The following is a 57671-nucleotide window of genomic DNA, read 5'->3' on the forward strand; positions in this document are numbered from 1 at the left end:
GTCGCCTTGTACTTGAGCTCGTTGTTGACGACGTTCAGCGTGCTCTCCAGCCCCGCATGCAGGTCGGCATGCGCCCAGTCCTCGCTGCCTGGCCGGGAGAAGTCGCGCAAGTCCTGCACGATGCGGTGCACGCGCCGGGCTCCATCGATCGATTCGTCGATGAGCGCCATGATTTCTTCGCGCACGAAGTCGAGATCGGCGTCTTGCCATGCCTGCAGTAGCTCCGCACGCGTCGTCGCATCGAGCTGGCCGACGATCGCCTCTTGCGCCGCCGCGACTTGGAGAAGCCCGCGAATCCAGGGCTTCAGGGTGTTGAGGTTGGCGCTCACGAAACCGATCGGGTTGTTGATTTCATGCGCGACGCCCGCGGCGAGCTGACCGATCGAGGCGAGCTTTTCCGACTGCAACAGCTGGACATGCGCCTCCTCGAGCTCGAGAATCAGTCTGCGCTGCTCTTCCCTTTCGCGTTCGAGACGCGCCTGCGTCTCCTTGCGCTCCTCGATTTCCAGCTCCATTTTTTCGCGCACGAGCTCGAGCATTTGAGTGGTTCGCTCGTAGTTCCGTAGAGTGCCCTCGAGTTGGCTCGTTCGACGCTTCACCTGCGCTTCGAGCGTTTGCGTGAGATCGCGCAGAGACCGGGTACGGGCCGCATATGCGATCAGCGCCACGCTGGCGAGCAACAAGCAGACGAGCGTGGCGTAATGGAAAGAATGCACTATCGGTTCCTGGGTTCGGTTTCCTGCGGCGCGTTCCTGCGCTCAGGCCGTGCGATCGGCAGCCGCAGCGTGAAGCGCGAGCCGACGCCAGGCTCGCTTTCGACGGCAATTTTTCCTCCATGCTTTTCGATGATGCCGTACGACACGGAGAGCCCGAGCCCCGTCCCCTTGCCGACCGGCTTCGTCGTGAAGAACGGATCGAAGATTTTGGCCTGCACGTCCGGCGCGATGCCGGCCCCTGTATCTTCGACGGCGATCGTGACATGGTCGCCGTCGAGGCGCGTCCGGATCGTGATCGTGCCTCGATCGGCAATCGCCTGCGCGGCGTTCATCAGGAGGTTCATGACGACCTGGTTCAGTTGCGAAGGCATGCACTCGACGTGCGGAAGCTCGCCATAGTCCCTGACGACATCGGCCTTATATTTGAGCTCGTTGCGAAGGACGTTCAGCGTTGCCTCGATCCCGCAATGGAGATCGACGATGTTCCACTCGTCACCGCCTGCCCGCGAAAAATCGCGCAAGTCCTGCACGATCCGTCGCACGCGCGACGCCCCTTCGATCGATTCGTCGATCAGCGTATTGATGTCGCTGCGCAGGTAGTCGAGATCGGCATCCTTGCGCGCCGCGTCGATGCGAGCCCGTGCCTCGGGCCCAAGGCCCGTCAGCATCGATTCTTCCAGCGACATCACGTCGAGCAGTTGCTTGACCCACGTCTTCAATGTCCTCAGATTCGAATCGACGAATCCGATCGGGTTGTTGATCTCATGCGCGACGCCCGCGGCAAGCTGACCGATCGAGGCGAGCTTCTCCGATTGCAGCAACTGACCATGCGCCTGCGCGAGCTCGTCGATCAATCGGCGCTGCGCCTCGCGTTCGTTTTCGAGCTCCGCCAGCGTGCGCCGGCGCTCTTCGATCTCCTCTTTCATCAACTCCTGCGCGCGCTGCAGCGCATGGGTGATTTTGCGGTTTTCGTGCAGCGCCGCCTCGAGCTCACGCGTCCTGTGCCGGACCTGGTCTTCGAGGGTGACGGCCATCTGGAACAAGCTGAAATCCGAGCCGCAGACGATCGTGCTGCGCTCGGCACGATCCATCAGCGAGCGCACCATCTTGTTGAGCCTGACGATCTCCTTTCTCAGAGCGGCAGCGTCGAGCGACGCATCGTCGGCCAAGTGGACGTCAGCCACGAGCGGCCTCCGGCGCGCCGCCGAAGACGATGCCGGTCAGCGTCTGGTTCACGTGCACGCCCTGATACTGCTCACCGTACGTGCTGAAGCCGACCGCATGATTGGTGCTGAACAGCTCGCCGGCCCTGTCGCGTGTGCCCTTTTGCACCATTTCGAGGTGGCGCAGGATGCAGTCCCAGGCCAGTATCAGCTGCGGCTCGCCGACGGTATGCCGAAGCTCGCCGAACGTCATCCGCAAGTTTTCGACGAGATCGAGGCCGCGCGCGACGCGAAGCACGAGCCCTTCCTCGATCGCGCAGTAAAACGTGAGGCTGCCGTCGGGGTTCAGCTTCTGGATCGAGCGCACGTAGTCGGTTCCGTCGATCAACACGACGACCGGCGAGGCCGCGAAGAGCCCTGGGCTCAGGTCCTCGACGCGCGCGCCGATGAGCCGCGCATACTCCTGCGCCGCGGGCAGGCCGTTGATCTCGCTCACGGTGCGCCGCTCGGCGTCGGCCGCGGTCACGACGAGCCGCTCGTCGCCGGAACGGAAGTGCTGCGTTTTGAACGTTCTGAACGGGAGCTGAGTGGAAGCGGTGATGAGGACCGCGCAGTCGCTGCGAAATTGCCCGTCGTAAAAAATCGAGGTGTTCTCGAAGCGTAGATCGTCGGCCGCGGAGCCACCGACGAGCGGAATATCGCCAAGCGTGCTTTGCAATGTGCGCGTGACCGCCTCTTCGCGCACGGACAACCCGTCGATCAATAGCAACGCGAATCGGTTCGAATCGACGCCCGGCTCGGGCATCGCACGCTTCTCGAGATCATGCAACGCGTCGAGCGCGCTCGCCTGGCCGCGCGTGATCGAGAAGTCGTGCAAATTGTCGATCAGCGCGGTCCCCGCCGCGAAGAAAGCGAGCGGCAATGCCACCGCCGCGAGGCTGTGCTCGCGGTAGCCGGCCGGCCCGATCTCCCCGGCGGTCGTGCATCCGATTACGCGCGTTGCACCAAACCGCGTGCGCATCTCGTCCGCCAACGCGTCGAGATCGAACCGGCTCGAGCAGAAAAACAGCACGAGTTCGGCCTCGCAAGGCCCGAGCGCGGCGTGAATCTCCCTTACCGCGGCCCGCGCTTCGTCATGGACGGAATGGGCAACGAGGATCTGCGACGAAGATGACGCTGACATCATGACGGAGCTCCCGCATGAACGAGTATGGCGAAAGGCGTCGGCTCCAGCGCTTCGAACCGCCGTATTTGCGCGACCTGATGCGCCGTGACGACACTGCCCTTCGTCATCAGTAGAACGCCGCGACTGTTGTGCAGATCGTCGGCGAGCCGCATGCCTTCCTTCATCTGCTGACCGTTGATTTGCGCGACCTCGCCTTGTCCGAGCGCGGCCGGGTCTTTCAACAGCGCGACGAAGCGATCGATGACCAACGGATCATAGCGAACGCCCGACTGCGAAACGATCGCCTGCAGAGCCTGCTGGCGCGTGACCGGTCGTTTGACGATGCTGCCGCTGAGCAACGCTTCGAAATCGCGCGCCACGGCAAGAATGCGCGAACCCAGCGGGATCTGATCGCCGATCAGACCGTCGGGCGTGCCCCGGCCGTTGAACCGCTCGTACTGGTGGCGAATGATCTGCGCGACGTGGTTCAGCTCGTGGACCGGCGTGAGCACCATCTGCGCGCGCAGCGGATGCTGATAGAAGAGCCGGGTTTCATCCGTCGTCATTCGATCGAGCGATTTTTCGAGCAGCTCGTCGGGCAGGGAAAGCTTGCCGATGCCGTGCAAGAGGCCCGCGCAGAACACCTCCTGCACCTGCAGGCCGCTCAGGTCGAGCGCGACTGCAAGGCTTCGCGCGACCTCGCCGACGCGCGACGATTCGCCGCCGAGCGCCCCGCAGCGCAGCTCGATCATGTTCGCACACACCTGCACCATCGCCGTGAAGTTGCGCTTGAGCTCGCGCTGCGCGTCTTCGAGGAACAGCACCGTTTGTCTGATTTCCTCGGTACGGGACCTCACTTGAGCTTCGAGACCCGTATTGAAAGCGCGCAGTTGCTCGTTCTGACTCCGCGTCAGCTCCGTAAGCCGCGCCGTCTCTCGGCGCAGGCTCTGTTGCTCGATCGCCTGATTCACGGTCAGCAGGAGATCGTTGTCGTCCCACGGCTTGGTCAGATATCGATAAACCCCGCCCTCGTTGATGGCACGCACGGCCGAATCGATTTCCGAATAACCGGTCAACAGAATTCGCATCGAATCGGGGTAAAGCGCTCGAGCTCGGGAGAGAAACTCCGCCCCGTTCATATAGGGCATCCGCATATCGGAGATGATTAGGTCCACCGCATGGGAAGCCAGTATCTCCAGCGCGGCCTCGCCGCCCTCGGCCGTTAGTACCTTGTACTTCGTCGCGCGCAGCAATCGCCGCAGCGACGAGAGAATCGCCGGTTCGTCATCGACGAGCAGGATCACCGGCTCCGGCTTGAGTGTTTCCCGTTCCTCGGGGAAAGCGGGCTGGATTTCGCCGACCTCGCTTGCGCCACCGTCTATCGCAGACATCGATTGTTCCACCGCTTTTTCGCACTCGCCCATCTTGCCCTCTTTTTATCACTCCTTTAAATACGGATATCGGCGAAAACAGTGGAGAATGCAGTAGGGAAAACGTGGTGATCGACTGCGGTTAATATGGGTCCCGATGGACCGAGGAAACGCCTTCTCATGACAGACGCACCGGCCTTTTTCAACCTCTACCGCCACGACTTCGCCCGCATTGCCGTCGGCGTTCCGCGTGTCCGGGTGGCCGATCCGGCTTTCAACGCGCGCGAAACGATCTCGCTGATGCGCGAGGCCGATGCGCGGCACGCACTGCTCGCGCTGTTTCCCGAACTGGGGCTTTCCGGTTACGCGTGCGACGATCTTTTTCAGCAGCACGCGCTGCTCGATGCCTGCCTCGCCGCGTTGAACGACGTGCTCGATGCATCGAAGACCGTATCGACGATCGCGGTCGTCGGCCTGCCGCTACGGATCGACGGCATGCTCTTCAACTGTGCCGCCGTCATCCATCGGGGCCGTCTTTTCGGGCTCGTTCCGAAAAGCTACTTGCCCAATTATCGGGAATTCTACGAGGCACGCCAGTTCTCGCCGGCCTCCTATCTGCGGCGCAGCGAGATCGATTTGGTGGGCCAGCACGCGATCCCCTGCTCCGATGCGCTCGTGTTTCGTGTCGAAGATCAGCCGCTCTTCACCTTCCACATCGAGATTTGCGAGGACGTATGGGTGCCGGTTCCCCCTTCCTCATTCGCCGCGCTTGCAGGCGCGACCGTGCTGCTCAACCTGTCCGCCTCGAACGTCACCGTCGGCAAGGCCGACTTCCGGCGGCTGCTGGCAAGCAGCCAATCCGCGCGATGCCTCGCGGCCTACGCCTATAGCGCGGCCGGATATGGCGAATCGACGACCGATCTCGCGTGGGACGGGCACGGCATGATCTACGAAAACGGCAACGCGCTCGCCGAAACGCGGCGCTTCGCCGATGAGCCTCAATTGATTTGCGCGGATATCGATCTCGACCGGCTGAGCGACGAGCGCCTGCGGCAGACGACTTTCGGCGACACGGTGCAGTCGCATCGCGAGGCCTGCTCGCGATTTCGCACCGTGGACGTTCCGGCGGTACTCCCTCGCTCCATCGAGCTGCCGCTCGCGCGAGCTTACGAGCGGTTCCCGTACGTGCCGGCCGACCCGGTGCGACGCGGCGAGCGTTGCAGTGAAATCTACGATATCCAGGTGCAAGGGCTCGTGACACGCATGCGGGCGGCGAAAGCCGGCAAGCTCGTGATTGGCGTGTCGGGCGGCCTCGATTCGACGCAGGCGCTGCTCGTCTGCGCGCGCGCTGTCGACATGCAGCAATTGCCGCGCGAGGCGATCGTCGCCTGCATCCTGCCCGGGTTCGGCACGGGCCAGCGCACGCTCGATCAGGCGCGCCGGCTCGTGAGTTCGCTCGGCTGCCGCAGCTATGAAATCGACATTCGCCCGAGTTGCATGCAGATGTTTCAGGACATCGGCCACCCCTTTGCACACGGCGAACCGGTGCACGACGTGACATTCGAAAACGTGCAGGCGGGGGAACGCACGAGTCATCTTTTCCGCATGGCCAATCTGCATGGCGCCCTCGTCGTGGGCACCGGCGACCTCAGCGAGCTCGCGCTCGGCTGGTGCACTTATGGCGTCGGCGATCACATGTCGCATTACGGCGTCAATTCGAGCGTGCCGAAGACGCTCATTCAATACCTGATCCGCTGGGCCGCCGACGAGGGATCGCTCGGCAAGCGCGCGTCGGCCGTGCTGCGCGACGTGCTCGAAACGGAGATCAGCCCCGAGCTGATCCCGGCTGACGAGGGCGGCGCCATACAGTCGACGGAGGCGACGGTCGGTCCTTATGAGCTGCAGGATTTCAATCTCTATTACCTCCTGCGGTTCGGCTACCGGCCATCGAAGGTCGCGTTTCTCGCGTGGACGGCATGGCACGACGTGCGCAAAGGCGCGTGGCCCGATCTGCCCGAGGAGAAGCGCCACGAGTACGGCATCGCCGACATCAAGCGGTGGCTTGCGGTTTTCTTGCGGCGCTTCTTCGAGGAGCAGCAATTCAAGCGCAGTTGCCTGCCCAACGGGCCCAAAGTGGGCTCCGGAGGGTCGCTTTCACCGCGCGGCGATTATCGCGCGCCGAGCGACGCGACTGCACGTGTCTGGCTCGCCGACCTCGAGACCGTGCCCGACCAGGAGCCGGTCCAGGAGCCGGGCCGCGGCTAAAGCAATTTATCGCAACGGAACGTCGGCAGGGGTGCGGTAAAGGCACCACCATACCGTCTTGCCGGATACCGGCAAATCGCGCGATAGGCTCACTCTGCTATAAAGTTCACCGTAAGGATTCGGGCTTGCGCTCAAATAGTTCGCCCTATTGATGAAAGTGACATAGTTGCCGGTCCCGAATTCGAGGTGCGATTTCCGATCGCCGTCCGGCAGGACGCAACCATCCGGCGCGGTGCGCAGGCGAGACGCAAAGGCGATGAACCAATTGGGATCACCGTGGCTACATGGCGCCTTTTCCGCCTGCACGATGCTCGGCTCACCCTGGAAGGCTCGAAGTTCGGGCTGGTTCGTAACAATATAGCGGTGATTCCCCGTGTAATCGAATGCTTGTATTCGGACGCGATCGGCGAACGACACCGGATCGCCGCATCTCTTCTTTGCTCCCGCAGCCGGAACGAACGTCCACATATAGTCTTGGTCGGGACAACGGCCTGGCGGAACGATGTCGATCGGCAGCAAAGACGGACTTCTCTTTGCGAACGGACGTCGAGCAATTGCGAGCAAAGCGGGCGCCTCGCTCGCGCAGCTTCCGAAACAAAACAAATCACCATAGCGAACCACGCCACCTTTATAAGCGCTCGGTCCGCCGACTTTATCGTCGAGCGAATACAGCACGTCCATGATCCCCCCTTCCGACAACAATCAAATCGCCGTTGGGCCGGGTAGGCGCACGACGATAAGCGTCTTCTCACCCGCAACTCGGATTTCGGCGGTGAGCATTGATGCAACGCATGAACGGACTTGCCACTAACCTGCAGGGTCGTCGCCGTGCGGTCGGGAAATCAGGAATTGCAAATCGAGATCTCTGGTTCGTCCATGAGGTAAAGCTGGAATCGTGGACTCAAGGATCGTGACAGCGAGCAAAATCATTTAGCGTTTTCATCTCAAGCCCCCCTCGTGAATCGGCGGTGTCGCACGGCTCTCTCGAAAAGCCGAAACGACCCGCCGTCACGTATCCCCTCGTTTTTCGTTGCGCGCCCGCAAAAACGAAGATCGAGCCGCGACCGCGCAACCCTTGTGGCCGGATTAACCCTTTATCGTCGGTGGCTTCCCATTGATACACCAGTTCAAAATGACACCAATTTTGGCCAATCCATTTGTATCGCAGTAAAAGTTACATCAGAAATGTATATTTACAGTTGGCGGGTGTCAAGCGCGAGTCAAAGTTGCTTCACAATTATTTGGAGTTAACTATCAGCCATCAGCTTCCTTTCAATGCCCCGTCACCCGCGAGCGCGGTTTGAAATCGGCCGGTGCCTGTATTTGGGATTTTAAACCGCGGCGGGGGCGAGCCCTCGCTGCTGACACCTCCGGTCATATGCGGGCGCAAGCCGGACCATCCGCGCTGCGCGACCGGCCACGAAACCATTGACACATGGATGGTGTTGAGCTTCGGGCGCCGGTGGCAGGCCTGCGCGGCGCATGCACTGACGTGATGCACGTATGCCAACGCCAATTCTTGAAATCGTGGTTACCCGCCAAGTGGCGCTGCCATTCCGTCGTATTCCATCTTGCACGGGGCGTTTTTCAATAAAAACGTACTGGTTAGTACGGATAACACACACACCAGGGGCTCTCTTCATGACACGCTTAGGCCGTCGTTTTTTTCGCCAACTTCCGCCGCGAACAAGAACGGCATTTTTCAACCACCGAAAAGGGGCCTAGGTATGGAACGCCTGGACAACACTCACGAAGTCGTCAAACTCTCCAGTCTCATCGATGACAAGCCGGAATCCGCTATCGGCGAATTGCGCCCGAACGTCGAGCGATTGCCGTTCACCATTCGGATCGTGCATGATGAAAGCGACCTTGAAAAAGCGGTCGGCCTGCGAAAGGCGGCCTATGGCCGGCATATTCCCGAGCTCGGCACGCAGATGATCGCGGAGGACAGCGATCGCGCAATGGGCACGACCGTTCTGCTCGCGGAGTCGAAGTTCGATCGCGCGCCGCTCGGCACCATCCGCGTGCAGACGAACGACCGCGCGCCGCTCGCCGTCGAGCATTCCGTCACACTGCCCGATTGGTGCGGATCGGGACGTCTCGCCGAAGCCACACGTTTGAGCGTCGTCAATGGCGGGGGAGGAAGAATGGTGAAAACTGCGCTCTTCAAGGCGCTCTTCCTGCTCTGCGAGCAAAAGCACATCAATTGGCTGATCGTCACTGCGCGTTCGCCAATCGATCGGGAGTACGAAATGATCCAATTCAAAGACGTCCTCGAGCATCGGCAATATATACCGATGGCGCACGTCGGCGGCCTGCCGCACCGGGTCATGGCACTCCAATTCGGCATCGGCAGACAGCGCTGGAAGGAAGCAAGACATCCTTTGTACCGCTTCGTGTTCGAAACGCACCATCCCGACATCGATTTGAGGGACGCAAAGTGTTCAACTTTGTCTCCCGACACGGTACGATTCGACGAGCACGCGGTTAATGGGGAGAGCGGCGGAGAAGAACGGACCGATCGCCGCTACGATCCGCGGTACGACTAAACGTCTCGAGCGGGTCGAAGCGCGCGGCCCGCAGTCGTCGACGTGAACTGCGGCGCGCACTTGGGGGAAGAGCGGTATGGCATGGAGCGCGGTTTCCGGTTTCAGAATCAAGCATACCGGATGGCAGCTTGACCAAGCCGTCTTCCTCCTTTCCGTCTATGTCGTGCCGGCGTTGCTCGCGCTCGCCGCGTTGATCGCACTGGTCTTTTTGCCGAATCAGTTCCGTGCCAGTGATGCGACGACGCTGCCGTTCAGCGTATTGCGCGACGACAGTGGGGTTCTGCAGCCAGCCGATGCCCTTGCCCGGCTCGCCGGCGGCCAGCGCGTCATGCGGTTCGGCACGAAACTGTCCGAGGCGCCGGTCTGGTTCAGCTTCACGGCTCCCGCATCGGCGCATTGGAAGAGCGTCGAATTTCCTTCGCGTCACGCGCAAACGCTTGCATGCTGGCGCGCGTCCGATCTCGCGCTGCTCGGCAGCGCCGATCGCAGCCATACGTCAGGCGCGATGCGCGCCGCCAAGGCGGGCTTCGCACTCTCGGTCGAGGAGCCGGCTAGCCGGCAACTCATTGTCTGCCGCGGAACGTTTTCCGGTCCCGCTCAACTCACGGTGCTCGATTGGGATTGGCAGCAACTTTGGAATTCCGAGCTCGATTTTTTCGAGAGCAGTGGCCTGATTGCCGGCGGCTTGCTTACTCTGGCGGTATTCGTTTTTGTCACTGCGCTCATCAACCGTGAATGGACGTACGTGATTTTTTCGGTCTGGCTGGTCGGAAACCTGCGGCTTTGCGCGAATGCGATGGGCTGGGACACCCAATGGCTCGACCGCGCCCTTCCGCCCCTGGACCTCGCGCTGATACGGAAGGTGACATTCGCCGTTTATTATTTGTTGACGGCCGCGCTTTTCAGCCGCCTGTTTCGCCGCGAATTGAGGCAGGTTGGATATCAATGGATGCTTCGCGCGACCCAATATGCGGGTCTGGTATTGCTGGCTCTCGCATTTGCGCTGCCCTATGCGCGATTCATTCCCGTGCTGTGGATCATGGCCGGCGCCGGTATCGGCGTACTCATCTTCCTGCTCGGGCGCCTTGTCTGGAAGGCGCGCTCGCGGACCGTCATGTGGTATGTCGCATCGCTCGCGACCGTCCTCGTCGCAACGTTGTCGCAAGTGCTCGGCGCCGCCTTCGGCATTCCCGCGCTTGCGGCGGGCGTGAGCCCTGTCGCGGCCGCCTTGTCGTCGAGCATGATGGCGGCGTTCGCGATCGCGGAGCAAATGCGTGCCGAGCGCGAGCATCGGCGGCAAGCGCAAATCGAGCTTCGCAACACCTACGAGGTGATGCCGGTCGGGCTATTCACGCTCAATACCAGCGGCCGCTTCATCCAAACGAACCCCGCACTGCGGTCGATGTTGAACATGCTCGCAAGCGATTATCGCTACCGACACTGGAACGACTACTTCCAGCCGGGCGCGTGGGGCTCGCTGCAAGCACTGCTGATGCAAGGACGCGACAGTGAAATCGAGATCAGCGGCAACAAGGAGCGCGGCACGGCCGATCGCCGCTATTTGCTGAAGGCGATCGTCTCGAAGAACGTCATCGAAGGCTCGCTGCAGGACGTGACCGAGCGATCGAAGGCTGTCGAGCGCTTGCGCTATCTCGCGGAACACGACCCGCTCACGGGCTCGCTCAATCGCCGCGGCATCGAGGCAGCCATCAGACATCAGGACGAAAACGCGCTGGCCTGGGCCCTCGCCTATGTCGATCTCGATCGATTCAAGCTGATCAACGACCTCTTCGGCCACCATTGCGGTGACGAAGTATTGAAGCAAGTCGCGTCGAGAGCGCAAACCGTGCTCGACGAGCGGTGTGCGTTCGGACGAATGGGCGGAGACGAGTTCGTCTGCGTGTTCGGGGGCCTGTCGATCGACGAGGCCTCGCGCCGCTGCGAGGCACTGCTCGATACGCTGAACAATGCGCCCTATCAGGTCGGCAAGCGCGCGTTTCAGGTCTATGCCTCGATCGGTCTCGTTGCCTGCTCGCCGGCGATACGCGGCGAGGATGCGCTGTCTCAGGCCGATCGCGCCTGCCGTGAGGCGAAGGAAAGCGCGCACAAGAGGCTCGTCGTCTACCAGAATGGCGCGGCATGGTTCGAGGCGCGCGCGGCCGAGCTGCGCCTCGTCGAATCGTTCCGGCTCAATCATTTGCCGCCAGGCTTGTTCCTCATGATGCAACCGATCATGTCGATGGCCGCGCCGACCGAGTCGCTCAATTTCGAAGTGTTGTTGCGCATGCGCGCCCCCGATGGAACGATCGTCCCGCCAGGCAAGATCATGGCCGCCGCGGAAGAGTCCGGCAACGTGGCCGCGATCGACAAATGGGTGGTGGCCTCGACGCTCGCATGGATCGACGAGCATCGCGCCTCGCTCGCGAACACTCGCTTCATCTGCGTGAACCTGAGCGGCGGCTCGTTGAACGACGAGCGCTTCACCGAGGAAATCTTCGCGCTCCTTCAGAGCCACCGGCCCGCCCTCGACTATCTGTGCCTGGAGATCACGGAAAGCGTCGCGCTGCACGATCTGCTCAATACGCAGCGGTTCATCGCACGCGCTCACGAGATGGGGGCGACCATTGCGCTCGACGATTTTGGCGCCGGCTACACGTCATTCCGCTATCTGAAGTCGCTCTCCGTCGACGCGTTGAAGATCGACGGCGAGTATGTGAAATCGATGTGCTTGCACCCGGCCGATATGGCGATCGTGGAGGCGCTCGTCTCGCTGGCACGCGACCTCGGCATGCGCAGCGTCGCGGAGTGGGTCGAAGATGCCGATACGCTCGCGGCCTTGCACGAGATCGGCGTCGACTACGTACAGGGCTATGCCATCGCCAGGCCGCAAGAAGCGGATGCCATCCTGCTCGCACAGTCGTCGGCAAGCTTCGTCACCGATCCGGACGTCGCCCGCGTCGTTCAAATGCTGACGAAGGAGCCCGGCGGCGTTATCGCAGGCGATACGGACGTCGAGACAGGCTCGGCGAGTTCGACGGCGAGCGCCGAGCCCAGCGGATGACAGCACGGAAAAACCGCTTAGGGCCTACTCGGCGAGTGCGAGGCTGAGCGCTTCAGCCGGCGCCGCGACCTCACGGTACGTAGCCGAATCGCTCTTCTTCAAGCTCTTGCCGGCGCGCGACGGCGGCTGACAGAGCGCGCAGGCTTTGCTGATCGGCCGATCGTACTTGTAGGCCACGAACTTGCCCGAGCATCGGCAGCACTGCGTCATCTGCAGTATGCCGCCGCTGAAGAAGCGCACGAGCGTCCAGGCTCGCGTCAGATCGAGCAGCGTCTCCCCGCCGGCGTTCGTGCAATGCTCGCGGTAGAGGCGGTATGCCTTGGTGAGCGCGTCGAGATGCGTGCACTGCGCTTCGTTCTTCAGGAACAGATAGGTGTTGTAGAAGAGCGACGAATGGATGTTCGCCATCCATGTCATGTACCAGTCGGCTGACGACGGCAGGAGGCCTTTCGGCGGCGATACGCCCGTTACTTCGCGGTAGAGGCGAATCAGCCGGTCACGCGGCAGCGCGAGCTCCGTTTCGAGCACTTGCATGCGCGCCCCGAGCTTGATCAGCGCGATCGCACGTACCATTTCCTGGGCGTCTTGGGCGAGCGTCGTTCTTGGCATGATGCGCTCCGGTGCTTAGCAAAACTGCTCCGCAGGCGCGCCCGCCAGCAGGAGGGCCGTATGCGTGAGTGCGAGATCGGCATGCCTTTCCGGCGCCGTGAGCGCGCGCAGCATGCCTTGATCCTTGAAACGGAAGCGGCACAGCAACTGATCGCCGGCCGCGAGCTTGAGCGTTTGCGTAAGCGAAAGTCCCGACAAGACATCGGCCAGCTCGGCCGACAGTCCCAGTCGGAACATACCTTCCGCACGGTCCTCGCGCAACATGCGCTGCGCGAGAATCAGGTACGACACATTGATTTCCCTGATCGAATCGAGCGTTTCGCGATCGTTCACGATCTTCCCCCAAAAGGCAATGTCGATTAACGACTAACGCCCCCCTATCCTTCAAACCAGCATTTTTGTTGTGACGAAAGTATCGATCAGGGCTAATGCAAAACAAATCAGCGGGGGACTGAAGTTCGCGTAGTCGTCTTAGCGGTCGTGTCAGCGCTTTCCTACAAGAGCGGCGGAAACGAGCGACATCACCGCGCGGAGCTCGCCCCGCACCATGCCGTGCAATCCGGATTCGCTCAGACACCGATCGGCAAGCCGCCGAACAACCTGGCCTGAAGACGGGCGAGCCACCTGCGCAAGCCGGCCCGGCGATCGGGGCATTGGATCGTGAATGTGACGTGGGCTTCGGCGCCGCCATCGACGCTCAACCACACCCGTTCGCCGCGTTTCAAGTTGACGACATCGCCCATGCGCAGCCAGTAGTCGTCCAGTCGCCCCTCGCGCGTCAACCAGATCTGGCTGCCGTGCGCGCGCAGTTGCGCATCGGCTCGCATGCGCCAGCCGACGATGCGATGCGGTGCAAGCGGTACGTGGACGATGATTTTCAATACCCTGTCATCGTCGAGCGAACGCAGGGCGGACACCTCACGACAATCGAACTGCGGACTTCTTTCGGTCATTTCCCTCTCCGTCGATTGAACCGGCAGACGGAGGGCACCACCAAAACGAAAAAGCCCCCGTTTGCCGGGGGCTTTGCATCCATTCGTACTGCCAACTAATGCGCAATTCGTGGCAGAGACAATGCGTACGCCCCCAATGAGCCGCCCCAGCGGGCGTTCATTGGGTGGTTAATCCAGGCGATGTAGATTGGCGTATGCATGCGGACGAGTTTCCCTGCCTGCGCCACGTTTGTCAACGGATTTTTGAGATGGTAGGCGGCGTGCCTGCCTCGCTGCCGCCCAGCTTCACTTGCCACAGGCCGTCCGTCGGGTACGGCAAGCGCGCCAACGCGCTTTCCACCAGATAACGCAGGGAGACGAGGGGCGAAGCCTCGTGATCGCGATTCGTCGCGCTTACCTTGTAGAGTTCCCGGCCGCTCGCGCGCTCGAAAAACCGCAGCGTCAGCGAGTGGACGAACGTATGCTGCCAGGGCCATGAAAGGAGCGCGGGCCCTTCGTGGCCTTCTCCGTCTCCGTTGCTTGGCTTACCTGCTTCGCCGCAATCGCCGCCCGCCGAGCAAACCCCGCCCCCGGCCGCGATCGATTGCTCATGCGTCTCGTACGAGACCGAGAGACGGTAGCGCGCTTCGTCCGCGCCTGCGGCAACAAAGCCGTGCCGATGCAGCGATTCGGCAACGACCGACTCGTATTGCGCCCGCACGCCGTCGGCGGCCGGATAAGGCGCGTGAGACAGGACATAAGTCCGCGGCTGCCCCGTCAAATCCGCCGCCGACGACAGCGATGCACGGACCTCCGATTTGACCGCGCAGCCGGTTAGCGCCGCCGCGACGAGGCACATCATGATCCATACCGATTTCACCGTTTCCTCGCTTGAAAAATGCATTCCCCGTTGGCCCGAAAGGTGGCTATTGACCGCTCAGCGCTTCCATCGCCGCGGAATCGAGCAGCGGTAGCCGTATCGTCACCGTGGTTCCCTGCCCCGGCGCGCTGTCGACCTGAACTTCTCCGCCGTGCCTCACCACGACCGCTTTGATGAAAGCCATGCCGAGGCCCGCGCCGTTGGTAGGCGGCTGGCCTGGCGAATGGAAACGCCGGAAAGGCTCGAACAGGTGCGCCTGCATATCCTTGGGAATGCCATAGCCTTCATCGCGAACCGTGCACCGCACGCGCTGCGAAGCGTCCAAACTCACGCCGACTGCGATGACCGTGCTGCTGGGACTGTACTTCACCGCATTGTTGAGGATATTCGCGATCGCCCGCGTCATCAGCGAGCGGTCCGCCGCGATCCAGTACTCGTTGCCGTCCAGCTTCATTTCCACGCGGATGTCTTTCGCCCGGGCCTGCGGCCAGATCTCGTCGCTTGCATCGATTACGGCGTCGACGAGATTGACGGGCTCGAGCGAGTAGGTCTGTGACTCCGCGCGCGCGAGTTGAACGAAGTCGTCGGCGAGCTTCAGCGCGCGCTGCGCGTGCCGCTCTATGCGCTCGAGCAACACCCGCGTTCGTTCCGATTCGGTGTTCGAGCGTTCAAGCTCGATCAGCGCGAGAATCGACGCATGGCGTGAACGCATATCGTGTGAGAGGAGTCTCAACGCATCCTCGCGGCCGCGCTCGGCCGCGTGCAGCGCCGTGACTTCGACCATGCCCGCCACCCAGCTGCCCGACTCCTCGCCGCGCTGATTCCTGCATCGCTCATAGCGCAACAGGTACTCGTGGCCCATGCGATCGCGTACTTCGATCCCTCGCCTGACGATACCCACGTGCCTTCCGGTCGGATCGAGAACGGCCGGCCAACTCGCACGTATTTCCGCTTCGAGCTCCGGCGAAGTCTCGATCGACTTCGTCAGCGAGAAGCCGCCGAGCGCCTGAGTCAGCGTGCGCCCGGCAGGTTCGGGGCCGCCCAGCCTCGCGAAATGCGCGCGCGCGGCCTGGTTCGCAAGCAGCACGATACCCTGCCCGTCGGCAACCAGCACCGGCTCCGGCACGCTGTTGAGGCTATCCCATACGAATCGCTTCATGTCCTGCAAGCGGTGAGCGGCACGCTCGACAAGCGCGATCTGGCGCTCCAGTACGTCGCCTCCGAACTCGCGCCGCGCGACGAACCGTACGGGCAATAGATCGACGTCGTCGTCGAGTTGCTTCAATTCGTAACGAAGGCGCGACATCGTCATCTCGAGCCGCCGCCAGCTCCAGATCGGATAAAGCACGACGACAGCGACCGCCGCGGGAACCGGCGAAACCCAGATATCGGCGCCGCGCAACGCAATCGCGCTCGCCGCGACAACGGCGACGCCTAGCGCGCTCGTCAGCACGAGCGAGCGCCACGGCGAGAGAAAGAAGAAGCCGGCGAGCAAAAAGGCAACCGGCACGAGCGAAGCGGCGAACGTGACACCGGCCGGCGCGGAATGAATGACGCGGCCCGACAGCAGTGCGCTCAGTACCTGCGCATGCACGGCGAGATCGGGCATGGGACCGACATGCCCGGAGACCGGCGTCGAGAGATGGCCATCGACGCCCGCCGCGGTGACACCGACGAACACGATCTTGCCTCGCAACGCGTCGCGGGGCACGTCGCCCTTGAGCAGTTGCGCGCACGATACCTGCATCGCGGATGCAGTCGTGAAAGGAATCAGCACTCGGACATCGCCGTGCGTGCCTTGCCGCTGATCCTTCAGCCCATCGACGACGTAGCGCCCTCCCGCGAACGTTAGCGAGCCGTCGCGGATCGCCGCGTAGACGGGCACATCGATATAGGGCTTGCGTGCATCGCCGTCGCCCTCGATCAGTGCGACGCTGCGGACGATGCCGTCGCCATCGCCTTCGAGATTGACATGGCCCAGCCCCGCCGCCGCATCCCTGAACGGGGCGACGGGCGGTACGACGGTGCGCGCATCGCCAGGCGGGGCGCGCATGAGCAGCAGCGGGAGAAAGGTCGGCACCGTACGTATGGCGTCGGCGAGCACCTGATCGTCAGGCGATGACTCCGTGAGCAACATATCGTAGACGATCGCCGCCGCGCCGGCTTGCGACGCGGCACGAACGACCTGCGCCTGCAGGTCGCGCGGCCACGGCCAGCGCCCGAATTCCGCGATGCTCGCGTCGTCGATCGTGACCATTGCGATATCGGGCAGCAGCGGCCGTGAGTCGACTCGCAGAAGCCTGTCGTACGCCATCCGGTCGAGGTTCGTCATCGCGTGGGTCATCGCCCCGACCATCACGATCGCCACGCCGACCACGCCCACGAAGATCCATTCGAGCAAATAACGGCGTTCCGGGCGCAACCGGCGCCGAGCCACGCGGACCCAATATCGCAGCAGCGAACGTATGGCGCGAAGGCTCATCGGTGCGATCGTTCAATACGCGAGCGTAAACGAACGCACGCCGGCGGCGGTTTCATAGAAGCGGCCGTTTTCGAACTGCTCGGCGATGACGGTCCAGTAGTAAACACCCGCGGGCAGGCCCGTCACCACGAATCGATGCCCCGAAATGTCGACTGCATCGACGAGCGGATCGCGCAAATCCTCGTTGCGCGAAAGAACGAAACGAAAATGCGTGTCGACGCCGGGGCGGCTTGCGAGCCAGCGGAACTCGTAGCTGCGTGCACCGCCGGCGCGACCAGCCGACGCGTCCACACCGTTGCGGCGCCGCTCGAACGCGTAGACGCGCGGCAGGCCTTGGAGACCTGCGCCATCGATGGCCGAGACGCGAACGAAGTAGGTCCCGTCGGCAACGTCCTCGAACGACGCGTGGGGCGTTTGCGTGCGGGTCTCGCGGATGAGGTCGAGCGTGCCTGCGTCCCGCGCGATATCGAGGCGATAGTGCGTCGCACCCGCCACCGGCTGCAGATCGAACTCGACGTGAGGGCCGTCCTGTATCTTCGCCGGATGCGCGAGCGTGGGCGCCGGCAACAACGCGACGGGCGCACCCACGGCGCCGCCGCGCGTCACGCTGCCATAGCCGGCCGGCACGAGTTGGGACTGCGGTGCCGCCGCTTCTTCGTCCAGTTTGCCCTTCGTGGCCGGCGCATGCGTCTCGGCGTTACCGACCGCCACCTTTCCGTCGAGCACCTCGACCGTCGTCGCGACCGGGTCGTAATTCACGCGAAAATGCGTGCCGCGCACGCCGGCGACGATCGAAGGCGCATGGATCTCGAAATGATCGTCCGGCTTGGTCAAATGTTCGACCTCGCTCTCCACTTCACCGCGAATGAGAGAGAAATCGCGTTCGGTCCGTCCCGTCAAGACCGTTCGCCGCAATGTGCCGAGTGCCAGCGTGCTTCGTGGCGTCAGCGTCAAGTGCGTTCCGTCCTCGAGCTCGATGGTGACGAAACCGTTGGAACCCGTGCTGATCGCATCGCCTTCCCCAAGCGACGCGCCCTCGGCGAGCGGCAAAGGCGGGACCGCCTTCGAGATCCGCTCGGCGTCCCCGCTCGCCGCGAGAACGCGCACCATGAGCGGATCCCGCTTCAGCAGCGCGACGGGAAGCTTCAGCAAAGTTCCGGGCTTGAGCCTGCGAGGCGCATCGACGCGGTTCAATCGCGCGAGCACACGCCAATCGTATGGATCGCTCAAATAGCGGTCGGCGACTTCGTAAATCGTGTCGCCCGGTTGCGCGGCGTAGGAAACGGTCTCCGGCTTCGCGGCCTTATCGACCTTCGCGGCCTCCGCCCGAACGACAGGCGACATAATAAAGAGTGTAAAGCCCGTCGTAAGGATCGCGAATGCGCGGCGCTGCCGTACTACGCTACTCGGCAATCGGCGCATCTCACGCAGAAAAAACGAAAAATATCGTTGTGACATTGCGCCCAAACGAGAAAAAGTCACCAGATATTACGCACCCCTTATCATTTTTTCAACGGCTTGCGCGAACAGTGCCGCGACGCCGCCACGCTTACCGTCCTATCGCGGCAGTAAAAATATCGATCGTCGGTCAATCAGGACGGAGCGTGACGATAAAATGTCATCCTCGCCGCAGCGCCGCAAATGCCCCGTTCGACGAATGCAAACAATTGTCAACTCGCTCCAGTCGGAGTCTTACCTTCGGGCGAAACGGCACTGATTGACGACCGGGCCAGCGATCAGGTCCAAACTCGATGAGCGGATAGCGCTAGAATTCGCAGTTCCACCATGCGACCGCAAAAATCCGTGGTTCGGGCGCATTGCCTCGTGACCGGCGGGAGAACCAAGTGAAGATTGCATATCTGGAAGACGATGAGGGCCAAATCGAACACGTCAACAAATTGTTGGCGAGCCGCGGACACGAATGCTATCCGTTCACCGATGGTAGCCAACTGATCCGCAGGTTGAAGCGCGAAGGTTTCGACATGTTGCTGCTCGATTGGCAGGTCCCCGGCGTAAGCGGACACCAGGTCACGCTATGGGCGCGGGCAAATCTCGGCGAGCATGTGCCCATCATCTTCATGACGAGCCGCTCGCTCGAAGAGGACATCGTCGCGGCGCTCAACGCGGGCGCGGACGATTACATGATCAAGCCGATTCGGAAAGCCGAGCTGATGGCGCGCATCGATGCGCTCGCGCGTCGTATGAATCCGCATTCGCCGCGCAACGCCGAGTCGATCGAACTCGGCCGCTACCGGATCGACCCGGGAACACGCACGTGCTACGTCGGCGGCGCGCCGATCGAGCTGACGAGCCGCGAATTCGATCTTGCCTTGCTGATGTTTCAGCATGTCGGGCGAATACTTTCACGCGAGCATATCGGCGGAACAGTCTGGGGACAGCCGCCGAGCGCGATTTCCCGCACGCTCGACACGCACGTCTCCAGGGTGCGCGCAAAGCTTCAACTGCGGCCCGAAAACGGCTTGCGGCTGACCCCCGTGTACGGACACGGCTATCGGCTCGATCTGGTGCGCGATCCGCAGGAGCGTTGAGCCGTTTGCCTCGACGAATTCGCGCACGGTCGCCAGGCGGCAAGCGAGCGGCTGTGACTGATGCGCGAGCGATGACTCACAGGCACCACTGCTGCCACATTTGCCTGAATGCCTGCTCGACGTTGCGGGCGAAGCGGGCCCCGTCCATCAGCGGCGAACGCTCCATCCGTGCCCGCAACCCCGCGCGCAAGCCGGCAAGACGCGGCAAATCGCGCGCAAGCCCAATCGCCTTGCGCGTGAACTCTTCGTCCGTGAATGCCACGAGCTCGGTCAGGCCGAGGTTGCCGAGCTGACTCAATCCGCCGCGGGCCACTGCGGTCGTGCCCGCGCGCGAAACGACGGGCACGCCCATCCACAACGCGTCGAGGCTCGTCGTGTGACCGTTGTACGGAAACGTGTCGAGCGCGAGATCGATCCGTTGATAGGTCTCGAGGTAGGCCGCGCGCGGCCGGAACGCGACGAACTCGATGCAGGCCGGATCGATTCCGCACGCGCGAGCGCGCTCGGCAAGCCTTTCTCGCGCACGGCCCGGCGCGGCCATCAAAAGGAGCCGTGCATTGTCCAGCGCGGCGAGCACCGGGGCCCACATTCGCAACGTTTGCTCGTTGAGCTTGCAGGGGTTGTTGAGACAGCCGAAGGTCAGTCGGCCTTCGGTTAGCGCAGGCAGCGCATTGACAGCGGGTCCATCGCTGAGCGGATCGTAGCACCAGAACGTCTCGGGCAAGCGGATCGAGCGCTCGCTGTAGCGGTCGTCGCGACGATCGGACGGCGGATCGAGCCACGGGTCCGTTAGCCGATAGCCGATCGAACGACTGCCCGTCGTTCCCGGATACGCGAGCCAAGCCACTTGGAGAGGCGCGGGAGCGCGCGCGAACAGAAGCGGCCGGCCGTCCGCCATGTGCATGGTCAGATCGACGAGCACGTCGATGCCGTCCTCTCGAACCATGCGTGCAAGCGTTTCGTCGTCGATGTGGCGAACCTCGCGCCAGACGTCGGCATACTGCGCGAGTCGGGCCGTCACCGCGTCCGGCCGCTGCACGCTCGAATAGCAAAATATTTCGTACTGCCGATGATCGTGATGCGCGAGCAGCGGCGTCATGAAAAGCGCTTGGCAATGATCGCGAAAATCAGCCGATACGTAGCCGATTCTCAAGCGCTTGTCGGCCACCCGCGCATTGCCGTAAGCAATGCTTGCCGGGACCACGCGGTTCTCATGGCGCTCCGCGAGCCGCCGGCACTCGTCGAGAATGGCGTAGCCATCGTCGACATGAAACGCGAGCGAGTAAGCAAGATTGCAGTGCGCGATGAGATTGTCGGGGTCGTGAGCGAGCGCCTCTCGAAAAGCGGCAATCGCTTCGTCGAGCGCGCCCGTGTCCTTCAGCAAGTTGCCCAGATTGTTGTAGGTCGTCGATCGAGTCGGCGCATCCGTTGCGCCTTCGCGCGACGCGAGCGCCGCGCGATAATGCGCATCGGCTTCATCCATGCGTCCGAGCCTGCGCGCGAGGCTCCCGGCGTTGTTGTGCGCGGCGACGAAGCCGGGGCGGGCCTGCAACGCGCGCGCATACGCAGCGGCTGCCGCGGCAAACTCCCCGAGCGCCTCTCGTGTCACGCCGAGGTTGTTGCACGCGTCGGCATGATTGGGAACGAGCGCGAGCGCCGCTTCATACTGATCGGCAGCTTCGGCATAGCGGCCGAGCGCATGAAGAACGGTACCGAGGTTGTACGCCGCGTTCGGAAAACGAGCGTCGAGCGCGAGCGCTCGTCTCAGCGCCGTTTCAGCCTCCGTGAACCGCCTGCGCGCGGCGAGCGCCGCGCCCAGATTGACCCAATGGTCAGGCGCGCTCGGCTCGGCCCTCACCGCGTCGTCGGCAAGCGCAATCGCTTCGTCGAGCCGGCCTCGCGCGAGCATCAATGTCGCCAGGTTCGTCAGCGCGCTCGCATAGCGCGGATGTGCCGCAAGCGCGCGCCGGTACGCAGCTTCGGCGGCCTCTGACTCGCCGCACTGGCGATGGCAGTTGCCGAGATTGTTCAGCGCGTCGAGATTCGCCGGATCGAGCTCAAGCAACGCCTCGTAGGCCGAGATGGCGGCGCGCCAATCGCCTTTGGCTTCGAGCAACGCGGCCAATGCGAACCGGGCATCGACGTAAGCCGGCTGATCCGACAACAAGTTGCGATAAGCATCGATGGCCTCGTCGAGGCGGCCCAACGCGGCAAGGACCTGGCCTTCGCCAAGCCGATAACGCGGCTCGCCAGGCACATGCGCTCGCGCCCTGGCGACCCACGCGAGCGCCCGCTCGGGGTCGCCCGTTTGAAGCGCGAGAACGCCGAGCCGGAACACCGCGTCGTGATGCCCCGGCAACTCGGCGAGGATCCCCTCGTACAGCTCGCGCGCCTCGGCAAACTCGCCCGCCAGATGATGGGCCTTCGCCCGCGCAAGCCGCGCCTCGATCGACATCGATTCCACCCTCTGTCACAAAAGATTCCGCGATTGTAGAGGTTCCGCCTGACACGTCGAAATGTCCTTTACCGAACGGATCGAAAACTCGCGACTTCCATAATGCGATCGTGAAGCCCATGCGCCGTGTCGCGCCGACAATGAGTAAGCGGGTATCGACCGGATGCGAGCGCCGGCGATGTGCGCCGCGGGCGGCGCGTCAGTAGGTGAATCCGTTGAAAGAGAATCGTTCGATCCTGATTGCCGCCGATAGCGAGACTTGCGCCCGACGCGTGAGGCGCTTCATTGCCGAACCGTGCAGCATACGCATCTCGATCGAACCGATGCAAACTGTTTCGGACTTCGAAGCATCGCGGCCAGCGGTGCTCGTGCTCGCCTTCGAAACGCTCGCTGCGGCCCAGGACTACCGGAACCGTCTCTTCCGTTCGAGCCGGCTCGCGCACGTCACGCCGCACAAAACGATCGTGCTTTGCCGCGTCGGCGAGCTGCAGCGTGCCTATGAGGCGTGCGAGGCAGGCATCTTCGACGACTACGTCCTGTTCTGGCCGCAGCCGTTCGACGTTCGGCGCCTCGATATGGCGATCCATCACGCCCTCGGTCTGCTTCCGAAAGCGTCGTGCGACGCGGTCGGCGTCGATCAATTGGCCGCGCACGCACGGCACATCGCTCGTCTCACGCCGAATCTGGCCGAACGTGCCCATCGATTCGCGCACGAAGTCGGCAGGACGCATGCCGTCGCGCACGCCGCCGCACGATCCGCGGGCCCGGCGTTTCAGCGATGCTTCCGTCAGGTCGGCGAATCGGTCGATGCGTTATGCACGGCGGCGCAGGCGCTTGCCGGCGCGCTCGGACCGCAGTTGCAGGCTGCGCGTGTCATGGGAGCGCTGGCGGAGCGCGTTCGTCCAACGGTGCTCGCCGTCGAAGGCGATGCGTTCGAGCGAACGCTGCTTTCGCATCTGCTCGAAAACACGAAAGTCGAATTGATCCATGCATCGACGGGCGCGCAGGCATTCAACTCGATCTGGACCCGGCGCCCCGATCTCGTTCTGATGGATATCGATTTGCCCGACCTCAACGGCATGGAAATCACGCGCCGCCTGAAGTCGGTCGAGCCGCTTGCCAGCATCCCCGTTGTGCTCATGGCAGCGTACGGCCGGCGTACGGTCGTGATGGAAAGCCTGAAAGCAGGCGCGGCAGGCTTCATGATCAAACCGCTTCACCGGGCCACGCTTCTCGACAAGATCGAGGCGTTCCTGCCGGGAAGCATGGCGTGATGGAAGTGAAGCCTCGCAAAGCGGTGCCCGGCGATTCGAAAAGCCGGCGCCGTGCCGAGTGGGTTCAGTTCGCGACGCGGAACTGCTCGGGATCCTTGCCTTTGAGCCAGCGCGGACGCGGGCCACGCCCGCCCCACGTTTCGCCGGTTTCCGGATTGCGGAATCGCGGCGCGCCGCTCGAGGGTTTCGATTTGCGGCGGGAACCGAAAATGTCTTCGGGCGTGAAGCCGAACGCCGCAACCGTTGCACGGATATCTTCGAGTGCGGCTTGTGCCTCCGCTCGCCGTGCATTTTCGATTTCAATGTCCAGTTCTTGCTTTTTTGCCAATAGTTCCTTGTAAGTCGCCACGGACAGGTTCCTCCGGTTTCGTCTGGTGTAAACGCAACGGATTCTAACGGCGCTCGCAACAACTGTGTGAAGTTCGAAGTTTTTTCCGACTCACCAACAGTTTTCGGCGTTTTCCGGCGCCCAGCGGCACCGCTCGTCCAGCGCGAGCAACGGCTGTGCCCGGCAATGTAACGCGCCGCCGCGAGCACGACTCCGTCGCCGACGATTCCCGTCATGGAACCTGCGGCGGCCGAGCTCGGCCGCCGCCCCGCCTCAAGCCGAAGCGATCGTCGCCCCGGCCAGTTCCGCGGCCACCTCGTCAACCGCTTCGCGCGTCAACCGCACGATTTCGTCGACGTCGGCCCGCGTTGCGATGAGGGGCGGCGCGAAGCCGAGAATGTCGCCGTGCGGCATCGCACGCGCAATGAGGCCACGGCGCAACGCCGCCGCCGAGACGCGCGGCCCGACTTTCAAAGCTGCATCGAACGGGCGCCGCTCCTCCTTGTCGGCCATGAACTCGAGCGCCGCGAGCATCCCCACGCCGCGGACTTCGCCGACGAGCGGATGGTCGTCGAACGTGGCATGGAGCCTTGCGAGCAGATAGGCGCCCGTTTCCGCCGCATTGTTCACGATCGATTCGCGCTCGAGAATCTCGAGGTTCACGAGCGCCGCCGCCGCGCAAAGCGGATGACCGGAATAGGTCCAGCCGTGTCCCATCGCGCCGAACTGCTCGGAAGCCTCGTCGATCACATTCCAGACACGCTCGCCGACGATTACGCCCGACAGCGGTGCGTAGGCGCTCGTCAGCCCCTTGGCGACCGTGATCAGGTCAGGCTCGATGCCGTAATGCTGCGAGCCCATCTTCGAGCCGACTCGCCCGAACCCGCAGACGACCTCGTCCGCGATCAGCAGAATGTCGTGCTTCCGCAGGACCTGCTGAATGGCCGGCCAGTAGCCGGCCGGCGGCGGAACGATGCCGCCCGTTCCCATGACGGGCTCGCCGATGAAAGCGGCGATCGTGTCGGCGCCCTCGCGAGCGATCAGCTTCTCGAGCTCGTCGACGCAGTACGCAACGAACTGCGCTTCGTTCATGCCAGCCGGCGCCTTGCGATACCAATGCGGGCAGACGGTGTGCTTGACGCGCTCGATCGGGAGATCGAAATATTGATGAAAGCTCGGCAGGCCCGTGAGGCTGCCTGTCACGATGCCCGAGCCGTGATAGCCGCGCTCGCGCGAGATGATCTTCTTCTTGTTCGGTCGGCCCAACACATTGTTGTAGTACCAGACGAGCTTGACCTGCGTTTCGTTCGCGTCCGAGCCCGACATGCCGTAATAGACCTTCTTCATGCCGGCCGGCGCCCATTGGATGATGCGCGACGACAATTCGATGATCGTGTCGGTCGAGTGACCGACGTAGGTGTGATAGTAGGCGAGCTTTTTCGCCTGCTCGTAGATCGCCTCGGCCACTTCCGTGCGCCCGTATCCGATGTTCACGCAATAAAGGCCCGCGAATGCGTCGATATAGGAGCGGCCTTCGTGGTCTTCGATGCGGATGCCCTTCGCGCCCGTGACGATGCGGCCCGCCAGCATGCCGGTCGCATGATCGTGAGCGTGCGTGGACGGATGCATGAAATGAGCGCGGTCCGCGGCAAAGAGGTTTTCGAGTGTGGTCATGGTTGTGTCTCCATCAAGTTCAATCAATCAGGTCGCCGCACCGGCGAGTCGTTCGCGCGGCTCGTCTTTCGTCAACGGCAGGCCGAGTTGACCGAGGCAAAAATATTTGGTCTCGACGAACGGCTCGAAACCCTCTGTGCCGCCTTCGCGCCCGAGGCCCGACGCCTTCATCCCGCCGAACGGAATCGGTGCGCCCGTAAACTTCGCCCCGTTGACGGACACCATCGCGAAATCGAGGCGGCGAACGAGCTGGAATATCGTGTTGATATTCGTCGAGCAAACGTAGGCCGCGAGGCCGTACTCCGTATCGTTGGCACTCCTTACGACTTCGTCGAGCGTATCGAACGGCGCCACGGCTGAGATCGGCGCGAAATTCTCCTCGTCGTAGACGCGCATGCCCGGGGCGGCGTCGGCGATGACGGTCGGCTCGAAAAACCAGCCGCCGCGCGAGTGCGGCGAGCCGCCCACCATGATGCGCGCACCCGCCGCACGCGCTTCGGCAACTCGCTCCACGGTCGCATCGAAGGCCGCCTGGTGCATGAGCGGACCGACATCGACGCCACTTTCGAAAGCAGAGCCGACCTTCAACGCGCGCACGGCATCGCTATACCGCTCGACGAACGCCTCGTACAGGGGCCGCGCGACGAAGATCCGGTTCGCGGCGCAGCAATCCTGGCCCGAGGTCTGGAACTTGGCGGCAACGGCCACGGTCACGGCTTGATCGAGATCGGCATCGGCCGCGACGATCAAAGGCGCATTGCCCCCCAGCTCGAGCGCGACCTTCTTGATGCCGGCCTCGGCCGCCGCGCGCGTGACGAGCGCGCCGACGCGCGTCGACCCGGTGAAGCTGACCGCGCGCACGCGCGGATCGCCGACGAGCGTTTCCATCGCCATCTGCGGTGTGCCGAGCACGACGTTGAAAACGCCGCGCGGGAAGCCGGCCTCTTCGGCGAGCTGCGCCAGCGCGAGGGCAGAGAACGGCGTCTCGTGCGCCGGCTTGACGACAACCGTGCAGCCGGCACCGAGCGCGGCCGCGGCCTTGCGCGTGATCATCGCGACAGGGAAGTTCCATGGCGTGATCAGCGCGGCGACGCCTACGGGTTCGATCACCGTCGCCAGATGCGCACCGTCGATATGCGTCGGAATGTTGCGTCCGGCGAGCCGCTTCACCTCATGCGCGAACCAATCGATAAAGCTCGCCGCGTAGGCGACTTCGCCGCGCGCTTCGGCAAGCGGCTTGCCCTGCTCGAACGAGAGAATCGCCGCCAGGTCGTCGCGATGCCGCAGCACGAGCTCGTGCCAGCGAGCAAGCGCCGCCGCGCGTCGGTTGACGGGCGTCCAGCGCCACGCGTCGAACGCTCGGTGCGCCGCCGCGACCGCGCCTTCGATTTGCGCGCGCGAGAGCATTGGCACGTGGCCCAGCACGCTTTGATCGGCGGGGTTGACGACATCGACGGTCGTACCGTCGTCGCTGTCGATCCATCGCCCGTCCACATAGCAAAGCGATTTCATGAGAACCGGATGACCCAGCAACATGGAAAACTCCTTCATCAGTCCACCGATATCAAGCGCCCGCGTATCCCGCCGCGATCCCGCGCTCGACGACTTCGGCGACGACGGCGATCGTGTCGCCGACGTGCACGAGTCCGGGGAAGTGGCGCGCCGCGAGCAGGCCTCCCCTGCGAGCGCGGTATTCACGCGGCCTCGCGCCCGTTCGTGTCGCGTCATGGATCCGCGCGATCAGCTCGCCGGTTTCGACGGTATCGCCGAGGTCTTTGCAGACCTCGAGCAGCCCGTCGTGCTCACTCGTCGTGTAGCAATCGGAGCCCGGCATGTCGAGCAGCGTCGTCGTGCGCGAGGCACTCCGGGCGCCGTTCGCCGTCCCATCGATCGCTCCGTTTCGCTCGCTCGTCACCGGCCAGATTCCCGCGTTGGCGAGAAAGCCGCGCACGCCCCGCTCGGCAATGCGAACGCTCGCGGCCGTCGCCGTCCCGCCGCCGCCGAGCTCTGTCGTGACGAACACCTTGCCGGCCTCTTCCGCCGCCGTGTCGAAAAGCCCAACGCTGTCGAGCTCGAGCATGCGCATCGAATAGGGCGCGCCGAATGCACGCATCGCGGCCTCGGCGCGCGCCTGCTGCTCGACGTCGGGTAGCTTGTGAATCGCGGCGAACGGCACGAAATCGAGCGTGCGCCCACCCGCGTGAATGTCGAGCACGAAGTCCGCGAGCGGCAGCAGGTGGCGCTGAAAATAGTCGGCGATCTTCTGTGTCACCGTACCGTCGGGCCGCCCCGGAAAGCTGCGGTTGAGGTTGCCCTGGTCGATCGGCGACGTGCGACGGCCCGCGCGGAATGCGGGGTAATTCATGAAAGGCACGACGACCACGCGGCCCGTCACATCGCTCGCTTTGAGCGTCGAAGCGAGTTTCGACAAAGCAATCGGCCCTTCGTACTCGTCGCCGTGATTGCCGCCCGTGAGCAGCGCGGTCGGTCCGTCGCCGCGTTTCACCACGGTGATCGGAATCATGATCGCGCCCCACGCCGAAGCGTCGTGTGAATGCGGCAGCCTCAGAAAACCGTGCTGCTCGCCCTCGGCTTCGAAATCGAGCGTCGGTTGAATCGGGGAAGGCAACATCGGCTCACTCCTTCACGAAAAGCCGGCGCGGCGTATTGCAGAACGTCTCCACGCCCGACTCCGTGATGAGGATGCTCTCCGTGATCTCGAGCCCCCAGTCGTCGAGCCAGAGCCCCGGCATGAAATGGAACGTCATGCCGGGCTCGAGGACGGTTTTGTCCCCGGGACGCAGGCTCATCGTGCGCTCGCCCCAGTCGGGCGGATAGCTGGCGCCGATCGGGTAGCCGCAACGGCTGTTCTTCTCGATGCCGAATTTGCTGAGGACTGCGAAGAATGCCTTGGCGATGTCCTCGCAGGTGTTTCCCGGCTTCGCGGCGGCGAGTCCCGCTTCGATGCCTTCGACGACAGCCTTTTCGCCGTCGATGAAATGCTTGGGCGGCTTGCCGAGATAAACCGTGCGCGACTGCGGGCAGTGATAGCGCCGGTAGCATCCGGCGATTTCGAAGAACGTGCCGGCGTTCGCGGCGAACGGCGTATCGTCCCAAGTCAGATGCGGCGCGGCGGCATCGGCGCCCGTCGGCAGCAGCGGCACGATGGCCGGATAGTCGCCGCCGTGGTCGTCCACTCCGCCGATGCCGGCCGCGTAAATCTCGGCGACCAGATCGTTTTTGCGCATGCCCGGCTCGATCCGCTCGACGATATGCCGATGCATGTTCTCGACGATTCGCGCCGCGATCCGCATGTATTCGATTTCCTGCGGCGACTTGATGGCGCGCTGCCAATTGACGAGCCCTGTCGCATCGATCCACGTCGCGGCGGGAAGATGACGGACGAGCGACGCGTAGGCCGCGGCGCTGAAGTAGTAGTTGTCGAGCTCGACACCGATCCGGAGCTTGCCCCAGTTATGCCCTTCGATGACTTCGCGCGCGAGATAGTCCATCGGATGCCGCTCGCGAGACTGGACGTAGTGATCGGGATAGCCCACGATCCGTGCATGGTCCATGAAGACGGTGCGCTTCGCTCCGTTGGCGTCCTGGCCGCGACCGAACCAGACCGGCTCGCCTTCCAATGCGAGCAGCACGCACTGATGGACGTAAAACGACCACCCGTCGTAACCGGTGAGCCACGCCATATTGGTCGGATCCGACACGATCAGCAGATCGATTCCCTGCGACTGCATCGCTCGACGCGTTTTGGCGATGCGCGCCTCGTATTCGGCACGCTCGAACGGCAGACGGACGGGCGCCGCCGCTGTCTGCATCATAGGGGGTGTTTGCATGGTTTGTTCCGACATCTCTTCCTCGCGGATCAACTACTGAAGGTCATTCGTCGCGAAACGTCGCGCCCGCGCCGGCCGCGCGTACGCGCTCGAGCGCGAGCACCGCAATCGCGGTGTCCTGCGCGCCTGTTCCGGTCAAGTCGCAAATCGTCACTTCGGCGGCGCTCGTGCGTCCCGGCGCACGGCCCGCAATCACTTGCCCGAGTTCGGCGAACGAGGCATCGCGCGTCACGATGCCCGCTTTGATCGCGTGATGCAGCTCGCCGAGCACGCGGGTCTGCTGTAACCGGTCGCAGACATAACGCGCAGCGGCAATCGCGGCCGGGCGATCTCGTTCTTGTGTTCGGCATCCGAGCCCATCGCCGTCACGTGGAGCCCCGCATGGAGATCGGCCGCGTCGACGAGCGGCTCGCGACTAGGCGTCGCCGTGATGGCAATGTCGGCACGCTCGAGCGCTCGATGCACATCCGCCGCCACTTCGCAGCGGATGCCAAGCCCCTCTCCCATCTCGGCGGCGAACTTTTCAGCATCCCGGCGATCGCGCGCCCAGACCGCGACTTCCTCGATATCGCGCACGAGCGCAAGCGCACGTAACTGCAATCGCGCCTGCTCGCCGGCGCCGATGACGGCGGCCCGTCGCGCGTCGCGTCTGCCGAGCCAGCGCGCGGCGACCGCACCGGCCGCCGCGGTACGCACCGCGGTCAGATAGCCGTTGTCGAGCAATACCGCTTCCGTGAGGCCGGTCTTGGCCGAGAGCACGAGCATGAGGCCATTCAAGCTGGGCAGCCCCAGCGAGGGGTTGTCGAAAAACCCGGGGCTTACTTTGATCGCGAAGCTATCAAGCCTCGGCAGCCAAGCCGTTTTCACGTCGACTTCACCATGACGCTCGGGCAGGTCCAGCCGCAGAATCGGCGGCATGGCGACGGGCTCCGTGGCAAGCGCGGCGAAGGCCGCTTCCACGCATTCGATGGCCGCCAGATCGAGCGGCACGAGTTCGCGAAGCGTTGCCTCGCCGACGATGGAAATCGGATTCATGGAGCGCCTCTCAGCAGCGAATCGGAAGGCGGCGCCTGCAATGCGAGACGCCGGTGCAGGTTCATGTCGATGTTGGCGCCGCTCACGACGAGCACGATCGGCCCATGCTCACCGCCCGTCGCTCGCGCACGCGGCACCATGCCTTCGAGCAGGGCGGCGATACCCACTGCGGCAGCGCCTTCGACGACGAGCCGCTCGCATCGATAGGCGTGAAGGATCGCGCGCGCGATCGCGTCTTCGTCGACGAGCAATGCCTCGTCGATCAGCGCGCGCGTCAGGGCGAACGTGTACCGGTTGGCAAGCCCGATACCGCCGCCGAGCGAATCGGCCAGCGTATCGACTTCGTCGACGAGCACCGGCTCGCCGGCGGCAAGGCTTGCGTGCATGGCGGCGCCGCGCCGCATCGTGACACCGGTCATGCGCACGCGCGGCGTGCTCTGCTTCGCGGCGAAAGCAACACCGGAGAAAAGGCCGCCGCCGGAGAGCGGCACGATGATTTGCGCGACGTCGGGCAACACCTCGACGATCTCCAGACCGATCGTGGCCTGCCCGGCGATGACCTTCAAATCGTCGAACGGCGGCACATAGGAGTAGCCCTCTTCGCTCGCGAGACGCAACGCCTCGCGTTCCGCATCGTCCTGACTGTTGCCGACGATGCGAACCTGCGCACCGAGCGCGCGCACGGCTTCGACCTTGTTCGTGGGAACGAGCGCCGAGAGACAGACGAGCGCTTCGATGCCGCAAGCTCGCGCAGCATAGGCAACCGCGCGGCCGTGATTGCCCGTGGATGCTGTGACGACACGCTCGATACCGCGTTCGGCGAGCTCGCCCACTGCATTCGTCGCGCCGCGAATCTTGAAGCTGCCCGTCGGCTGCACGGTCTCGAGTTTCAGCAGAACGCGAGTCCCCGCAACCTTCGAGAGCGTCGGCGATTCGACGAGCGGCGTACGCACGACACGTCGGTACAGACGGCGGCGGGCTCGATAGACATCGGCAAGCGAAAGGGCGGACATAGTCAGGCGCAATCGGTTTGGGCATTGCTGCGTTTCAGTGCTGCCCAGTCTAATGTCCTGAAAAACGAATCCGATTGTCCTAGTTCATTTCCTTCGCACTGCCGAATAATTCGAACGAATCGCACGCATGCTGAGTCAATCGACGGGATGGATTTGCGGGTACTGCTCGAATACCTCGAGGACGGTCTTCACCGCTTGCGCGAACACTTCGTCGCTGACTTCGGCCCCGACGCAAAGGCGCACGGCATTCGGCCTGCTTTCGACACCACGCACGAGAAACGGATCGGGCGACGTCACGGCGATATCGCGTTTGCGCAACGCACGCACGAGATGATCGGCTTGCCAATGCTCGGGCACCCGCAGCCAGGCCGAGAGCGCATGCGGATGACTGCCCTCGATGTAGGGCCCGAGAATCTGCTTGACGAGCGCTTGCCGCCGCGCGAGGTGCTCGCGCTGTAGTTGCACGAGCCGCGCCGCCGTGCCGTCGTCGATCCAGCGTGTCGCGATCTCGGCCATCGGCGAAGTCGCCATCCAGCTCGACACGCGCAGCGTGCTCTCGGTGCGCAGCGCCAGGCGCCTCGGCGTCGTCAGATAGCCGATGCGCAAGCCCGCGAGCACCGACTTCGTCATGCTCGTGCAATAGAACGACAGCTCTGGAATCATGCTCGAGATCGGCTGCAACGGCTTCGCGGGCAACGGGCCATAGACGTCGTCTTCGATGACGTACACGCCGTATCGCTCGGCGATGCGCGCGATCGCCCTCCTGCGCGACTCGGGCATTAACGCGACCGTGGGATTGTTGAGCGTCGGCGTACAGACGAGCGCCGTCACGCGCTCGCTGTCGCAAAGCTCTTCGAAGTGTTCCGGATGAATGCCGAACTCGTCGATCTCGAGGCCCTTCAGCGTAAACCCGAGGACGTTCGCCGATCCGATAACGCCATGATCCGTGAGACTTTCGCAGACGACCGTATCGCCCGGCCGCACGAGCGAGGCAAGCGCGAGAAAGATCCCGTGCGCCGCGCCGTTCGTGACGAGCAGCGTGTCGGCCGACGCCGGCATCCCGAGCCGTGCGAGCCAATCGACGGCCGCGCGCCGGTGATGCTCGAAGCCGGCGATGGGGCGAAACGCGCGAATCCACGGCTGGTCCTCGATCTTCGCCAGCGTGGCGCAGACTTTGCGCCACATGAGGTCGTGCTCGGGCGTATGGATGATCCGCGCGATCGAAAAGTCGATCACCGAACGCTCGGCCGTATCGAGCATGTAATTGGCCATTTTTTCCGTGACGCGAGGTGCAACGAAGCTTCCGCGCCCCACCTCGCAGCGGATCAGACCCTGACGCTCGAGTTCCTTGTACGCGTTCGTCACCGTCTGCACGCTGATTTCGAGCTCGGCGGCCACGTCGCGCTGCGGCGGAAGACGCGTGCCGGGCCTTAGCACCGCTGCTTCGATATCGCCCGCGATCGCCTTCACGAGCCGCTTGTACTTCGATTCCACGCCATGCACGGCCCGTACTGCAGTGCGCCAATCATCGATCACGGTTCGTCTCCTCGTTGGGTTTGCCGACCATCGTCCGCACAATTACCAATGTGAATTATTGTCCTAGAGCAATCGCGATCAAAAAAATGGCTTTGTATGCTGCGCTCAAGACATGGAGGTTCACCCAACGGAACGGGCCGCACGCACTGCCCGAACCCCTGTCGTACAGCGCCGGCGCACGCAATTCGCCGAACGGACTTACCCCCATCACCTACGGGAATGTCATGAAAGCCTCTCAGTTCAATGCTCAGTTCAGCCAATTGTCAGGATTCCTCATCGCCTGCTCGGTTGCGGCAACCGGGTTCTTCGCGCTGACGCCCGGCGCATCGGCCGAAACGACGCTGCAGCGCATTCAGCGCACGGGCGAAGTCCGGATCGGCTATGCCAACGAGGCGCCCTTTGCCTATACGACGCCCGACGGCAAGGTCACCGGCGAGTCGCCCGAGATCGCGAAGAAAGTCTTCGCGAAGCTCGGCGTCAAAAAGGTCGATGGTGTGCTGACCGAATGGGGCTCGCTGATTCCGGGTCTGAAAGCAGGCCGTTTCGATGTCATCGCGGCCGGCATGTACATCACGCCCGAGCGTTGCCAGCAGGTTGCGTTCGCCGATCCGCAATATCAGATCCAGGACACACTGCTCGTGCAAAAGGGCAACCCCAAGAATCTTCATAGTTACTCCGACGTGGCCAAGGCCGATGCCAAACTGGCTGTCATGTCGGGAACGGCCGAAGTCGGCTATTCGCAGCAAGACGGCGTAAAAACGGATCAGTTGCAGCAGGTGCCGGACACCACGGCCCAATTGCAGGCTGTCCGCGAGCGGCGCGTCGATGCGGCCGTGGGGACTGCTCTTACGATGAAAGCGCTAGCAAAGAAGGATCCGTCTCAAGTTGAAGCGGTGGAAGGCTTCAAGGACGATCCGAAGCACACAGGCTACGGCGCGCTCGCGTTCCGTCAGGAAGATACCGATCTTCGCGAGGCGGTCGACAAAGTGCTGCATTCGTGGCTCGGCACGCCCGATCATCTGCAAACGGTCGCGCCGTTCGGCTTCGACAAGTCGAATTTGACCAACAAGACCGCGGCCGAGATCTGTAGCGGCAAGTAATCGCCGCGCGGGCCGGGACCGGCCCGCGTCGCGAGCCTCGAGATTTCAGGAAAGGCCATGACCGAACTGCTTCCTCTGTTGATGCGCGGCACACTCGTCACCGTCGAGATCGCCGCGCTGAGCACACTGCTCGCCATCGCGATGGCCTTCGTCGCGACCGCGTTGAAAGCCGCGCCCTTCGGGCCGTTGCGCTGGATCGGCAACGTCTACGTCGAAGTTTTTCGCGGTACGTCGCTGCTCGTGCAATTGTTCTGGTTCTTCTTCGTGCTGCCGCTGCCGCCGTTCAACCTCAGCATGACACCGTTTACCGTGGCCATCGTCGGCCTCGGCCTCCATTACGGTGCCTACGGCTCCGAGATTCTGCGCGGCGCGTTGCGGTCGGTGCCCGGCGGGCAATTCGAAGCCGCCGTCGCACTCAACATCTCGCCGCTTACGCGACTGCGACGCATCATCCTGCCGCAGGCGATGATCAACGCGCTGCCGCCGGCGACGAACCTGATGATCGAGCTGCTGAAGGGGACGTCGCTCGTCTCGCTGATCACGTTGTCCGATCTGTCGTTTCGCGCGCGTCAGCTCGACGAAGCCACGTTCGAGACAGCGGAAATCTTCGCGCTGACGCTCGTCATCTACTTCGTGTTGGCGCAACTGCTCGCGACGGTCATGCGCCATTTCGAGCGGCGTGTCAGCCATGGTTACGGGGTCGCCCGCGGAGCAACAAAATGAACGGCTCGAGTCGCCTTTTCGATCTCGGCTATGCCGAGCGCATCCTGCCGGCGCTGTTACACGCGTCGATCTACACGATCCTGATCACGGTCGTCGGCTTCGCCATCGCGCTCGTGCTGGGCCTCGTCTTCGCCATCCTGCGTCGCAGCCATATCAAGGCGGTCTCGCACACCGTGGGGTTTGTCGTCGAGTTCATTCGCAGCACGCCGCTCTTGATTCAGGTCTATGTGTTGTTTTACGTGCTGCCCGTCTACGGCCTGACGATGTCGGCGCTCACGGCCGGCACCGTCGGCATTGCGCTCCATTACGCGTGTTATACGTCGGAAGTCTATCGGGCCGGGCTCAACGGTGTTCATCGCGGGCAATGGGAGGCGGCCTGCGCGCTGTCGCTCTCGCCGTGGCGCACCTATCGCGACGTCGTGCTGCCGCAGGCCATCCGCCCTGTCATTCCAGCGCTCGGCAATTATCTCGTCGCCATGTTCAAGGATACGCCGGTGCTATCGGCGATCACCGTCGTCGAACTGATGCAGCAGGCGAAGAACATCGGCTCCGAGACCTTCCGATACTTGGAGCCCATCACGCTCGCGGGAATTTTCTTCCTCGTCATCAGCGTGAGCTTCGCGGCACTCGTGCGGCGCGTCGAGCACGCGGTGAGACTGCCATGAAAACATCCGGAAACGTGCCGGTCGACGCGGAACGCTCGGCCCCCGCAACTTTAGCCACCCCAGTGACGGAGCAAGAGATGAAGCGAGACGACGAGCGGGCCCTCGCCCGGCGCGACGAAAGCGGCGCAACTGAAAAGACCGAACCGCGGGGTGCGGATGGCGCTTCGTCGCCGATGGTTCGCTTTTCACGTGTGACCAAGCGATACGGCTCACTGACGGTTCTCGACGAGCTCGACTTCGAAGTCGCCCGCAACGAGAAAGTCGCGATCATCGGGCCGAGCGGCTCGGGCAAGTCCACATTGCTGCGCGTGCTGATGACGCTCGACCCGCTGACGAGCGGCATGATCGAGGTCGACGGCGAGCCGCTCACGCACATGCGGCGCAACGGCGCGCTCGTGCCCGCGTCGCTGAAGCACCTGCGTGCAGTGCGCAGCAAGATCGGCATGGTGTTCCAGAGCTTCAACCTCTTTCCGCATATGACGGCGCTCGACAATACGATCGAGGCGCCGATGCACGTGCTCGGCATGTCTCGCAAGGAAGCGACCGAGCGCGCGAAGGATCTGCTTTCGCTCGTCGGTCTGGCCGATAAATGTGGCCACTACCCTTCGCAGCTATCGGGCGGACAGCAGCAGCGCGTGGCGATTGCGCGCGCGCTGGCGATGCGTCCGAAGGTCATGCTGTTCGACGAAGTGACGTCCGCGCTCGATCCTGAATTGTGCGGCGAGGTGCTCAACGTGATTCGGCGGCTCGGCGAGGAACACAATTTGACGATGCTGATGGTCACCCACCAGATGGGCTTTGCGAGGGATTTCGCCGATCGCGTCTGCTTTTTCTCGCAAGGAAAGATTATCGAGCAAGGGCCGCCGCAGGAATTTTTCTCGGCGCCCAAGCACGAAAGAACCCGGCAGTTCCTGCGTGCGGTGCGCGAAGCGCTTTGATTGACGACGGCAACAATTCCAAGCGATCAGTCAATCAGCACATGGAGATCGACGCGTGAAGCAACGGCACGCACGACTTTTTGCGTCCCGTGACCGGGATTCGCCGCGGTCTCGACCAACACGAGCCCTGCAGCCTGCAGCGCGTCGATGTCGCGCTTCACCGCGCTGCGATCGCGATGCAGGCGCGCCGCGAGGCCGGTAATCGAGGCTGGCTCCGACTTTATGGCGCGAAAGACGCCGATGCGCGCCTGTGTGAGCAACTGAGCCACCTCGGCCGGGTTCTCGAAAGTGACGATGCGCGTTTCAACGAGCCGTTCGCCGCGATCGGCCTGCCGTGCGAGACGCTTGCCCCGCGCGAAGAACTCAGCCTCGGTGCCGGTTCCAATCTGTGTTTTGCTCATCGTTTGCTCCGCAATGCAGTCCAGTCGCGCGCGAACTGATCCTCGACATCCTCGAAACTGACGAAGTCGACAGGTTCGATTCGGCCGAAGTAGTGTCGGTGGTGGTAGCCGTGAGCGTTGTCGTAGCCGATCACGCGACCATTGTCACCTTGATAAAGTTCGTGGTTGATGTAAGCGAGGTTGTAGCGGGTTATACAGCCGCTTTCGTCGGCCCAAACCTCCATGGTCGAAATGCCGCAGACTGGCGTGAGTACAGCAAACCTCCAGGTCGACGTCTATCAGATGGTTCCGAATCTGATAGCGGTGCTCGGCGGCGACTACAACACATTCATCATCGCCAGCGCGGTTTCTTGCAAGTACGGGAGGACGCGCTGCGAGGCCGCTTCCGTCGTCTCTTTGCCGATCGGCATATTGGTGCTGAGCGCGGCGACGACTTCGCCTTGCCTATTCTTGAGCGGCACCGCGATCCCGCGCACGCCGACTTGCAGTTGCTGCTCGAGGACGGCAAACCCATCGAGCCGCGCGCGGCGAATCGTCTCTCGCAAATGCGACCTGTTCGTCAACGTATAGGGGGTGAACTGCGCGAGCTCGGTGGCGTTCAGCCAATCGAGTACCGCATCCTGATCGGGCTTGTGCGCGAGCAGGACGACGCCGGGCGACGCGAGCGGCGCCGGCACGCGCGCGCCGAGCACGAATCCCGTCGTCATCACGCGCGATGCGCCGTTTCGCGCAATGAACACGAGCTCCCACTCGTCGAGCACGCTGACATAGACCGATTCTTTGAGCGTCGCGCTCAATTGCTGCAGGTAAGGCTGCACGAGACGCGGCAGCCTCGCGGAATCGAAGTAGGACCAGCCGACTCTCAGCACGCGCGGCGTCAACCCATAGAGCTTGCCGTCGGTATAAACGTAGCCAAGATGCTCGAGCGTCAGCAGATAGCGACGCGCGGCCGTGCGAGACAAGCCTGTCCGCGCACCCGCTTCAGTCGCCGTCATGCGCGGATGCTTGTCGTCGAATGCCTCGAGGATGGCGAGGCCCTTTTCCAGTCCGGCGATCCAATCGCGCCGGTCGAGCGTCTCGTTGCGCTTCATGCGGGAAACCTTACTCCCCGCCCCTCTTCATGAACCAGGCAACCAGCAGCGAAATCAGGCAGCCCCCCATCAAGTACGCGGCAACCGGATGCCACGAGCCGCCCGCGAAGGTAGCCAGCGCAGCTGCGATGAACGGCGTGAACCCGCCGCCGACGACGCTCGCCACCTGGTAGCCGACGCCCGCGCCGCTATAACGGTACGACGGTCCGAAGAATTCGGTGAACATCGGCTGCTGGACGCTCACGACCATGTCGTGCGAAAAATTGGCGAGCAGCAAAGCAAAGATGATGATCGGCAGCGTCGCGCGCGATTCGAGCGCGAGGAAAAACGGCACCGCCGCGAGCACCCCGATCAGCGCGCCCGTCAGATAGACGCGCCGACGCCCGAGTCGATCGGCGAGCCAGGCGAAGCACGGAATCGTCAAGCAACTGACCGCACCGACGATGAAGCCGATATGAAGAAACAGCTCACGCGGCAATCCGAGCTTGGTCGTCGAATAGCTGAGCGCAAACGTCGTCACGATGTACATCGTAAACAGCTCGGCAAGGCGCAACGCGATGATCAACACGAACGCCCCGGGATGGCTGCGCAGCGCTTCGAGCACCGGCAAGCGCACCTTCTTGTGCTCACGCTCGACCTTCTGAACGAATTCTTCGGACTCCTGCATACTCGAGCGAATCCAGAGCCCAATGGCGACGAGCACAACACTGAAGAGGAACGGCAGACGCCAGCCCCACGCCTTGAACGCGGCGTTGTCCATCGATTGGCTGATGAGCGAGACGATACCCGTCGACAGAACGAGCCCGACGCCGTAACCGACTTGCACGCCGCTGCTGTAGAAGGCCTTTTTCCCGCTCGGGGCGCTCTCGCACGCCATCAGCGCCGCGCCGCCCCACTCCCCGCCGACCGCGAAGCCCTGAATCGCGCGCAGCGTGACGAGCATGACGGGCGCCCACCAGCCGATGCTGGCGAACGTCGGCAACGCGCCGATCAATGCCGTCGAGAGCCCCATCAGCATGACCGTCAAGACGAGCATCCGCTTGCGGCCGAGGCGATCGCCGAAGTGCCCGAAGACAATGCCGCCGAGCGGCCGGAAAAGGAAGCCCACGCCGAACGTCGCGAAAGCCGCGAGAACGCCCATCGCCGGGCCGACGCTCGGGAAGAACGCCGAGTTGAAGACTAGTGCGGCGACGATGCCGTACAACAGAAAGTCGTACCAATCGACGACGGCGCCGACAAAGCTGCCGAGCGCGGCCTTGCGGGCGCGACTCGGCGCGACGGCGCCGGACTTGCCGGCGGTTGGAGCAGCTGGAATCATGAGACGTCTCCGGATTGTTCGAATGGCCGTCGTCGAAAGGCGGCGACGGCGAAAAGCGCGGTCCGCATCCCTGGTCTTTCGGAGCGGATCGGTTACGATCGGTTCGCCCCGCGACGGTTGCTCGGAGAATAAGCGGCCCGCGACTTTAGCACAACGAAGCGCATGACAATCGAGGGCGAAGACCGCACATCAGTGTGCGATGATCGAACGCTCTCGGGGTTAGCACTAACGGAGGGAAGCTTTGAAGACTGACGTACGGGCAACACCTTGACTCACATCGATGTACTGAACGGTTAAAATTGCGCCGAAGCGCCTCGAATGCGCATCGGTAAGTAAATCGACACGCCGGGCGACGCGGCGCATGGCCGCCCGCCCGCTCCCGGAGAGAGACTCATGAACGGCCCGCATCCTCACGATTGTTCGCTGACCGCTCGCCCAGGGCGATGGGAGGCATGATGATCGACGACTTTTCGAATGCAGCATCATCCAGCGCTGACGCCCATGTGAACGCCAATCCGCTCGGCACCGCCGGCCTGGAATTCGTGGAGTTCGCCGCGCCCGCCCCCGATGCCCTCGCGCGCCGCTTCGAGCAGCTCGGCTTTCATGCGGCGGCACGTCACGTCAGCAAGGCCGTCACCCTCTACCGCCAGGGGAACATGAACTTCCTGATCAACGCGGAACCCGATTCGTTCGCGTCGCGCTACGCCGAGGAATACGGCGTCGGCATATGCGCGATCGGCATTCGCGTCGACGATGCGCAACGCGCATTCGAACGAACGACGGAGCTCGGCGCCTGGGCGTTCGAGGGCGAACGAGTCGGTCAAGCGGAGCTCGTCATACCGGCCATCCAGGGCATCGGCAACTCACACATCTATTTCGTCGATCGCTGGCGCGGTCGCGGCGGCGCGACGGGAGACGAGACGATCTTCGATGTCGACTTCCGCCCCATCGAAACGCCGCCAACCGGCGCCGAGCCGAGGGGCGGCGTGGGCTTGACTGAAGTCGACCACTTCACGCAAATGGTCGGGGCTGGCCGCATCGGCGAATGGCTCGATTTCTACCAAGAGCTGCTGGGCTTTCGCGAGATTCGCACGCTGCATGCGGACTGGCACCTGTCAGCTGATTCCCGCGTCGTTCAATCGCCTTGCGGCGGCATCACGATTCCGCTCTATGAAGAGGGCACGCCACGCACGCGGCTGCTTCACGAGTATCTGCCCGACCATCCCGGCGAGGGCGTTCAGCATATCGCGCTCGCGAGTCCCGACATCATCGCGTGTGTCGACGCGCTAAGAGCGAACGGACTGGAGTTTCTGAGCCCCCCGGCACGCTATTACGACGAAATCGACGAGCGCTTGCCGGGGCATGGGCTCGACATCGAAGCGCTGCGACGCCGCAACATCCTCGTCGACGGAGAAATCGACGCAGACGGCACGCCGCGATTGTTTCTGCAGACGTTCGTGAAACGCGCGCCGACGGAAACCTTCTTCGAAATCGTCGAGCGGCGCGGGCACCATGGATTCGGCGAGGGCAATCTACAGGCGCTCGAGCATGCGCGCTTGCCGCGATGAGAGCGAGTGCCGCGCGACGCGGCTAACGCTCGAGTTCACAGTCGGCGCGATAGAGCCCCATGCTAGAATGCCCCGTCATAGCCGCACACGCCCTGAAATGAAGAAGGCATCACCAAAGGCAGCCCTGCCCGACGGCAACGACCTCCCCTCCGAAGCCCGGCGCAAATACGATCCGGAAGAAACGAAGCGCAACATCCTCGACGTCGCGACGCAGGAATTCTCGGCGATGGGACTCGCCGGCGCGCGCGTCGATGCCATCGCCGAGCGCACGAACACGACGAAGCGGATGCTGTACTACTACTTCGAGAGCAAGGAGGGGCTTTACGAGGCCGTGCTCGAAAAGGTCTATGGCGATATTCGAACGCTCGAGCAGGCGCTCAATATCGAGGAGCTCGAGCCGGCCGAAGGGATGCGCCGGCTCGTCGAATTCACGTTCGACTATCACGACAAGCACCGCGACTTCGTGCGTCTCATCGCGATCGAGAATGTTCACAGCGCGAAGTACATCGCACAGCTGAAGGCATTCAAGAGCCGCAACGTCAGCATCGTCACCACGATCGAAGACTTGCTTGCGCGCGGCGTGGCAGTGGGCGCGTTTCGCACCGATATCGATGCGATCGATCTGCATCTGCTGATCAGCTCGTTTTGCTTTCACCGCATCTCGAACCGCTATACGTTCGGCGCGGCGTTCGGCCGCGATCCGTCGCATGCGCGTCTGCGCAGCCGCCATCGCGAGATGATCGTGGACGCCGTGTTGCGCTTCGTTTCGAAGCCCTAGAAACAAAAACGGCGCCAGTTCAAAATGGCGCCGTTTTATCTTGCACCGTCAGTCTAGGATCTTCACGACTCGAGCTTGATGCGCTTGATGTCACCCACCACGAATATATAGGCGAGCGCGCCGATCAGCGCAACGACGCCGATGAAGATCAGCGCGCCGACGAACGATCCGGTCGCGGCGACAACGAAGCCGACGACGAGTGGCGTGACGATGCCCGCGAGATTCGCCGCGAAGTTGAAGATGCCGCCCGTCAGTCCGAGCAGACCTTCCGGTGCGATATCTGAAACGAGCGTCCAACCGAGCGCGGCCATGCCCTGCGCGAAGAAAGCGAGCGACATGATCGCGATCACAACCGTATCGCTCTTCACATAGTTGGCAAGCACGATCGTCGATGCGAGCAGCAGCCCCGCGATGATCGGCAGCTTGCGCGCAACGTTGGGCGACTTGCCGCGACGAAGCAGCGAATCGGAAAGCCAACCGCCGAACATCACACCGACTGATGCCGCGATAAAAGGCAGGATCGCGAAGAATCCGATCTTGAGCCAGCCCATGTGCCGCTCGGTAGCCAGGTAGGTCGGGAACCAGGTCAGGAAGAAAACGAGTGTCGAGTTGCCGGCGAACTGGCCGAGACAGATGCCTGCCAGTTGGCGTTGCTTGAGCAGCCGCCCGACCGTTCGCCACGAAAAGCGATTGGCACCCTTGGCCGCCGCACCGCTATCGTGGCGCGTCAGGCCGCCGCCCGCCTCGATGTATTCGAGTTCCGCCTGGTTGGCACGCGGATGCTCGTGCGGCTCGCGATAGAGCCACCACCAGACGGCGGCGAACACGACACCCGCGATGCCGACGACGAAAAACAAGGTGCGCCAACCATACGCACCCATCAAGGCGAACAGCACGGGGCTGAAAAACGCGAGCCCGATATATTCGCCGACGGTATAAGTGCCCGTTGCCAGCGCGCGCTCGCGCTGCGGGAACCAGGTCGCCACGACACGACTGTTCGTCGGAAAACACGGGGATTCGGATACGCCGAGCCCGAACCGGAACGCGAGAAGTGCCCCGACGCCATGCACGAGGCCTTGAGCGAGCGTGCAAAGCGACCAGAAGGTCATCGCGAGATAGTAGGTCAGCTTGCTGCCGAAACGGTCGAGAAACAGACCGCCCGGAATCTGGGCAGCGGCATAGGTCCACGAAAACGCCGAGAAGACGATGCCCATCACGGCCGCGCCGATGCCGAGCTCTTTTGTCAGCTGCGGCGCGGCGATGCCGAGAACCGTCCGGTCCAGATAGTTGATCATCGTCCCGATCGCGAGCAGCGCGAGAATCCGATAGCGCGCCGATGATCGGCGCATGGCGCCGGCAGCGGCGCCCGCCGAGGTATAACCCTCGTTTGGCAGTCCTGACATGGGCTTTTGCATCACTTGTCTCCTAATCTATCCACTCTTCTCGTATCGTCGAAAGTCGAAAAGCGCACGCTCAACGCACGAGCGTCTGAAAGTGCGTGTACATGCGCTCGGCGTCGGGCGCGATCCCCGTAAACAACTCGAATGCCCCGGCTGCCTGATAGACGGCCATGCCGCCGCCGTCGAGCGTGCGGCAACCGCGCGCCCGGGCCGCTTTCAGCAACTCCGTCTCGATCGGAAAGTAGACGACGTCGGCCACCCAAAGGCGCTTGTGCAACAACTCGGCCGGCAGCGGCAGGCCCGGGTGCTTGGCCATTCCAGTCGGCGTTGCATGAATGAGGCCGTCGGCCGCGGTAAGCGCGTCGGACAACGCCTCGGGCGAACCGTCGCCCGCGCTGACACGGGCCGACGAAAAGCGTGCCTGCAGCGCAGCGGCCAGCGATTGCGCTCGTGCGGGATCGACATCGAAAAGCGTGAGTTCGCGAGTGCCCATCGTCAACGCGGCGTGGGCTACCGCGGCGCCGGCACCGCCCGCGCCAAGCTGGACGACCCGTCCGAGCTCGACGTCCGGCAAGCCGCGCTCGAACGCGCGCTTGAATCCCGACCAGTCCGTGTTGTGTCCGATCCGCCGCCCATCCTTGAGTTGCACCGTATTGACGGCACCGAGCGCGCGCGCGTCGTCGGACAACTCGTCGAGCAACGGGATGACGGCCTGCTTGCAGGGATGTGTGATGTTGAGGCCGTCGAAGCCCATCCACTCCGCCGCGGCCAGCAACTTGGGCAGCGTCGGCGCATCACGCCAAAGCGTTTCGAGGTCGACGCGGCGATAGACATACCCGATGCCCAGTTGCCGTGCCTCTTCTTCATGCATCGCGGGGGACAACGATCCGCCGATGCCCCCACCGATCAACCCGACTAGAAACGAGCGCTCGAATGTTTTATGCACATGAAGCTCCAGAAGCCATGATCATCGTTCGCTGATCGCACGCGTCACCCCGACGGAGACATCGAGGCACACGGCGTGCGGCGATCGGGACAGAGTTTCGCGCATTCGCGCTCGTTTGTCGTTTGGGGTTTATACGAATTTGTACCATCTAGTTAGTCCGTAGAATCGACTACAATGTACCCGCCGACATTGGGATCGGCGTCCTCGTGTGATGTAATCAACTCGTACATTCTTGCCTGGCTCGCCGCTCCGTGACGAGCGACGCGACCGCCCTTCTCGGAGTATTTTTCATGAAACGTTCGATCGCCACGGTGTCCCTCAGCGGCACGCTCGTCGAGAAGCTGAACGCGATCCGGCAAGCCGGGTTCGACGGCGCCGAAATATTCGACGACGATCTGCGCACAGCGAAGGAGTCCCCGGCCGACGTCCGGCGCATTGCGGCCGATCTCGGCCTCGAGCTCGTGCTGTATCAGCCGTTTCGCGATTTCGAGGGCGTCAGCGCCGAGCGCCTCGCTCACAATCTCGAGCGTGCGCAACGTACGTTCGACGTCATGCACGAGCTGGGCATCGACCGCTTGCTCCTTTGCAGCAACGTGTCGAGCGATGCGATAGGCGACGATTCGCTCATCGTCGATCAACTCGGCGCCCTCGCGCGCGCCGCACGGGGCTCCGGTATCGTGGTGGGCTATGAAGCGCTCGCCTGGGGCCGCCACGTCAATCGTCACGGCCATGCCTGGCGCATCGTGCAAGCCGTCGGCGATGCGAACCTGGGGCTTGCCCTCGATAGCTTCCACACCTTTTCGCGCGGCGACTCCGCCGACGACATCGCTTCGATTCCCGGCGACCGAATCGCTTTTGTCCAGCTCGCCGACGCCCCGAGCCTCGCGCTCGACGTGCTCGAATGGAGCCGGCATCACCGCTGCTTTCCTGGGCAGGGCGATTTCGACATGGTCGGCTTTGCGGCCCGTGTGATCGAATCGGGCTATTCGGGCCCGCTTTCGCTCGAGATTTTCAATGATGCGTACCGTGCCGCACCGCCCGCCGGCGTGGCCCGAGACGGCTATTGCTCGCTGCTCCAGCTCGAGCAGCGAGCCCGGGCGCTGCTCGCCGCCGAATCGACGCGGCACTCGACGCGGCCGATGCCGAGTCATGTGACGCGCGGATGACCGAATCGGACATCTGTCGGAAGGCACGAGAGATCTATCACAACGCCTTACGCAAACAGTAGAACCGCCAGTTTCGGACAAGCCGTTGGTTTTAGTTGTTTTCGACCGTTTAATCAGTATGCTTTCCGTCGAGTAATCGGCGGTAACTGCGGTGCGCCGGTCGCGCAGAGCTAAAACAGTCAACGGCTAAGCAGGTCTAATCATGCGGTTCGTTCGGTTGATTGCCGCGGTCGCAGCTTGCGCGGCGTTATCTATTAGCACGCTCTCATCGGGTGCGCCCGACTCGGCACGTTCGTTCATCGATCTGGACGACACCCCCGCCGTCGACTCCCCAGGTGTCGCGCACGCGGTCGCGCGCGGTGCCCCGCAACTTGGCGCGCGCGAGCCATGCGGCGGCGCCACCTACGTCTTCGATAGTTCACGTCCAGTCACGCTTGACGTCGGCTACTCGTCATATCGCATCTATAACCCATCGACGAACGCCTACGATCAGGTCAAGCTGCGGGCCTACAATGGTTGCCCGATGGGGCCCACAATCAGCGTCGAGCCGGGGCAGACGCTCAAGCTGCGGCTCAATAACGCGTTGCCGCCAGAATCGGCCGACACGTGCCCGCCCGATGCCGCGCACGACACGCCGCATTGCTTCAACACGGTGAACGTGCACATGCACGGCATGCACGTGTCGCCATCGGGGAGCGGCGACAACGTATTCGTCAGTGTCCCGCCGGGCGATTCGGCCAATTACGTCTATCAGATCCCACGCGATCATCCGGCTGGTACGTTCTGGTACCACTCGCACCGGCATGGCTCGACGGCCATCGACGTCGCAAGCGGCATGGAAGGCGTGCTCATCGTCCGCGGTCACCGCACCGCCGCTCGCCGAGGGGCTAACGGCGGAATCGCAGATATCGATACGATCCTTCACGACGCTCGTTTTGGGAAGCCATTTCCCGAGCACGTCTTTCTGTTCCAACAGATCGAATACGGCTGCTTTGCCGACGCGAACGCCGAGGAGCCGCTCGCCGATCCCGTCACCTACGAATGGGTCTGCCCGCGCGGCAGCGTCGGTGAGTTGCGAAACTACACGCACCAGTTGACCAATCGCGCCGATCCGCGCCCGGGTCACACGGGACAATTCAATTCCACATGGGCTATTTCCGGACGCTACACACAGATCAACGGCGTAGTGCAGCCGTACTTTCCCTCCATACGAGGCTTTTTGCCGGCTGGCGAGATCCAGCGTTGGCGCCTCGTGCATGGGGGCAATCGCGACACGATCAACTTGAAAGTCGTGCGGGCGAATTTCGCAGCGCTCGGCCGCGCCGACAGCATCGCCCCGACCGTGCACGACATCGACGAGGCAACGGATGCCGCCAGCGCGCTTTTGGCCAGCCGGCGCAGCCATGCTGAAAGCGTGACCACGCTCAATCAGCTCTGCAGCGGCGAAGTCGTAAAGCAAGTCGAAATCGCCGATGACGGCTTGACGCGCAACGCCATGGTCGAGAAAGACGTCGAAACGCTGAATCCCGGCTATCGCAGGGATGTGCTCATGGCATTTCCTGCGCCCGGCCTCTACTGCGTGCTCGACGAAGCAGCCGACGCTGCTACGACAATCGACTTCCGGCCTGGCGCGGGGAACGTGAAAGACCGGCGCTTGCTTGCCTTCGTGCGCGTCGGCCCCGGCACGAACGTCCCAGCGTACGCGCCCGACGGGCTCGGGCATTCGAAGTACTGGCAATATGTCCGAAACCGTCTCGTCGACGCCAATCGCGATCTGCCCTCCGACGTTCTTGCGGACCTGCGCTCGCTCGACACGCACGTCTTCGCACCGGAAAAACCGCTTATCGGGCCCATCAACAAGCAGGTATCGATACTGTTGGACGTCGGCTTCTCGAACGGCGCGTTGCACTTCATGATGAACGGGCAGACCTATGACCCCGCACGCATCGACTATACAGCGACGCTCGGTACAACGGACGAATGGCGTCTGAAGGCCGGCGCGGGCGGCCATGTGTTTCACATCCACGTGAATCCGTTCGAGATCGTCGACATACTCAATCCCCGTGGCGCCACGATCTTCGATACGAGCGGCAACTGCACGGCCGAGGAGCTTGCCAGCGGTGATCAGCAATATTGCGCGCTGCGCGACGTCTTCCTCGACACGATCTTTGTGAAGGCTGGATATACGGTCGTCATGCGCACGCACTACCAGGACTTCACTGGCGAATTCGTCATGCACTGCCATATCCTCGATCACGAGGACGCGGGGATGATGCAGAACGTCGAAATCGTCACGCCGACAACAGCCCTCATCTCGCGCATCTCCACGACGTTCTCCAGCGCAAAGGCGGGTATCGATGCGTTCATGGACGGCCTGCGTTATGGCACGCGGCGCGCGAGCCAACTCGCACTTGCTGCACCGATATGCCGGGCCGCAAACGTCCAGGCCCTTACCGCGAAGTGACGGCGGCCCGAGTACATTAGATGGCGCGCCGAGATAAACGATGGCAGGAAAATCTGAATTTTCGGCCGCTCTGGCGGTAGACGAAATTCACCTGCCGAGGTAGCACATTGCCGTCTCTTCGACTTTCCCGCCTTAGAACGAACCGGAACGTACTTCCAGACTTGTTAGTGGTTGTCGCACTTGTCCTGCAGATTTTCGTCAAACACAGGCCGCCATTTTTCCTACAATTCGCCAAGGGGCGCGGAGTGCCGCCCATCGTCGACGATGAGGCGCCGCGCATTCATGAAGTCCGGGAAGTGGGCCAACATCATGATCGAAACGACGCAGGTTGCGACCGCTGTGGACGACCCGCCAATTGTCGTTCGCCGCCTAACGGGTTGGTATGCGAACTTCTTGTTGATTGCGTTCGCGCTCCTGCCTGCCTATCTGATCGCTTATTTGTATTTCTTCCAGGATCCTCGCCTGACCTTCGAAGACCACGCGTTCCATGAAATCGCCATCGCTGCGGCGACCTTGGAAGGTCTCTTTGTCAGCTATGTAACGTGGCAATGCTACAGGCTCTCGGGCGAGCCCATCCTGCGCTGGCTTACCTTGGGCTTCGCGGGGTTCGTCATCATCTATGCGCTCCACGGCGCATTCACTCCGCTTGCGCATCACGCCATGTGGCTCTTTTTGCTGTATGGGCCGGCATCGCGCCTCGTCATGGCGATACTGCTTCTCGTGGGACTGTTTTCGTATCAGGCCCCGTCCGACCCCATCGCGCGCCGCCGCGATCGCCGGTCATGGGCAATTTGGTTCGTGATTTTCATCATTGTTGATCTGCTCGTGGCAGTGCTTGCGAGCTCGCCGATCGCGGGTGCGCTCGGCACGCGATTGTCGCTCGAAGGCGGTGCGATGGTGATCTCGTTCATCAACGTCGCGTGCATGCTTGTGCGCAAAATCCGCTCGCCGCTGATGCAGATCTTCGGCATATCGGTGACTGCATTCGCGCTGGCCTCGCTCGCGTTCATCCTCGGTAAGCCATGGAATCACATGTGGTGGCTCGCGCATGCGATCTTTGCTGGCGGCTTCTTCCTGCTCAGTTTCGGCATCGTCCAGGCGTTTCATACCACGCGCTCGTTTTCGACGATCTACAGCCAGGAGGAGCTCTTGGCGAGGCTGCACGAATCGGTGACGCGCACTGAAAGCGCCTTGCAGGAACTCCAGCGCAGTAACCAGAGGCTCCAGCAGATGGCGGCTCTCGATACGCTGAGGGGCGCAGTGAGTCGTCGCGCGTTCATCGAGCGGGTCGAACTCGAGATCGAGCGCGTCAAGAACGGTGGCGCCCCGTTCGCACTGCTGGCGCTCGACGTCGATAACTTGAAGCAGATCAACGACGGCTTCGGCCAACAGGCTGGCAACGAGGTTTTGATGCGTGTCATCGATATCGGTCTCAACGCACTACGCCCTTACAACGGCACTGCCCGCGTGGGTGGCGACGAGTGGTTATTTTTGATGCCGTGCGCGACGCTCGACATTGCATTGATGATCGGGGAGCGCATCCGCTCGGCCGTGCAGGCGACGCAGTTTGAGGAAAGCGGAGAGCGTTTCTCCGTGACGGTGACCATCGGCATTGCGCAATCCGCGCACGACGGCAAGACGAGCGAGGCGATCATTCGCGCCGCCAACGAGCGACTGGCTCGCGCCCAGCAACACGGGCGCAACTGCGTCATCGCCGTGTAGTGTCCGGCGTGCGGGCGTTCAGCCGGTGCGGCGCCGAGCCGGCAGCCAATTATTGATGCGCCGGTTGTACCCGTCTCGCTAGCGACAAAAGATGCAACAGCGTGTTACGCCCAGGCAGGCGAAGACATATGAAAAGCGTTCTATTTCAAGGGGTTAAGCGGGAAGATGGTACACGACGGACCATGCCGATACGCCCCACGCTTTAAGAATCGCTTAAGTTAGCTTGCGCACCATCGTCGGACGAATTCCGAGACTCATTCCGAGGATGGAGGGCCGCCCTCATGCCGAACACGAACGAACAAGCCATGTCGACGAGCGTCTCTTCGAAGCCGCGCACCATTTTGCGCCGCATTCTCAGCCATCATGAGATCGCGACGCTTTTGCTGTTGTTGCACTCGCCGATCGATGTCTCAGCGAAACCTGAAATTCCTATGCTGCAGGAAGCCGGATTGATCGAGCAGATCGGCACGTCCGACGGCGCCGCCCGCTTCCAACTGACTCCGGACGGCACCGCCGTCCTGCGCGGACTCGGCGTGAGCTGATCCGACGACACCCTCGTCCTTTTCGTCACCAGCTATAACTAAGAAGCGCAGCCACGCGCGACTGACGAAAACAGAGACAAAGGAGACGAGGATGACAGACTCGGCACGCTTTCTGGCCGCACGCGACTTTTTGCTGCGGTACCGCATGGACTACGAGCGCGCTTATCGCGAGTTCGCATGGCCGGAACTCGACGCGTTCAATTGGGCGCTCGACTACTTCGACGTCATGGCGCGCGGCAACGACGCGTCCGCGCTATGGATCGTTGCCGGCAGCGGCCAGAGTCAGAGGTTTTCATTCGCGCAGATGTCGGAGCGTTCGTCGCGAATCGCCAACTACTTGCGCGGCCTCGGCGTGCGCCGCGGCGACCGCGTCTTCCTGATGCTGCCCAACCGCGTCGAACTCTGGGACACCATGCTTGCCGCGATGAAGCTCGGCGCCGTCCTGTTGCCGGCGGCGATGCAGTTGACGGCTGGCGACGTGCGCGAACGGATGCGAACGGCGGAGCCGCGATTCGCGATCGCCGATGCCGGCGAGCAGGCCAAGTTCGATGGACTCGACGCCGCGCTCGTGAAGATCGCGGTGGGCTGCGGCGACTCCGCTGCTGCAGGCTGCCCTGAAGGTTGGCTCGATTTCAGCGACGGCTACGATGCGCCGGCCCAATTCCAGCCCGATGGCACGACCAATGCACGCGATCCGCTGTTGCTCTACTTCACATCCGGCACGACGTCGAAACCGAAACTCGTTGCGCATACGCATCAAAGCTATCCGGTCGGACACCTCTCGACGATGTACTGGCTCGGCCTGCAGCCCGGCGACATCCATTGGAATATCAGCTCGTCCGGCTGGGCGAAGCACGCATGGAGCTGCTTCTTCGCGCCGTGGAACGCGGGGGCCTGCATCTTCGTGCTCAACTTCGCGCGATTCGACGCTCGGCAGGCACTCGAGGCCGTCGTGAGCCACCGTGTCACCACGATGTGCGCGCCGCCCACCGTCTGGCGCATGCTGGTACAGGAGCCGCTTGCGAGCTACGACGTCGAGTTGCGCGAAATCGCCAGCGCGGGCGAGCCGCTCAATCCCGAGATCATCGAGCGGGTCAAGAACGCGTGGCACGTCGCGATTCGCGACGGTTATGGCCAGACAGAGACAACCTGCGTGATCGGCAACTCGCCCGGCCAGCCGATCGTGCCCGGCTCGATGGGAAGACCGATGCCCGGCTATCGTGTCACGCTCATCGACCCCGACGGACAGCCCGCGGACGAAGGCGAGATCGCGCTGATGCTCGATGGGTCCGGCGGGCGCGGTGCAGGCGCGCCGCTCGGCCTCATGGCGGGCTATGCAAACAACGCCGACGCCACGCGTCACGTCATGCGCGACGCGCTCTACCGAACCTCCGATATCGGCACGCGGCGCGGCGATGGCTACTACGTCTATGTCGGCCGAGCCGACGATGTGTTCAAGTCGTCCGATTACCGGTTGAGTCCGTTCGAGCTCGAAAGCGTGCTCATCGAACACGAGGCAATCGCCGAAGCGGCCGTCGTGCCGAGCCCCGATCCGCTGAGACTCTCGGTGCCGAAAGCCTACGTTATGCTGCGCCACGGCTTCACTTACGGCCCGGAGCTCGTGGAAAGCGTCTTTCGTTTCTCGCGCGAGCGGCTCGCACCGTACAAGCGAATCCGCCGCATCGAGCTCTACGAACTGCCGAAGACGATTTCCGGCAAGATTCGCCGCGTCGAGCTGCGTCGTCGAGAAGCCGAGCGCGGCGATGCGCCGGTGCATTTGCCCGGCGAGTACTGGGACGAAGATTTTGCGGAACGTCGCTGAATGACGCGAACGATTCGTCAGGCGGACGCGATCAGCCCGATCGCGATCGCCTTGACCACGGCTTGCACCTTGTTGGTCGCATTGAGCTTCAGCAGCACGTTGTTGACGTGAAAGTTCACCGTGCGCTCGGAGATGTTGAGGATTTGCCCGATTTCGCAGGCCGTTTTGCCTTCGCCCGTCCAACGCAGCACTTCCGATTCGCGTGGGGTGAGCTCGACGAGCGCCTCCGGCGCGAGCTTCGGCACGAGAAACTCGCTCATCAGCGCATGCGAAAGATTGGCGAGCCAGTTTGCTCTCAACGTCAGCAGGTCTATTTCGGGGGCCCGGAGCGGTTCGGCCGAACGCGCCATCGTCAGGAGCCCGTAGACGCCGTGCGCGGCCCAGCTCGAATGGGCGACCCCGACACGCAAACCAAAGTCGCGCGCGTCCGTCCACAGTCGCGGCGCGTTCGAGGTGGCCTCTGGCCATAGGATGAGCCCCGTGCTGTTCATCCCTTCGCGCACGGTCGGGTCCACCTCGATGAAATGACTATCCTGATAGTGCTTCATCCACCCGGCCGGGTAGGTATCGAATATCGCCACGGCAGGGTTCGACACGGGCAGCGGGACGCGGATTCCGTAGCAGCAGTACTCGAAGCCCAGTTTCCTGGCGAAGCCCGCGATTCTCTCGAAGAGCTGGCGCTCGTCCTTCGCTTCGCGCAACTGCTCATAGCTCTCATTCCAGCCTGACGACTCCATCATCACCCCGCACAACACATACTTACAACACAAAGCTGTCATAGTTAGCAGGTCTCACGGCGGCTTCCGACTGTTAGAGTCGCGGCATGAGACAAACTTCCGCCTGGCTAGACAGCCCGTCTCGCGACGGTTACGTCCGCCTCCCCGAAGGGGCGGTTGAATCCTTGCAGCTTCGCCACGTCCAGTCGGCTGTCGACGACGAATTGCTCGAGGGGTTGCGGGCCGACGGCATCGATGCCGCCAGTGCCGGCTACACCGAATGGCATCGCCCACACTTTCCCGGAAGCGCTTACGTGACGGTCGGCTGGGACTGGTATCTCGATCGCGCATCTTGCGCCCTGCTGATCGCCTGGGGCGATGTCCGCAGCAACATTATGTGTATCGATCCCAATGGGGTCGATATCGGAATGACGCGCACGGCCCGTCTGCTCGTCCGTCGGCTCGCTCGACTCAATTGGCCCGACACGGTGGCGCGCACGGCGCGCATCCTGGCGTGCGAATTCGACATCGCGCATCGCACACTGCAATAACGCAATGCGGCACTAATTTCACTTCACCCCCATCAGCAGTCTTCTATCAACTGTTTCGCTACAGGACTCATTTATAAGCAAATAGACGGCGCTTTTCAATCTCAATACGAAATGTTTTCACCCGCGTAGGAGCGATCGGCGGCTCCTGGCGCAGGGTATGTTTTGCCCGCGATGCCCTGTCAACGTTGACAGTTACCGGTCCTCGGGGTGCGCGCTGTAATGCGCTCATCCAAAGAAAATGCCAACGAGGACACCATGCTGCGTACTTCCGTTCACGGCGACGGCCGCCTGTCCGACGACGTCGATGCCGCGCTTGCGCAATACCGGCGCCAAATATTCGTCGATCAGTTGGGCTGGGATCTTCCGCTCGCCGACAGCCGCTTCGAGCGCGATCAGTACGACCGGGACGATACTGTTTATGTCGTGGCACGCGACGAATCCGACACCATTTGCGGCTGTGCTCGACTCCTGCCAACTACCCGCCCCTATTTATTGAGAGACGTATTCCCGTTTCTCTTGGCCCCCGATATGCCGGCACCCGAAGCCCCCGATGTCTGGGAATTGTCGCGTTTTGCCGCGAGTCCCGAGACAGCGGGCGACGAAAGCGCCTCGTGGGCGGTGCGGCCCATGCTCGCCTCTGTCGTCGAATGCGCCGCGCAACTCGGCGCCCGGCAACTGATCGGCGTGACGTTCGCGAGCATGGAACGCCTGTTTCGGCGGATCGGCGTCCATGCTCACAGAGCGGGCCCGGCGCAGCGGATCGACGGCCGGATGGTCGTCGCGTGCTGGATCGACATCGACGGCCAAACGTTCGACGCGTTGGGACTTCCCGCTGGACTTGCGAGCCGGAACATCTGACAATTGACATGGAATCGTACGGTTCGTCGGACAATTCATGACGCCCAATGTCCCGTGGCCGGCCAAGCCGCCCACTCTTCGTGCAACGATTGCCGCATGCGGGCTCGGCCACGAGTCGGCCCGCGAGGGGGACGTCTTGGCTTCGCTCGGCGCGTTGGCCGCTGTCTGGGAAATCGACCTGCCGCCACGGCCAGCGGCCTCCGCTGCGCGCTTGATCGCTCCGCGAAGGCATTCGGCGTATGCGCTGTTCGGCCGCTGGCTCATGAGGTCGATGCCGCCCGACGCGACCGCGCGCCTCGGCGCCCTTGCGCAAGCCACCGTGGGCGCGCGCCTCGAGCTGATTGCCTTGCGGGGACGTTCGCAATTCGACCTCGTGCAGGAGATCGCAGCGCCGCTGTGGCCCGAGATGTTGGCGGCGTGGGCCGGACTCGCCGACCAGCAGCGTCGCCGGCTCCATCACTTGCGCCGCACGCTCGAAGTCGTACGCGATCCGAGCCAATTGACGCCGCGGCGGCTGACGAACCTCATATCGGCACTCGACGAACTGCGCAGAATCTTCGCTGACGCCTATCGTTATCCGCGTTACACGCGCGCCGTTCCGAACCTCTTCGCCGTGCTCGAAACGCGCTGGGAGCCCGAGTTGGGCACGATCGAAGACGAGATCGTGTTCGCGGCGATGCAATTGCTCATCGTTGGGAGCGAGGCGAGCGCATCCCTGATCGGTCCGCTTGTCGACATGGCAATGCAGCGGCCGAAGCTACTTGCGCAACTGCGTGCCAACCCGTCTCGCGTCGCGGCGTTCGTCGAAGAGAAACAAGCCAACTTCACGCAGCGCCGCAACGCGCCTCGCGAAACCGCGGAGGGCGGGCTCGCGTTCGAGTTCGTCGGACGCCAACTCGCGAAAGCGCAAGCGGTCGCCGTGCTGCGCGCGTTGCTTTGTATGCCGGTCGAAATAGAAGCGAAGAAGAGAAGTGCCTCGTGGCATACACGTTCCGACGGCACACGACAGCTCGACCATCTCGAGTTGCGGTTTATCGCATAAGGCAAAACCGATGCCGGCTGCGGATTGGAAGTAAACGGCGCGGTCATCCCGCGTCGAGAAGGAGAAAGACCGTGCAGCCCCTTTGCACTCCCCTTGCAGTAGCCTCTGAATTCAGTTTTTCCGCGTGTATGCGCATTGCGGTCGAGTATGCGGATATTGCGCAACGGATGACCGTCGTTCGGCTCGATCGCCACGGTCTCACCGCGAACATCGCCGACGATGCCACTTTGCCGCAGCTCGGGCTGCCGCGAGCGGCACGTGTGCTCTGCGCCGGCGAAACGTTGTGCGAGCTGCGGCTCGTTCCTCGCGCGCTCGTGCGTGCAGGCGGACGATCGCTCGAATTGACGATGCAGCCCTCGCGCATCGACGATGACCTGTCGTTTTGGCAAGCCGTCTACGCACGCCGGCATCTGTATCCGGATGTGCCGGCCCGCGGGGACCACGCCGACGACCGGCCGAACCGATCGAGCGAAGCATGGCATTCGCCGCAGCCGGAAATCAGCACGGCTGAGTCCGCCAGCGCGGCGACCTGCAGCCGCGCGGCGTTCATGCTGTCGACCGCCAATGAAGCACTTTTCTTTTCCGAGTGGCTCGAATTTCACTTTGCCGAATTGGCCGCACATGCACGAGCCATGGCGTCGCCGTCCAACCTGCTCGACCTCGACCGGCGACGGACAGACGCCACAGTCAACGTGGCGTTCATTTATCGATACAGCTGCAATAGCAATGCCGTGCACCGGGCGACCGATGAGCTTTGCGCACGAATGGCGCAAGAAGCGGAGCAGTGTTTCGGCGTTTGCTCCAGATATGAGTTGCTCGACGAACAGAAGGACCTGGCGCCTCCGGACGGACGTCTACGCTCCGTGCCGAGCGCGTGGCAGCCGGGACGTCATTCGAATTGACGGTCATTGTTGCCCCATCGCACCGGACGCTTCGTGCTTCATGTCCATCGCACCGCCCTTCTTCCGAGGCGTGTGCTTCATGTTGTCCTTTTTCATCGGATGTTTTGCCATGGTGCCACTCGCCATCTCCGAGTCGGACATCGTGCCGCTCGCCTCTTGGGCGAACGCATGCGAAACCCCCACGGCGAGCACGATGCCGATCGCCGCGATTGCCTTCTTGCTCATGAGTTGCCTCCAATCAGGATCCGCCGAACCAGTTGTACCCCTGGTCGCTCCAATAGCCGCCCGGGAACGTGTTCGTCACGAAGATTTCCATGATGTGCTTTGGATTCTTGTAGCCGAGCTTTGTCGGCATGCGCAGCTTCATTGGGAAGCCATACTTCGGCGGCAGGGTCTCGCCGTCATATTGAAAGGCAAGCAGCGTTTGCGGATGGAGCGCCGTCGGCATATCGATGCTGTCGTAGTAGTCGTCGGCGCACTTGAAACCGACATATTTTGCGCTCGTATCCGCACCCACGCGGCGTAGGAAGTCCGCGAATGGCGTGCCGCCCCAGTGGCCGATTGCGCTCCATCCTTCGACGCAGATGTGCCGCGTGATTTGTTCGGCATGTGGCAACGCGTACAGCTCCGGCAGCGTCCAGATGCGCTTTCCGCTGACGAGCCCGCTCAATTTCAGCTTGAAGCTGTTGGCGTCGACTTCGGGTACATCCTCGATGCCGTAATACGCGTTGAACGGAAACGGGCGTGTCAGCTCTTGCTCGCTATAGGTTGGCGCAAGCCGCTTTGCGTCGAATAACCATGCCTGAACGCGATCGTTCATGCGCGAGACGCTCATGAGGAATGCGTTGACCGATTTGTCGTCCGTGAGCGAGCACCCAGTCATCATCAGCAGGCCGCCGAGGGATAGGACGCGTTTACCAAATTCGCGCCGCGAAGGCAGGGCCAACTCTCGACGTGCGTCGGCGAGGATCGTCTTCGAATCGAGCGAAAGCGCTCGATGCTCGGGGTCAATAGGAATTCGGGACGGTTTCACTGATGCCTCCGTTCGGCGCCACGGGACGAACACGCTTTATCGGCCGCGCAGCATCGCTATCAGCGAGCGTGGAACCAATGCGGCCATCACGATATGAATGACGAGAAACACGGCCAGGAAGGACATCGCGCAAAAATGCACGATGCGTGCGGAGTCGTAGCCGCCCATCATGTCGCGCAACAGCGGGAACTGCACCGACTTCCAGATCGCGAGACCTGAAAGCACGAGCACGATCAAGTCCGCAATGGCGACGACGTAGGCGAGCCGTTGCACGGCATTGTAGTGCGAGAGGTCGGCATGCGAGAGTGCGCCCTTCAGTGCCAGTGCAACGTCGCGCAAGACGGCGCGGGGCGACAGCGGGAAGAACTTGGAGAAGAGACGCCCCGTCGCAATCCCGAGCACTAGGTAGATGATGCCGTTCGCTACCAGGAGCCACATTGCCGCGAAGTGCCACTGCAAGGCTCCAGCCAGCCAGCCGCCGAGTGTGATCGACATCGGGAACGCGAACCCCGAAAAGATCGGCGACGCATCGTAGATTTGCCATCCCGAGAGCATCATGACGATCGCCGCGATCGCATTCAGCCAATGCGTGATGCGGACCCAAAGCGGATGCACGAGTGCGGGTCGTCGTACGGGCGCCCGGTGCGGCCTTTCACGTGCTTGCGAGGTTGCCATGGTGTGGCCCCCAATCGGGTCGTTCAATGGTATGCCGGCAAACCGGTTTTGGCGGAAAGCACCCCTTCATCAGGCACCAAGAGAGTGGTCACCGGGCCGTTCCGGCTTCCATGTCAGGTTGGGCGGCGCGATACACGCCGCTTGTGCATGCTTCCGCTACACGACGTTATACGCGCCCAGTTCCGTTCCGGATGCGGGATTTTCACTTACGGGTGTTGGCAACACTCGCATGAACGACGGAAGCCTTGCAACGTGGCGGCGATCACCGCCCCGCCAGCATGCGTTTGACGACGAGCGCCAGCGGAACGGTGAAGACGAAATGCGACATAAAGCCGCCGATCAC

At 62.8% G+C, this 57671-nt stretch carries 48 protein-coding genes and 3 pseudogenes (2 of these 51 running past the window's edge); 20 read left to right on the forward strand and 31 right to left on the reverse strand.

Annotated features, from left to right (window positions below):
• From C9I57_RS13670 to C9I57_RS13685, 4 genes and pseudogenes are all read right to left on the reverse strand, one after another.
• Positions 1 to 689: pseudogene (locus tag C9I57_RS13670) on the reverse strand (histidine kinase); its annotated part reaches 412 nt to the left of the window's first position; the annotation flags it as partial.
• A gap of 26 nt (positions 690 to 715) precedes the next feature.
• The gene (locus C9I57_RS13675) at positions 716 to 1807 is read right to left on the reverse strand and encodes a histidine kinase (RefSeq protein WP_107151395.1); all 1092 of its coding nucleotides are present in this window, start codon (positions 1805 to 1807) and stop codon (positions 716 to 718) included.
• An 85-nt stretch (positions 1808 to 1892) separates the two neighbouring features.
• Positions 1893 to 3062 carry a nitric oxide-sensing protein NosP gene (gene nosP / locus C9I57_RS13680; RefSeq protein ID WP_107151217.1) on the reverse strand — a complete coding sequence of 390 codons (1170 nt, stop codon included), beginning with the start codon at positions 3060 to 3062 and terminating at the stop codon, positions 1893 to 1895.
• Positions 3062 to 4468 carry an HD domain-containing phosphohydrolase gene (locus tag C9I57_RS13685; protein ID WP_107151218.1) on the reverse strand — a complete coding sequence of 469 codons (1407 nt, stop codon included), beginning with the start codon at positions 4466 to 4468 and terminating at the stop codon, positions 3062 to 3064. The genes nosP and C9I57_RS13685 overlap by 1 nt, the downstream gene beginning before the upstream one ends.
• A 126-nt stretch (positions 4469 to 4594) precedes the next feature.
• Between C9I57_RS13685 and C9I57_RS13690 the strand changes: the two genes are divergently transcribed.
• Positions 4595 to 6679, forward strand: a complete 2085-nt coding sequence (locus C9I57_RS13690) for an NAD(+) synthase (RefSeq protein WP_107151219.1) — start codon at positions 4595 to 4597, stop codon at positions 6677 to 6679.
• 6 nt (positions 6680 to 6685) lie between these two features.
• Here the strand turns inward: C9I57_RS13690 and C9I57_RS13695 are convergent, their stop codons facing one another.
• Entirely contained in the window at positions 6686 to 7360 is a 675-nt protein-coding gene (locus C9I57_RS13695) for a hypothetical protein (protein ID WP_107151220.1), read from the reverse strand.
• Between the two features lie 1046 nt (positions 7361 to 8406).
• On the opposite strand from C9I57_RS13695, the gene C9I57_RS13700 reads away from it, so the two are divergent.
• Positions 8407 to 9228, forward strand: coding sequence for a hypothetical protein (locus C9I57_RS13700; protein WP_107151221.1), 822 nt, complete (start codon positions 8407 to 8409; stop codon positions 9226 to 9228).
• Between the two features lie 76 nt (positions 9229 to 9304).
• Positions 9305 to 12289, forward strand: coding sequence for a putative bifunctional diguanylate cyclase/phosphodiesterase (locus C9I57_RS13705; protein ID WP_107151222.1), 2985 nt, complete (start codon positions 9305 to 9307; stop codon positions 12287 to 12289).
• Positions 12290 to 12313: 24 nt separating this feature from the next.
• On the opposite strand, the gene flhC is transcribed toward C9I57_RS13705, so the two are convergent.
• The 6 genes from flhC to C9I57_RS13735 form a co-directional block, all read right to left on the reverse strand.
• A complete protein-coding gene (gene flhC / locus C9I57_RS13710) occupies positions 12314 to 12898 on the reverse strand; it encodes a flagellar transcriptional regulator FlhC (RefSeq protein ID WP_107151223.1) in 585 nt (194 codons plus the stop codon).
• A 15-nt stretch (positions 12899 to 12913) separates the two neighbouring features.
• Positions 12914 to 13231 carry a flagellar transcriptional regulator FlhD gene (gene flhD / locus C9I57_RS13715; RefSeq protein ID WP_107151224.1) on the reverse strand — a complete coding sequence of 106 codons (318 nt, stop codon included), beginning with the start codon at positions 13229 to 13231 and terminating at the stop codon, positions 12914 to 12916.
• 236 nt (positions 13232 to 13467) lie between these two features.
• On the reverse strand, positions 13468 to 13851 hold the full coding sequence (locus tag C9I57_RS13720) for a DUF2917 domain-containing protein (RefSeq protein ID WP_107151225.1): 384 nt from the start codon (positions 13849 to 13851) through the stop codon (positions 13468 to 13470).
• Positions 13852 to 14083: 232 nt separating this feature from the next.
• Positions 14084 to 14710 carry a DUF4136 domain-containing protein gene (locus tag C9I57_RS13725; RefSeq protein ID WP_181321829.1) on the reverse strand — a complete coding sequence of 209 codons (627 nt, stop codon included), beginning with the start codon at positions 14708 to 14710 and terminating at the stop codon, positions 14084 to 14086.
• Positions 14711 to 14756: 46 nt separating this feature from the next.
• Positions 14757 to 17192, reverse strand: coding sequence for a CHASE2 domain-containing protein (locus C9I57_RS13730; protein WP_107151227.1), 2436 nt, complete (start codon positions 17190 to 17192; stop codon positions 14757 to 14759).
• Between the two features lie 12 nt (positions 17193 to 17204).
• Positions 17205 to 18614 carry a FecR domain-containing protein gene (locus C9I57_RS13735; protein WP_107151228.1) on the reverse strand — a complete coding sequence of 470 codons (1410 nt, stop codon included), beginning with the start codon at positions 18612 to 18614 and terminating at the stop codon, positions 17205 to 17207.
• Between the two features lie 422 nt (positions 18615 to 19036).
• On the opposite strand from C9I57_RS13735, the gene C9I57_RS13740 reads away from it, so the two are divergent.
• The gene (locus C9I57_RS13740; RefSeq protein ID WP_107151229.1) at positions 19037 to 19741 is read left to right on the forward strand and encodes a response regulator transcription factor; all 705 of its coding nucleotides are present in this window, start codon (positions 19037 to 19039) and stop codon (positions 19739 to 19741) included.
• A gap of 76 nt (positions 19742 to 19817) precedes the next feature.
• Here the strand turns inward: C9I57_RS13740 and C9I57_RS13745 are convergent, their stop codons facing one another.
• Positions 19818 to 22196 (reverse strand): tetratricopeptide repeat protein, encoded by a 2379-nt coding sequence (locus C9I57_RS13745; protein ID WP_107151230.1) that lies wholly within the window; start codon positions 22194 to 22196, stop codon positions 19818 to 19820.
• A 323-nt stretch (positions 22197 to 22519) separates the two neighbouring features.
• Between C9I57_RS13745 and C9I57_RS13750 the strand changes: the two genes are divergently transcribed.
• Positions 22520 to 23470: a response regulator gene (locus tag C9I57_RS13750; RefSeq protein WP_107151231.1), complete on the forward strand. Its 951-nt coding sequence runs from the start codon at positions 22520 to 22522 to the stop codon at positions 23468 to 23470.
• A 64-nt stretch (positions 23471 to 23534) separates the two neighbouring features.
• Here the strand turns inward: C9I57_RS13750 and C9I57_RS13755 are convergent, their stop codons facing one another.
• The 8 genes and pseudogenes from C9I57_RS13755 to C9I57_RS13790 form a co-directional block, all read right to left on the reverse strand.
• Complete coding sequence (locus C9I57_RS13755; protein WP_258187634.1) at positions 23535 to 23819, reverse strand: H-NS histone family protein; 285 nt, start codon at positions 23817 to 23819, stop codon at positions 23535 to 23537.
• Positions 23820 to 24071: 252 nt separating this feature from the next.
• Positions 24072 to 25472 (reverse strand): aspartate aminotransferase family protein, encoded by a 1401-nt coding sequence (locus C9I57_RS13760; RefSeq protein WP_107151232.1) that lies wholly within the window; start codon positions 25470 to 25472, stop codon positions 24072 to 24074.
• 27 nt (positions 25473 to 25499) lie between these two features.
• Positions 25500 to 27008, reverse strand: coding sequence for an NAD-dependent succinate-semialdehyde dehydrogenase (locus C9I57_RS13765; protein ID WP_107151397.1), 1509 nt, complete (start codon positions 27006 to 27008; stop codon positions 25500 to 25502).
• Positions 27009 to 27036: 28 nt separating this feature from the next.
• A complete protein-coding gene (doeB, locus tag C9I57_RS13770) occupies positions 27037 to 28104 on the reverse strand; it encodes a N(2)-acetyl-L-2,4-diaminobutanoate deacetylase DoeB (protein ID WP_107151233.1) in 1068 nt (355 codons plus the stop codon).
• A 4-nt stretch (positions 28105 to 28108) separates the two neighbouring features.
• On the reverse strand, positions 28109 to 29323 hold the full coding sequence (gene doeA / locus C9I57_RS13775; protein ID WP_107151398.1) for an ectoine hydrolase DoeA: 1215 nt from the start codon (positions 29321 to 29323) through the stop codon (positions 28109 to 28111).
• Between the two features lie 43 nt (positions 29324 to 29366).
• A pseudogene (locus C9I57_RS13780) lies at positions 29367 to 30358 on the reverse strand (cyclodeaminase).
• Positions 30355 to 31371 (reverse strand): hydroxyectoine utilization dehydratase EutB, encoded by a 1017-nt coding sequence (gene eutB, locus C9I57_RS13785; protein WP_107151234.1) that lies wholly within the window; start codon positions 31369 to 31371, stop codon positions 30355 to 30357. Before eutB ends, C9I57_RS13780 begins: the two are co-directional and overlap by 4 nt.
• 135 nt (positions 31372 to 31506) lie before the next feature.
• Positions 31507 to 32907, reverse strand: coding sequence for a MocR-like ectoine utilization transcription factor EhuR (locus tag C9I57_RS13790; protein WP_107151235.1), 1401 nt, complete (start codon positions 32905 to 32907; stop codon positions 31507 to 31509).
• 224 nt (positions 32908 to 33131) lie between these two features.
• On the opposite strand from C9I57_RS13790, the gene ehuB reads away from it, so the two are divergent.
• The 4 genes from ehuB to ehuA all read left to right on the forward strand — a co-directional run bounded on the left by ehuB (position 33132) and on the right by ehuA (position 36333).
• Entirely contained in the window at positions 33132 to 34007 is an 876-nt protein-coding gene (ehuB, locus tag C9I57_RS13795; protein ID WP_107151399.1) for an ectoine/hydroxyectoine ABC transporter substrate-binding protein EhuB, read from the forward strand.
• Positions 34008 to 34064: 57 nt separating this feature from the next.
• On the forward strand, positions 34065 to 34730 hold the full coding sequence (ehuC, locus tag C9I57_RS13800) for an ectoine/hydroxyectoine ABC transporter permease subunit EhuC (RefSeq protein ID WP_107151236.1): 666 nt from the start codon (positions 34065 to 34067) through the stop codon (positions 34728 to 34730).
• Entirely contained in the window at positions 34727 to 35395 is a 669-nt protein-coding gene (gene ehuD / locus C9I57_RS13805) for an ectoine/hydroxyectoine ABC transporter permease subunit EhuD (protein ID WP_107151237.1), read from the forward strand. Before ehuC ends, ehuD begins: the two co-directional genes overlap by 4 nt.
• Before the next feature lie 77 nt (positions 35396 to 35472).
• Positions 35473 to 36333 (forward strand): ectoine/hydroxyectoine ABC transporter ATP-binding protein EhuA, encoded by an 861-nt coding sequence (gene ehuA / locus C9I57_RS13810; protein ID WP_107151238.1) that lies wholly within the window; start codon positions 35473 to 35475, stop codon positions 36331 to 36333.
• A gap of 26 nt (positions 36334 to 36359) precedes the next feature.
• Here the strand turns inward: ehuA and C9I57_RS13815 are convergent, their stop codons facing one another.
• The 4 genes from C9I57_RS13815 to shiA all read right to left on the reverse strand — a co-directional run bounded on the left by C9I57_RS13815 (position 36360) and on the right by shiA (position 39143).
• Complete coding sequence (locus C9I57_RS13815) at positions 36360 to 36734, reverse strand: HVO_A0114 family putative DNA-binding protein (RefSeq protein WP_107151239.1); 375 nt, start codon at positions 36732 to 36734, stop codon at positions 36360 to 36362.
• Positions 36731 to 36958, reverse strand: a complete 228-nt coding sequence (locus tag C9I57_RS13820; protein ID WP_107151240.1) for a toxin-antitoxin system TumE family protein — start codon at positions 36956 to 36958, stop codon at positions 36731 to 36733. The genes C9I57_RS13815 and C9I57_RS13820 overlap by 4 nt, the downstream gene beginning before the upstream one ends.
• Before the next feature lie 93 nt (positions 36959 to 37051).
• Positions 37052 to 37825 carry an IclR family transcriptional regulator domain-containing protein gene (locus C9I57_RS13825; RefSeq protein WP_107151241.1) on the reverse strand — a complete coding sequence of 258 codons (774 nt, stop codon included), beginning with the start codon at positions 37823 to 37825 and terminating at the stop codon, positions 37052 to 37054.
• Positions 37826 to 37835: 10 nt separating this feature from the next.
• Positions 37836 to 39143: a shikimate transporter gene (gene shiA, locus C9I57_RS13830; protein ID WP_107151242.1), complete on the reverse strand. Its 1308-nt coding sequence runs from the start codon at positions 39141 to 39143 to the stop codon at positions 37836 to 37838.
• Positions 39144 to 39598: 455 nt separating this feature from the next.
• On the opposite strand from shiA, the gene C9I57_RS13835 reads away from it, so the two are divergent.
• Together C9I57_RS13835 and C9I57_RS13840 are read left to right on the forward strand one after the other, a co-directional pair.
• Positions 39599 to 40711, forward strand: coding sequence for a 4-hydroxyphenylpyruvate dioxygenase family protein (locus C9I57_RS13835; RefSeq protein ID WP_107151400.1), 1113 nt, complete (start codon positions 39599 to 39601; stop codon positions 40709 to 40711).
• A gap of 97 nt (positions 40712 to 40808) precedes the next feature.
• Complete coding sequence (locus tag C9I57_RS13840; RefSeq protein WP_107151243.1) at positions 40809 to 41489, forward strand: TetR family transcriptional regulator; 681 nt, start codon at positions 40809 to 40811, stop codon at positions 41487 to 41489.
• Between the two features lie 62 nt (positions 41490 to 41551).
• Here C9I57_RS13840 and C9I57_RS13845 read toward each other — a convergent pair whose 3' ends face one another.
• On the reverse strand, positions 41552 to 42892 hold the full coding sequence (locus C9I57_RS13845; RefSeq protein WP_258187649.1) for an MFS transporter: 1341 nt from the start codon (positions 42890 to 42892) through the stop codon (positions 41552 to 41554).
• 70 nt (positions 42893 to 42962) lie between these two features.
• A complete protein-coding gene (locus C9I57_RS13850) occupies positions 42963 to 43835 on the reverse strand; it encodes a shikimate dehydrogenase (RefSeq protein WP_107151245.1) in 873 nt (290 codons plus the stop codon).
• A 290-nt stretch (positions 43836 to 44125) separates the two neighbouring features.
• On the opposite strand from C9I57_RS13850, the pseudogene C9I57_RS13855 reads away from it, so the two are divergent.
• The 5 genes and pseudogenes from C9I57_RS13855 to C9I57_RS13875 form a co-directional block, all read left to right on the forward strand.
• Positions 44126 to 44959 (forward strand): annotated as a pseudogene (locus C9I57_RS13855) (sugar phosphate isomerase/epimerase family protein); the annotation flags it as partial.
• 244 nt (positions 44960 to 45203) lie between these two features.
• The gene (locus C9I57_RS13860; RefSeq protein WP_107151247.1) at positions 45204 to 47465 is read left to right on the forward strand and encodes a multicopper oxidase family protein; all 2262 of its coding nucleotides are present in this window, start codon (positions 45204 to 45206) and stop codon (positions 47463 to 47465) included.
• A gap of 282 nt (positions 47466 to 47747) precedes the next feature.
• Positions 47748 to 49187 carry a GGDEF domain-containing protein gene (locus C9I57_RS13865; RefSeq protein WP_258187635.1) on the forward strand — a complete coding sequence of 480 codons (1440 nt, stop codon included), beginning with the start codon at positions 47748 to 47750 and terminating at the stop codon, positions 49185 to 49187.
• 281 nt (positions 49188 to 49468) lie between these two features.
• Positions 49469 to 49729, forward strand: a complete 261-nt coding sequence (locus C9I57_RS13870) for a hypothetical protein (RefSeq protein WP_107151249.1) — start codon at positions 49469 to 49471, stop codon at positions 49727 to 49729.
• Positions 49730 to 49820: 91 nt separating this feature from the next.
• Complete coding sequence (locus C9I57_RS13875) at positions 49821 to 51551, forward strand: AMP-binding protein (protein ID WP_107151250.1); 1731 nt, start codon at positions 49821 to 49823, stop codon at positions 51549 to 51551.
• A gap of 17 nt (positions 51552 to 51568) precedes the next feature.
• Here C9I57_RS13875 and C9I57_RS13880 read toward each other — a convergent pair whose 3' ends face one another.
• On the reverse strand, positions 51569 to 52291 hold the full coding sequence (locus tag C9I57_RS13880) for an autoinducer binding domain-containing protein (protein WP_107151251.1): 723 nt from the start codon (positions 52289 to 52291) through the stop codon (positions 51569 to 51571).
• An 83-nt stretch (positions 52292 to 52374) separates the two neighbouring features.
• Between C9I57_RS13880 and C9I57_RS13885 the strand changes: the two genes are divergently transcribed.
• The 4 genes from C9I57_RS13885 to C9I57_RS13900 all read left to right on the forward strand — a co-directional run bounded on the left by C9I57_RS13885 (position 52375) and on the right by C9I57_RS13900 (position 55620).
• Positions 52375 to 52818 (forward strand): DUF4902 domain-containing protein, encoded by a 444-nt coding sequence (locus C9I57_RS13885; RefSeq protein WP_107151252.1) that lies wholly within the window; start codon positions 52375 to 52377, stop codon positions 52816 to 52818.
• A gap of 258 nt (positions 52819 to 53076) precedes the next feature.
• Positions 53077 to 53676, forward strand: coding sequence for an acyl-homoserine-lactone synthase (locus tag C9I57_RS13890; protein WP_107151401.1), 600 nt, complete (start codon positions 53077 to 53079; stop codon positions 53674 to 53676).
• A gap of 37 nt (positions 53677 to 53713) precedes the next feature.
• Positions 53714 to 54718: a hypothetical protein gene (locus C9I57_RS13895; protein ID WP_107151253.1), complete on the forward strand. Its 1005-nt coding sequence runs from the start codon at positions 53714 to 53716 to the stop codon at positions 54716 to 54718.
• A gap of 167 nt (positions 54719 to 54885) precedes the next feature.
• On the forward strand, positions 54886 to 55620 hold the full coding sequence (locus C9I57_RS13900; RefSeq protein WP_146166218.1) for a hypothetical protein: 735 nt from the start codon (positions 54886 to 54888) through the stop codon (positions 55618 to 55620).
• Between the two features lie 3 nt (positions 55621 to 55623).
• Here C9I57_RS13900 and C9I57_RS13905 read toward each other — a convergent pair whose 3' ends face one another.
• The 4 genes from C9I57_RS13905 to C9I57_RS13920 all read right to left on the reverse strand — a co-directional run.
• Positions 55624 to 55845 (reverse strand): pentapeptide MXKDX repeat protein, encoded by a 222-nt coding sequence (locus C9I57_RS13905; protein WP_107151255.1) that lies wholly within the window; start codon positions 55843 to 55845, stop codon positions 55624 to 55626.
• 13 nt (positions 55846 to 55858) lie between these two features.
• Positions 55859 to 56653, reverse strand: coding sequence for a molybdopterin-dependent oxidoreductase (locus C9I57_RS13910; protein WP_107151256.1), 795 nt, complete (start codon positions 56651 to 56653; stop codon positions 55859 to 55861).
• Between the two features lie 36 nt (positions 56654 to 56689).
• Positions 56690 to 57328, reverse strand: a complete 639-nt coding sequence (locus tag C9I57_RS13915; protein ID WP_107151257.1) for a cytochrome b/b6 domain-containing protein — start codon at positions 57326 to 57328, stop codon at positions 56690 to 56692.
• Positions 57329 to 57590: 262 nt separating this feature from the next.
• On the reverse strand, positions 57591 to 57671 hold the final stretch of the coding sequence (locus C9I57_RS13920; RefSeq protein ID WP_181321842.1) for a hypothetical protein. It continues 393 nt past the right edge of the window; 81 of the gene's 474 nt are visible here — the last part of the coding sequence; the start codon falls outside the window, past its right edge — the gene reads right to left on this strand; the stop codon is at positions 57591 to 57593.

Source organism: Trinickia symbiotica (genome assembly GCF_003028655.1).
Taxonomy (GTDB): domain Bacteria; phylum Pseudomonadota; class Gammaproteobacteria; order Burkholderiales; family Burkholderiaceae; genus Trinickia; species Trinickia symbiotica_A.

Coding starts and splice junctions, on each gene's coding strand:
- C9I57_RS13675 (WP_107151395.1), bottom strand. CDS start 1,807: ATGGATCGTGCCGAGCGCAGCACGATCGTCTGCGGCTCGGATTTCAGC.
- nosP (WP_107151217.1), bottom strand. CDS start 3,062: ATGTCAGCGTCATCTTCGTCGCAGATCCTCGTTGCCCATTCCGTCCAT.
- C9I57_RS13685 (WP_107151218.1), bottom strand. CDS start 4,468: ATGGGCGAGTGCGAAAAAGCGGTGGAACAATCGATGTCTGCGATAGAC.
- C9I57_RS13690 (WP_107151219.1), top strand. CDS start 4,595: ATGACAGACGCACCGGCCTTTTTCAACCTCTACCGCCACGACTTCGCC.
- C9I57_RS13695 (WP_107151220.1), bottom strand. CDS start 7,360: ATGGACGTGCTGTATTCGCTCGACGATAAAGTCGGCGGACCGAGCGCT.
- C9I57_RS13700 (WP_107151221.1), top strand. CDS start 8,407: ATGGAACGCCTGGACAACACTCACGAAGTCGTCAAACTCTCCAGTCTC.
- C9I57_RS13705 (WP_107151222.1), top strand. CDS start 9,305: ATGGCATGGAGCGCGGTTTCCGGTTTCAGAATCAAGCATACCGGATGG.
- flhC (WP_107151223.1), bottom strand. CDS start 12,898: ATGCCAAGAACGACGCTCGCCCAAGACGCCCAGGAAATGGTACGTGCG.
- C9I57_RS13720 (WP_107151225.1), bottom strand. CDS start 13,851: ATGACCGAAAGAAGTCCGCAGTTCGATTGTCGTGAGGTGTCCGCCCTG.
- C9I57_RS13730 (WP_107151227.1), bottom strand. CDS start 17,192: ATGAGCCTTCGCGCCATACGTTCGCTGCTGCGATATTGGGTCCGCGTG.
- C9I57_RS13735 (WP_107151228.1), bottom strand. CDS start 18,614: ATGCGCCGATTGCCGAGTAGCGTAGTACGGCAGCGCCGCGCATTCGCG.
- C9I57_RS13745 (WP_107151230.1), bottom strand. CDS start 22,196: ATGTCGATCGAGGCGCGGCTTGCGCGGGCGAAGGCCCATCATCTGGCG.
- C9I57_RS13750 (WP_107151231.1), top strand. CDS start 22,520: ATGCAAACTGTTTCGGACTTCGAAGCATCGCGGCCAGCGGTGCTCGTG.
- C9I57_RS13760 (WP_107151232.1), bottom strand. CDS start 25,472: ATGACCACACTCGAAAACCTCTTTGCCGCGGACCGCGCTCATTTCATG.
- C9I57_RS13765 (WP_107151397.1), bottom strand. CDS start 27,008: ATGTTGCTGGGTCATCCGGTTCTCATGAAATCGCTTTGCTATGTGGAC.
- doeB (WP_107151233.1), bottom strand. CDS start 28,104: ATGTTGCCTTCCCCGATTCAACCGACGCTCGATTTCGAAGCCGAGGGC.
- doeA (WP_107151398.1), bottom strand. CDS start 29,323: ATGCAAACACCCCCTATGATGCAGACAGCGGCGGCGCCCGTCCGTCTG.
- eutB (WP_107151234.1), bottom strand. CDS start 31,371: ATGTCCGCCCTTTCGCTTGCCGATGTCTATCGAGCCCGCCGCCGTCTG.
- ehuB (WP_107151399.1), top strand. CDS start 33,132: ATGAAAGCCTCTCAGTTCAATGCTCAGTTCAGCCAATTGTCAGGATTC.
- ehuC (WP_107151236.1), top strand. CDS start 34,065: ATGACCGAACTGCTTCCTCTGTTGATGCGCGGCACACTCGTCACCGTC.
- ehuD (WP_107151237.1), top strand. CDS start 34,727: ATGAACGGCTCGAGTCGCCTTTTCGATCTCGGCTATGCCGAGCGCATC.
- ehuA (WP_107151238.1), top strand. CDS start 35,473: ATGAAGCGAGACGACGAGCGGGCCCTCGCCCGGCGCGACGAAAGCGGC.
- C9I57_RS13815 (WP_107151239.1), bottom strand. CDS start 36,734: ATGAGCAAAACACAGATTGGAACCGGCACCGAGGCTGAGTTCTTCGCG.
- C9I57_RS13820 (WP_107151240.1), bottom strand. CDS start 36,958: ATGGAGGTTTGGGCCGACGAAAGCGGCTGTATAACCCGCTACAACCTC.
- C9I57_RS13825 (WP_107151241.1), bottom strand. CDS start 37,825: ATGAAGCGCAACGAGACGCTCGACCGGCGCGATTGGATCGCCGGACTG.
- shiA (WP_107151242.1), bottom strand. CDS start 39,143: ATGATTCCAGCTGCTCCAACCGCCGGCAAGTCCGGCGCCGTCGCGCCG.
- C9I57_RS13835 (WP_107151400.1), top strand. CDS start 39,599: ATGATCGACGACTTTTCGAATGCAGCATCATCCAGCGCTGACGCCCAT.
- C9I57_RS13840 (WP_107151243.1), top strand. CDS start 40,809: ATGAAGAAGGCATCACCAAAGGCAGCCCTGCCCGACGGCAACGACCTC.
- C9I57_RS13845 (WP_258187649.1), bottom strand. CDS start 42,892: ATGTCAGGACTGCCAAACGAGGGTTATACCTCGGCGGGCGCCGCTGCC.
- C9I57_RS13860 (WP_107151247.1), top strand. CDS start 45,204: ATGCGGTTCGTTCGGTTGATTGCCGCGGTCGCAGCTTGCGCGGCGTTA.
- C9I57_RS13865 (WP_258187635.1), top strand. CDS start 47,748: ATGAAGTCCGGGAAGTGGGCCAACATCATGATCGAAACGACGCAGGTT.
- C9I57_RS13870 (WP_107151249.1), top strand. CDS start 49,469: ATGCCGAACACGAACGAACAAGCCATGTCGACGAGCGTCTCTTCGAAG.
- C9I57_RS13875 (WP_107151250.1), top strand. CDS start 49,821: ATGACAGACTCGGCACGCTTTCTGGCCGCACGCGACTTTTTGCTGCGG.
- C9I57_RS13880 (WP_107151251.1), bottom strand. CDS start 52,291: ATGATGGAGTCGTCAGGCTGGAATGAGAGCTATGAGCAGTTGCGCGAA.
- C9I57_RS13885 (WP_107151252.1), top strand. CDS start 52,375: ATGAGACAAACTTCCGCCTGGCTAGACAGCCCGTCTCGCGACGGTTAC.
- C9I57_RS13895 (WP_107151253.1), top strand. CDS start 53,714: ATGACGCCCAATGTCCCGTGGCCGGCCAAGCCGCCCACTCTTCGTGCA.
- C9I57_RS13900 (WP_146166218.1), top strand. CDS start 54,886: ATGACCGTCGTTCGGCTCGATCGCCACGGTCTCACCGCGAACATCGCC.
- C9I57_RS13905 (WP_107151255.1), bottom strand. CDS start 55,845: ATGAGCAAGAAGGCAATCGCGGCGATCGGCATCGTGCTCGCCGTGGGG.
- C9I57_RS13915 (WP_107151257.1), bottom strand. CDS start 57,328: ATGGCAACCTCGCAAGCACGTGAAAGGCCGCACCGGGCGCCCGTACGA.